Source organism: Pseudomonas sp. QD4 (assembly GCF_049199125.1).
Taxonomy (GTDB): Bacteria; Pseudomonadota; Gammaproteobacteria; order Pseudomonadales; family Pseudomonadaceae; genus Aquipseudomonas.
In genome coordinates, this window is record NZ_JBLZOM010000008.1 from 1 (window position 1) to 57,671 (window position 57,671).

47 protein-coding genes and 1 pseudogene are annotated in these 57,671 nt (G+C 61.2%); 30 read left to right on the forward strand and 18 right to left on the reverse strand.

Going from position 1 to position 57,671, the window contains the following annotated elements:
• From ACOZJV_RS30250 to infA, 4 genes and pseudogenes are all read left to right on the forward strand, one after another.
• Positions 1–90 (forward strand): annotated as a pseudogene (locus tag ACOZJV_RS30250) (hypothetical protein); the annotation flags it as partial.
• Positions 91–260: 170 nt separating this feature from the next.
• Positions 261–941 carry a leucyl/phenylalanyl-tRNA--protein transferase gene (aat, locus tag ACOZJV_RS30255; RefSeq protein WP_078473582.1) on the forward strand — a complete coding sequence of 227 codons (681 nt, stop codon included), beginning with the start codon at positions 261–263 and terminating at the stop codon, positions 939–941.
• A gap of 57 nt (positions 942–998) precedes the next feature.
• Positions 999–1,706, forward strand: coding sequence for an arginyltransferase (locus tag ACOZJV_RS30260; protein WP_078473583.1), 708 nt, complete (start codon positions 999–1,001; stop codon positions 1,704–1,706).
• A 100-nt stretch (positions 1,707–1,806) separates the two neighbouring features.
• Positions 1,807–2,025, forward strand: a complete 219-nt coding sequence (gene infA, locus ACOZJV_RS30265) for a translation initiation factor IF-1 (RefSeq protein ID WP_002553999.1) — start codon at positions 1,807–1,809, stop codon at positions 2,023–2,025.
• A gap of 171 nt (positions 2,026–2,196) precedes the next feature.
• On the opposite strand, the gene clpA is transcribed toward infA, so the two are convergent.
• Together clpA and clpS are read right to left on the reverse strand one after the other, a co-directional pair.
• Positions 2,197–4,467 (reverse strand): ATP-dependent Clp protease ATP-binding subunit ClpA, encoded by a 2,271-nt coding sequence (gene clpA, locus ACOZJV_RS30270; protein ID WP_020296731.1) that lies wholly within the window; start codon positions 4,465–4,467, stop codon positions 2,197–2,199.
• 29 nt (positions 4,468–4,496) lie between these two features.
• The gene (gene clpS / locus ACOZJV_RS30275) at positions 4,497–4,859 is read right to left on the reverse strand and encodes an ATP-dependent Clp protease adapter ClpS (RefSeq protein WP_020296732.1); all 363 of its coding nucleotides are present in this window, start codon (positions 4,857–4,859) and stop codon (positions 4,497–4,499) included.
• A 224-nt stretch (positions 4,860–5,083) separates the two neighbouring features.
• Between clpS and cspD the strand changes: the two genes are divergently transcribed.
• Entirely contained in the window at positions 5,084–5,338 is a 255-nt protein-coding gene (cspD, locus tag ACOZJV_RS30280; protein WP_078473631.1) for a cold shock domain-containing protein CspD, read from the forward strand.
• Positions 5,339–5,418: 80 nt separating this feature from the next.
• On the opposite strand, the gene icd is transcribed toward cspD, so the two are convergent.
• Positions 5,419–6,675: an NADP-dependent isocitrate dehydrogenase gene (icd, locus tag ACOZJV_RS30285; protein ID WP_020296734.1), complete on the reverse strand. Its 1,257-nt coding sequence runs from the start codon at positions 6,673–6,675 to the stop codon at positions 5,419–5,421.
• A 490-nt stretch (positions 6,676–7,165) separates the two neighbouring features.
• Here icd and ACOZJV_RS30290 point away from each other — a divergent pair, with 490 nt between their 5' ends.
• The 22 genes from ACOZJV_RS30290 to nuoN all read left to right on the forward strand — a co-directional run bounded on the left by ACOZJV_RS30290 (position 7,166) and on the right by nuoN (position 33,192).
• Positions 7,166–9,391 carry an NADP-dependent isocitrate dehydrogenase gene (locus ACOZJV_RS30290; RefSeq protein WP_421549201.1) on the forward strand — a complete coding sequence of 742 codons (2,226 nt, stop codon included), beginning with the start codon at positions 7,166–7,168 and terminating at the stop codon, positions 9,389–9,391.
• A 73-nt stretch (positions 9,392–9,464) separates the two neighbouring features.
• Positions 9,465–9,911 carry an NUDIX hydrolase gene (locus tag ACOZJV_RS30295; protein WP_421549202.1) on the forward strand — a complete coding sequence of 149 codons (447 nt, stop codon included), beginning with the start codon at positions 9,465–9,467 and terminating at the stop codon, positions 9,909–9,911.
• A gap of 71 nt (positions 9,912–9,982) precedes the next feature.
• Positions 9,983–11,107, forward strand: coding sequence for a tRNA 2-thiouridine(34) synthase MnmA (mnmA, locus tag ACOZJV_RS30300; protein ID WP_020296738.1), 1,125 nt, complete (start codon positions 9,983–9,985; stop codon positions 11,105–11,107).
• Entirely contained in the window at positions 11,104–11,727 is a 624-nt protein-coding gene (hflD, locus tag ACOZJV_RS30305) for a high frequency lysogenization protein HflD (protein ID WP_020296739.1), read from the forward strand. The genes mnmA and hflD overlap by 4 nt, the downstream gene beginning before the upstream one ends.
• Before the next feature lie 127 nt (positions 11,728–11,854).
• Positions 11,855–13,225: an adenylosuccinate lyase gene (gene purB / locus ACOZJV_RS30310; RefSeq protein WP_421549203.1), complete on the forward strand. Its 1,371-nt coding sequence runs from the start codon at positions 11,855–11,857 to the stop codon at positions 13,223–13,225.
• An 86-nt stretch (positions 13,226–13,311) separates the two neighbouring features.
• Positions 13,312–14,478: a cupin domain-containing protein gene (locus ACOZJV_RS30315; protein ID WP_078473587.1), complete on the forward strand. Its 1,167-nt coding sequence runs from the start codon at positions 13,312–13,314 to the stop codon at positions 14,476–14,478.
• A complete protein-coding gene (locus ACOZJV_RS30320; protein WP_078473588.1) occupies positions 14,471–14,893 on the forward strand; it encodes a GNAT family N-acetyltransferase in 423 nt (140 codons plus the stop codon). Before ACOZJV_RS30315 ends, ACOZJV_RS30320 begins: the two co-directional genes overlap by 8 nt.
• 175 nt (positions 14,894–15,068) lie before the next feature.
• Positions 15,069–15,824, forward strand: coding sequence for a secretin N-terminal domain-containing protein (locus tag ACOZJV_RS30325; protein WP_078473589.1), 756 nt, complete (start codon positions 15,069–15,071; stop codon positions 15,822–15,824).
• Positions 15,825–16,325: 501 nt separating this feature from the next.
• Positions 16,326–17,651 (forward strand): isocitrate lyase, encoded by a 1,326-nt coding sequence (gene aceA / locus ACOZJV_RS30330; RefSeq protein ID WP_020296744.1) that lies wholly within the window; start codon positions 16,326–16,328, stop codon positions 17,649–17,651.
• A 592-nt stretch (positions 17,652–18,243) separates the two neighbouring features.
• Complete coding sequence (locus ACOZJV_RS30335; RefSeq protein ID WP_003223812.1) at positions 18,244–18,657, forward strand: NADH-quinone oxidoreductase subunit A; 414 nt, start codon at positions 18,244–18,246, stop codon at positions 18,655–18,657.
• Positions 18,658–18,667: 10 nt separating this feature from the next.
• Positions 18,668–19,342 carry a NuoB/complex I 20 kDa subunit family protein gene (locus tag ACOZJV_RS30340; protein WP_020296745.1) on the forward strand — a complete coding sequence of 225 codons (675 nt, stop codon included), beginning with the start codon at positions 18,668–18,670 and terminating at the stop codon, positions 19,340–19,342.
• Between the two features lie 72 nt (positions 19,343–19,414).
• Positions 19,415–21,196, forward strand: coding sequence for an NADH-quinone oxidoreductase subunit C/D (nuoC, locus tag ACOZJV_RS30345; RefSeq protein ID WP_020296746.1), 1,782 nt, complete (start codon positions 19,415–19,417; stop codon positions 21,194–21,196).
• 2 nt (positions 21,197–21,198) lie between these two features.
• The gene (nuoE, locus tag ACOZJV_RS30350; RefSeq protein WP_007970445.1) at positions 21,199–21,696 is read left to right on the forward strand and encodes an NADH-quinone oxidoreductase subunit NuoE; all 498 of its coding nucleotides are present in this window, start codon (positions 21,199–21,201) and stop codon (positions 21,694–21,696) included.
• Complete coding sequence (gene nuoF / locus ACOZJV_RS30355) at positions 21,693–23,048, forward strand: NADH-quinone oxidoreductase subunit NuoF (protein WP_020296747.1); 1,356 nt, start codon at positions 21,693–21,695, stop codon at positions 23,046–23,048. Before nuoE ends, nuoF begins: the two co-directional genes overlap by 4 nt.
• A gap of 135 nt (positions 23,049–23,183) precedes the next feature.
• Positions 23,184–25,898, forward strand: a complete 2,715-nt coding sequence (gene nuoG / locus ACOZJV_RS30360) for an NADH-quinone oxidoreductase subunit NuoG (protein WP_421549204.1) — start codon at positions 23,184–23,186, stop codon at positions 25,896–25,898.
• On the forward strand, positions 25,895–26,902 hold the full coding sequence (gene nuoH / locus ACOZJV_RS30365) for an NADH-quinone oxidoreductase subunit NuoH (protein ID WP_020296749.1): 1,008 nt from the start codon (positions 25,895–25,897) through the stop codon (positions 26,900–26,902). Before nuoG ends, nuoH begins: the two co-directional genes overlap by 4 nt.
• 11 nt (positions 26,903–26,913) lie before the next feature.
• The gene (nuoI, locus tag ACOZJV_RS30370; RefSeq protein ID WP_007920177.1) at positions 26,914–27,462 is read left to right on the forward strand and encodes an NADH-quinone oxidoreductase subunit NuoI; all 549 of its coding nucleotides are present in this window, start codon (positions 26,914–26,916) and stop codon (positions 27,460–27,462) included.
• Between the two features lie 9 nt (positions 27,463–27,471).
• Complete coding sequence (nuoJ, locus tag ACOZJV_RS30375) at positions 27,472–27,972, forward strand: NADH-quinone oxidoreductase subunit J (RefSeq protein ID WP_020296750.1); 501 nt, start codon at positions 27,472–27,474, stop codon at positions 27,970–27,972.
• Between the two features lie 18 nt (positions 27,973–27,990).
• The gene (nuoK, locus tag ACOZJV_RS30380) at positions 27,991–28,299 is read left to right on the forward strand and encodes an NADH-quinone oxidoreductase subunit NuoK (RefSeq protein WP_020296751.1); all 309 of its coding nucleotides are present in this window, start codon (positions 27,991–27,993) and stop codon (positions 28,297–28,299) included.
• Positions 28,296–30,149: an NADH-quinone oxidoreductase subunit L gene (gene nuoL, locus ACOZJV_RS30385; protein ID WP_078473592.1), complete on the forward strand. Its 1,854-nt coding sequence runs from the start codon at positions 28,296–28,298 to the stop codon at positions 30,147–30,149. Before nuoK ends, nuoL begins: the two co-directional genes overlap by 4 nt.
• A gap of 39 nt (positions 30,150–30,188) precedes the next feature.
• Entirely contained in the window at positions 30,189–31,721 is a 1,533-nt protein-coding gene (gene nuoM / locus ACOZJV_RS30390) for an NADH-quinone oxidoreductase subunit M (protein WP_201131645.1), read from the forward strand.
• A 7-nt stretch (positions 31,722–31,728) separates the two neighbouring features.
• On the forward strand, positions 31,729–33,192 hold the full coding sequence (nuoN, locus tag ACOZJV_RS30395; protein WP_201131646.1) for an NADH-quinone oxidoreductase subunit NuoN: 1,464 nt from the start codon (positions 31,729–31,731) through the stop codon (positions 33,190–33,192).
• A 356-nt stretch (positions 33,193–33,548) separates the two neighbouring features.
• Here the strand turns inward: nuoN and ACOZJV_RS30400 are convergent, their stop codons facing one another.
• Genes ACOZJV_RS30400 through ACOZJV_RS30425 form a run of 6 tightly spaced genes read right to left on the reverse strand, consistent with a single transcriptional unit; the run spans position 33,549 to position 39,487 of the window.
• A complete protein-coding gene (locus ACOZJV_RS30400) occupies positions 33,549–35,291 on the reverse strand; it encodes an extracellular solute-binding protein (RefSeq protein ID WP_020296755.1) in 1,743 nt (580 codons plus the stop codon).
• A 49-nt stretch (positions 35,292–35,340) separates the two neighbouring features.
• The gene (locus ACOZJV_RS30405; RefSeq protein ID WP_020296756.1) at positions 35,341–35,613 is read right to left on the reverse strand and encodes a DUF2160 domain-containing protein; all 273 of its coding nucleotides are present in this window, start codon (positions 35,611–35,613) and stop codon (positions 35,341–35,343) included.
• Between the two features lie 10 nt (positions 35,614–35,623).
• The gene (locus ACOZJV_RS30410) at positions 35,624–36,418 is read right to left on the reverse strand and encodes a carbohydrate ABC transporter permease (RefSeq protein WP_020296757.1); all 795 of its coding nucleotides are present in this window, start codon (positions 36,416–36,418) and stop codon (positions 35,624–35,626) included.
• 14 nt (positions 36,419–36,432) lie between these two features.
• The gene (locus ACOZJV_RS30415; protein WP_020296758.1) at positions 36,433–37,299 is read right to left on the reverse strand and encodes a carbohydrate ABC transporter permease; all 867 of its coding nucleotides are present in this window, start codon (positions 37,297–37,299) and stop codon (positions 36,433–36,435) included.
• The gene (locus ACOZJV_RS30420; protein WP_421549205.1) at positions 37,296–38,393 is read right to left on the reverse strand and encodes an ABC transporter ATP-binding protein; all 1,098 of its coding nucleotides are present in this window, start codon (positions 38,391–38,393) and stop codon (positions 37,296–37,298) included. Before ACOZJV_RS30420 ends, ACOZJV_RS30415 begins: the two co-directional genes overlap by 4 nt.
• Positions 38,393–39,487 carry an ABC transporter ATP-binding protein gene (locus ACOZJV_RS30425; RefSeq protein WP_078473597.1) on the reverse strand — a complete coding sequence of 365 codons (1,095 nt, stop codon included), beginning with the start codon at positions 39,485–39,487 and terminating at the stop codon, positions 38,393–38,395. The genes ACOZJV_RS30420 and ACOZJV_RS30425 overlap by 1 nt, the downstream gene beginning before the upstream one ends.
• Before the next feature lie 317 nt (positions 39,488–39,804).
• Here ACOZJV_RS30425 and ACOZJV_RS30430 point away from each other — a divergent pair, with 317 nt between their 5' ends.
• Entirely contained in the window at positions 39,805–41,643 is a 1,839-nt protein-coding gene (locus ACOZJV_RS30430) for a sigma-54-dependent Fis family transcriptional regulator (protein WP_421549206.1), read from the forward strand.
• A gap of 73 nt (positions 41,644–41,716) precedes the next feature.
• Here the strand turns inward: ACOZJV_RS30430 and cysS are convergent, their stop codons facing one another.
• Together cysS and ACOZJV_RS30440 are read right to left on the reverse strand one after the other, a co-directional pair.
• Positions 41,717–43,099: a cysteine--tRNA ligase gene (gene cysS, locus ACOZJV_RS30435; protein ID WP_421549207.1), complete on the reverse strand. Its 1,383-nt coding sequence runs from the start codon at positions 43,097–43,099 to the stop codon at positions 41,717–41,719.
• Positions 43,100–43,117: 18 nt separating this feature from the next.
• Complete coding sequence (locus tag ACOZJV_RS30440) at positions 43,118–44,818, reverse strand: glutamine--tRNA ligase/YqeY domain fusion protein (RefSeq protein ID WP_078473600.1); 1,701 nt, start codon at positions 44,816–44,818, stop codon at positions 43,118–43,120.
• A gap of 277 nt (positions 44,819–45,095) precedes the next feature.
• Between ACOZJV_RS30440 and ACOZJV_RS30445 the strand changes: the two genes are divergently transcribed.
• Both ACOZJV_RS30445 and lpxH read left to right on the forward strand, forming a co-directional pair.
• The gene (locus ACOZJV_RS30445; protein ID WP_020296764.1) at positions 45,096–45,599 is read left to right on the forward strand and encodes a peptidylprolyl isomerase; all 504 of its coding nucleotides are present in this window, start codon (positions 45,096–45,098) and stop codon (positions 45,597–45,599) included.
• A complete protein-coding gene (lpxH, locus tag ACOZJV_RS30450; protein ID WP_421549208.1) occupies positions 45,596–46,345 on the forward strand; it encodes a UDP-2,3-diacylglucosamine diphosphatase in 750 nt (249 codons plus the stop codon). Before ACOZJV_RS30445 ends, lpxH begins: the two co-directional genes overlap by 4 nt.
• Before the next feature lie 45 nt (positions 46,346–46,390).
• Here lpxH and ACOZJV_RS30455 read toward each other — a convergent pair whose 3' ends face one another.
• From ACOZJV_RS30455 to ACOZJV_RS30485, 7 genes are all read right to left on the reverse strand, one after another.
• On the reverse strand, positions 46,391–47,920 hold the full coding sequence (locus tag ACOZJV_RS30455) for a DHA2 family efflux MFS transporter permease subunit (protein ID WP_078473602.1): 1,530 nt from the start codon (positions 47,918–47,920) through the stop codon (positions 46,391–46,393).
• Between the two features lie 65 nt (positions 47,921–47,985).
• A complete protein-coding gene (locus tag ACOZJV_RS30460; RefSeq protein WP_078473603.1) occupies positions 47,986–49,188 on the reverse strand; it encodes an HlyD family efflux transporter periplasmic adaptor subunit in 1,203 nt (400 codons plus the stop codon).
• A 14-nt stretch (positions 49,189–49,202) separates the two neighbouring features.
• Positions 49,203–50,672, reverse strand: a complete 1,470-nt coding sequence (locus ACOZJV_RS30465) for an efflux transporter outer membrane subunit (RefSeq protein WP_201131652.1) — start codon at positions 50,670–50,672, stop codon at positions 49,203–49,205.
• Complete coding sequence (locus tag ACOZJV_RS30470; protein ID WP_020296769.1) at positions 50,669–51,142, reverse strand: MarR family winged helix-turn-helix transcriptional regulator; 474 nt, start codon at positions 51,140–51,142, stop codon at positions 50,669–50,671. The genes ACOZJV_RS30465 and ACOZJV_RS30470 overlap by 4 nt, the downstream gene beginning before the upstream one ends.
• A gap of 358 nt (positions 51,143–51,500) precedes the next feature.
• A complete protein-coding gene (locus ACOZJV_RS30475) occupies positions 51,501–55,172 on the reverse strand; it encodes a translocation/assembly module TamB domain-containing protein (RefSeq protein ID WP_421549209.1) in 3,672 nt (1,223 codons plus the stop codon).
• Positions 55,169–56,896 (reverse strand): autotransporter assembly complex protein TamA, encoded by a 1,728-nt coding sequence (locus ACOZJV_RS30480; protein ID WP_421549210.1) that lies wholly within the window; start codon positions 56,894–56,896, stop codon positions 55,169–55,171. The genes ACOZJV_RS30475 and ACOZJV_RS30480 overlap by 4 nt, the downstream gene beginning before the upstream one ends.
• Positions 56,897–56,961: 65 nt before the next feature.
• On the reverse strand, positions 56,962–57,612 hold the full coding sequence (locus ACOZJV_RS30485) for a GNAT family N-acetyltransferase (RefSeq protein ID WP_020296772.1): 651 nt from the start codon (positions 57,610–57,612) through the stop codon (positions 56,962–56,964).
• Positions 57,613–57,671 lie beyond the last annotated feature (59 nt).

Consider the following 57,671-nt stretch of genomic DNA (forward strand, 5'->3'; position numbering starts at 1 on the left):
GCCCTGGCGTCGGCCCAGCGTGAAGCGCAGTCGTCGTTCGGCGACTCGCGGATGCTGGTGGAAAAATACGTGCTCAAGCCGCGCCACGTGTAGATCTCGGTGGTCGCCGTATCATTAAAAAAATTCCTGTGGGGGGGGGGGGGGGGGGGGGGGGGGTTCGCGGATTATTATTTTCCCCCTCAAATTTCCCGGCGCGGGGGGGGGGGGGGGGGGGCCGGCGCCCCCCCCCACCGCCCTCCCCTTCCGCAAGTTTGAATACCATGCTGACCTGGCTCCAACGCAACACCCTTGATTTCCCTCCTCTGGAAAAGGCCATGCGCGACCCCAACGGCCTGCTGGCAGCTGGCGGCGACTTGTCCGCCGATCGGTTGATCCAGGCCTATCGCCATGGCTGTTTTCCTTGGTTTTCCGAAGGCCAGCCCATTCTCTGGTGGTCGCCGGACCCGCGCACCGTGCTGTTTCCGCAGGAACTGCATGTGTCCCGCAGCCTCAACAAACTGCTGCGCCAGCAACGCTACCGCGTCACCTTCGATCAGGACTTCGCCGCGGTCATCAGCGCCTGCGCCGCGCCGCGCGACTATGCCGATGGCACCTGGATCACCGACGCCATGCAGCAGGCCTACCTGCAGTTGCATGCACGGGGCTACGCCCATTCGGTGGAAGTCTGGGACCAGGACGAACTGGTCGGCGGGTTGTACGGCTTGGCGATGGGCCAGCTTTTTTTTGGCGAGTCGATGTTCAGCCGAGCCGACAATGCATCGAAATTCGGCTTTGCCACCCTGGTCAAACACCTCCATGAATGGGGATTTGTGCTGATCGACTGCCAGATGCACACCAGCCACCTGCAAAGCCTGGGCGCCCGAGCCATCACCCGTAGTGACTTTGCCGGCTATCTGCGCCAGCACCTGGATCAACCCAGCCGCGCCACGTGGGTTTGCTGAGCGATTTTTGCACCTGTGGCTTACACTTAATTCAAAGCTTATTCCGAGGGTTGACTCATGACCGAGTTGGCGCGTTTGAAGTTCTATGCCACTCAACCCCACTCTTGCAGCTACCTGCCCGATGAACAGGCCACCACCCTGTTTCTCGATCCTAGCCAGCCAATGGATGTGCATGTCTACGCAGACCTGTCGGAAATGGGCTTTCGCCGCAGTGGCGACCACCTGTATCGCCCGCATTGCCAGAACTGCAACGCCTGCGTTCCCGCACGCATCCCCGTCGCGCAGTTTTTGCCCAATCGCCAGCAAAAACGCATTCTCAAGCGCAACAGCGAACTGAGCGTGAAAGCGGTCAAACCTGCATTCAGCGAAGAATATTTCGAGCTGTACCGCCGCTACATCGAACAGCGCCATGCCGATGGCGATATGTTCCCGCCCAGCCGTGACCAGTTCTCCACGTTCCTGGTGCGCGACCTGCCGTTCTCCCGCTTCTACGAATTCCGCCTCGAAGGTCGCCTGCTGGCCGTGGCGGTGACCGATTTGCTGCCTAATGGCTTGTCGGCGGTCTACACCTTTTACGAACCGGACGAAGAGCGGCGCAGCCTGGGACGCTACGCGATCCTCTGGCAGATCGGCGAAGCCCTGCGCCTGGGGCTGGAGGCTGTCTACCTCGGCTACTGGATCAAAAACTGCAAAAAGATGAACTATAAGACCCAATATCGCCCTATTGAGCTGCTGATTAACCAGAGATGGGCAACCCTCAGCTAGAAGGTCTTGGCTTAAACCCCATTTTTCGGGCACAATGCACGCCGCTTTTGCCTGGCGCAGTTGCACCGGGCCATTCATTGGATACCGAGGGCTTTACTGCATGTCGAAAGAAGACAGCTTCGAAATGGAAGGCACTGTCGTCGACACCCTGCCCAACACCATGTTTCGTGTGGAGTTGGAAAATGGGCACGTCGTAACCGCGCATATCTCCGGCAAGATGCGCAAGAACTACATTCGTATTCTTACCGGTGACAAAGTGCGCGTCGAGCTGACGCCCTATGACTTGAGCAAAGGGCGCATCACTTACCGCGCTCGCTAAGCAAGTCAATACAAGACGCCCGGTTATGCCGGGCGTTTTTGTACGCGCCGAGAAAGCCTGACAGGCGCCGGAGCGGCTTACCCCGCGCAGATCGATACGCCGCGCACTCACAAACCCCAGATAGCACAAAGGCACCTTGCAGTGCCTTTGGCCGTTTTACATCGATTGCGATCACGCCATTTCTGCGGTGGTCTCGAAGTCGAAGGTCAGCTCGCCGTCCTTGATGTCGATGTGAACCACACCGCCATGATCGGCCAACTCGCCAAACAGGATCTCCTCCGCCAGCGGACGCTTGATCTTGTCCTGGATCAAACGTGCCATTGGCCGCGCACCCATGGTCACATCGTAACCACCCGCCGCCAGCCAGCTGCGAGCAGCATCAGTCACTTCCAGCTGCACACGCTTGTCTTCCAACTGCGCCTGAAGCTCGGTAAGGAACTTGTCCACCACACTTTTGATGACCTCATGACTGAGGCGACCAAATTGGATAATGGTGTCCAGGCGGTTGCGGAACTCCGGCGTGAAGCTCTTCTTGATCACTTCCATGGCATCGGAAGAGTGATCCTGGTGGGTGAAACCGATCGAAGCCCGCGCGGCCGTTTCAGCACCGGCGTTGGTGGTCATGATCACGATCACGTTACGGAAGTCAGCCTTGCGCCCGTTGTTATCGGTCAGGGTGCCATGATCCATCACCTGCAACAGCAGGTTGAAGACTTCCGGATGCGCCTTCTCGATCTCATCGAGCAGCAATACGCAATGCGGCTGCTTGGTAATCGCTTCGGTCAGCAAGCCGCCCTGGTCGAAACCGACATAGCCGGGAGGTGCACCGATCAAACGCGATACGGTGTGGCGCTCCATGTACTCGGACATGTCGAAACGAACCAGCTCGATCCCCAGCGCCTTGGCCAACTGCCGCGCCGCCTCGGTCTTGCCCACCCCGGTAGGACCGGCGAACAGGAAGGACCCCACAGGCTTGTCCGGAGACTTGAGGCCCGCACGGGACAGCTTGATGGCGGTAGACAGCGAGTCGATCGCAGCATCCTGGCCGAAGACCGTCAGTTTCAGGTCGCGTTCAAGATTACGTAACAGCTCCTTGTCGGAACTGGTGACGTGCTTCGGAGGAATACGTGCAATTTTTGCGACGATATCTTCCACCTGTGGCACTTCAATACGTTTGACGCGCTTTTCGACCGGTTGCAGCCGTTGATAGGCACCCGCCTCGTCGATCACATCAATGGCTTTGTCCGGCATGTGCCGATCATTGATGTAGCGTGACGCCAACTCGGCGGCAGCGCGCAGCGCTTCATCGCTGTACTCGATGCCGTGGTGCTGCTCGAAGCGCCCTTTAAGGCCACGCAGGATACCGATGGTGTCTTCAACCGAAGGTTCGGACACATCGACTTTCTGGAAGCGCCGCGCCAAGGCACGGTCCTTCTCGAAGATCCCACGGAACTCCTGGAAGGTGGTCGAGCCAATGCAACGAATATCACCCGAGGACAGCAGCGGTTTCAGCAAGTTGGAGGCATCCATCACGCCGCCAGACGCTGCACCCGCACCAATAATGGTGTGGATTTCGTCGATAAACAGGATCGCTTGTGGGCGTTTTTTCAACTCGCCAAGCAACGCCTTGAAGCGCTTCTCGAAGTCGCCACGGTATTTGGTCCCGGCCAGCAAAGCGCCCAGGTCCAGGGAATAAACCACGCTATTGGCCAACAGATCAGGCACCTGATTGTCGACGATACGCTTGGCCAGGCCCTCGGCGATCGCAGTCTTGCCGACACCCGCCTCACCCACCAGCAACGGGTTGTTCTTGCGACGACGCGCAAGGATCTGAGCCACCCGTTCAACCTCAAGCTCACGCCCCACCAACGGATCGATTCGACCCTGGCGTGCGAGTTCATTGAGATTACTGGCATAGGCATCCAGAGGATTGCCCGAAGAAGAAGACTCACCACCCTCTTCGTCCTGCATATCTTGCTCACCTTCAGAGTGATCGCCATGCCCCGGCACCTTGGAGATGCCATGGGCGATGTAGTTGACGACGTCGATGCGGGCAACGCTCTGCTGTTTCAGCAGGAACACGGCCTGACTCTCTTGCTCACTGAAGATTGCGACCAGCACATTGGCGCCGGTCACTTCCCGCTTGCCCGAGCTCTGTACGTGGAAGACAGCACGCTGCAATACCCGCTGAAAGCCCAGGGTTGGCTGGGTTTCACGATCCTCGTCATGCACAGGGATCAATGGCGTGGTGGAGTCGATGAACTCCTGCAGATCATGCTTGAGTTTGTCGAGGTTAGCTCCGCAGGCACGTAAAACAGTGGCGGCGGCCTCATTATCTAAAAGAGCCAACAAAAGGTGCTCAACCGTCATGAACTCATGACGCTTCGAGCGGGCCTCCTTGAAGGCGAGATTGAGGGTGACTTCGAGCTCGCGGTTTAACATAGCTTCACCTCATACCCAAGTGGTCGGCGTTAACCGTCCTTCTCGATTTCACAGAGTAGCGGATGCTGGCTTTCCCTGGCGTACTGGTTGACCTGCATGGCCTTGGTCTCGGCGATGTCGCGGGTAAACACTCCACATACTGCCCGTCCTTCTGTGTGAACGGCCAGCATTACCTTGGTCGCCAGCTCGCGATTCAGGTTAAAAAACACCTCGAGCACTTCGACGACGAAATCCATCGGTGTGTAGTCATCATTGAACAAAACCACCTTGTACATCGGCGGCGCCTGCAATGCAGGCTTAGCTTCCTGTACAGCCAAGCCAGCGGAATCGTCGTCGTGTAGATCCGGGCGATCCTGATTGAATGTTAGTCGAATCTGGCTGAATGCATGCATGGAAAGAAAGGTTCGTTAGTTGTGCAAATACAGTGGTGGGGGCACCTCGGGACGATTTCAACTCCGACCGCCGGGTCACCTTGACTATCGGCAAAACGGTGTTACAACCAATAGAGCCCACATTGGGTAAAAAAGGTCCGCGCAGTCAACCTTATTTATCAGGTCCCAGTGCGGATGAACGGATGATACTCCAGTGATGGAGTCTGTTGCAGAGGGATATGAGTATGGCAAGCGGCAAGGTCAAGTGGTTCAACAATGCCAAGGGCTACGGTTTTATCAACGAGGAAGGCAAGAGCGACGACCTTTTTGCCCATTACTCGGCCATCGACATGGATGGCTATAAAACCCTGAAAGCCGGGCAGCCCGTGAGCTTCGAGATCATTCAAGGCCCCAAGGGCTTGCATGCCGTGAAGATTACCGAGCTCAAGCTTCCAGGCGAAACCAGCCATGAAACACAGCAGGAAACAGCCTTGAGCTGAGACTCGCCAGCATCCGGACATAAAAAAACCGGCCGACTCAAGGGATTGAGTCGGCCGGTTTTGTTTTAGCCGTCAATCACTCACATATGCGAGATCAGCGCATCACCGAACGCGGAAGACGACAGCAGCTTGGCACCGTCCATCAGACGCTCGAAGTCATAGGTCACGGTCTTGGCCGAGATGGCGCCGTTGGTGCCCTTGATGATCAGGTCGGCCGCTTCGGTCCAGCCCAGGTGGCGCAGCATCATTTCTGCGGAAAGAATCAGCGAACCCGGGTTCACCTGGTCTTTACCCGCATACTTCGGTGCAGTGCCGTGGGTAGCCTCGAACATGGCGATGGTGTCGGACAGGTTGGCGCCTGGCGCGATACCGATCCCCCCCACTTCCGCCGCCAGGGCGTCGGACAGGTAGTCACCGTTGAGGTTGAGGGTCGCGATCACATCGTATTCGGCCGGGCGCAGCAGGATCTGCTGGAGCATGGCGTCGGCGATGGCGTCCTTGACGATAACGTTCTTGCCGGTTTTAGGGTTCTTGAACTGCATCCACGGGCCGCCGTCGAGCAGGGTCGCGCCGAACTCTTCGGCCGCCACTTCGTAGGCCCATTCCTTGAAGGCACCTTCGGTGAACTTCATGATGTTGCCTTTGTGCACGATGGTCAGCGAGTCGCGGTCATTGTCGACCACGTACTGCAGGGCCTTGCGCGCCAGGCGCTTGGTGCCCTGCAGGGAAACCGGCTTGACGCCGATGCCGCAGTTTTCGTCGAAACGGATCTTGGTGACGCCCATTTCTTCTTTAAGGAATTTGATGACCTTGGTCGCTTCCGGCGAACCAGCTTTCCACTCGATGCCGGCGTAAATGTCTTCCGAGTTCTCACGGAAGATGGTCATGTCGACGTCGCCTGGTTTTTTCACCGGGCTTGGCACACCTTCGAACCAGCGCACTGGGCGCAGGCAGACATAAAGGTCGAGCTGCTGGCGCAGGGCCACGTTCAGGGAACGGATACCACCACCAACCGGCGTGGTCAGCGGGCCCTTGATGGACACCACGTAATCCTTGACTGCGTCCAGGGTTTCCTGAGGGAGCCAGGTGTCCTGGTCGTACACTTGAGTAGCCTTCTCGCCGGCATAAACCTCCATCCAGGAAATTTTGCGCTCGCCGCCGTAAGCCTTCTTAACAGCAGCATCTACAACCTTGATCATGACCGGGCTGATATCAACGCCAATACCATCACCTTCAATAAAAGGGATGATCGGGTTGTTAGGAACATTGAGAGAATGGTCTGCATTGACGGTGATTTTGTCGCCGACTGCTGGAACCTGAATCTTCTTGTATCCCATGCTGAACTCCGTTGTGTGGATTGAACATCTGGCTGCGTTCGAGCGTACCCCAGTTGAATCTGCACGGAAACCTCAGCTTCCCGTCATCTGCCGGGAAGTTGCACAGTTCGCCGCGTACAAGCCTGAAATCAAAGGGAAAAGCGCCAAACTTGAGCACATCGGTCGACTCTACGCCCCCACCGCGCCTGCGACCTTTAGACCAATGGACGAGTAGCGCCCTCTATGAACCATCGGCGTTTTGCCAGCTACCTATGTATAATGCCGCCGCTGACCACAGAGTCACGACGGCTGACCTCTCTAAGACGAGGCTTTCCGCCCGAAAAGCCGAGCTGTTACCGCAGCTCACCCGCTTGACGCTCGACTGATGCACCCAACATCACCGCGAAGAAATCTCGACATTCGGCTCATGGACGACTTTGAACGAACGCGCTTACCCGGCGCACCTCGAGTTTCTGCGCACGCTTTAGCAAAGAAGAGAGTTAATCCGAATATGCCCACCCGTTCGAAGATCATCTATACCTTCACCGACGAAGCCCCTGCACTCGCCACCTACTCACTGCTGCCTATCGTAGAAGCCTTCACCGCTTCCGCTGATATTGCCGTGGAAACCCGCGACATCTCGCTGGCTGGCCGCATCCTCGCAAGCTTCCCCGAGCAACTGGGCGCCAAAGCCGTGCCGGACCACCTCGCCGAACTGGGCGACCTGGCCGTTACGCCGGAAGCCAACATCATCAAGCTGCCGAACATCAGTGCCTCGGCGCCACAACTGCAAGCCGCGATCAAAGAGCTGCAGGACCAGGGTTATGCCCTGCCGGACTATCCGGAGACCGTCACCAGCGACGCCGACAAAGAAACCAAGGCCCGTTACGACAAGGTCAAGGGCAGCGCGGTAAACCCGGTACTGCGTGAAGGCAACTCCGACCGTCGCGCCCCACTGTCGGTCAAGAACTACGCGCGCAAGCACCCGCACAAAATGGGCGCCTGGGCCAAAGACTCCAAGTCCCACGTGGCTCACATGAGCAATGGCGACTTCTACGGCAGCGAAAAAGCCGCCCTGATCGAAGCCGCCGACAGCGTTAAAATCGAGCTGATCGCTCAAGACGGCACCCACACCGTCCTGAAAGAAAAAACCGCCGTGCAAGCCGGCGAGATCCTCGATTGCGCCGTCATGAGCAAAAAGGCCCTGCGCGCCTTTGTCGCCGCCGAAATCGAAGACGCCAAGAAACAAGGCGTGCTGCTGTCGGTGCACCTCAAAGCCACCATGATGAAAGTCTCCGACCCGATCATGTTTGGTCAGATCGTTGCCGAGTTCTACCAGGACGCCCTGGCCAAGCACGCTGACGTACTGAAAGAAATCGGCTTCAACCTGAACAACGGTATCGGCGACCTGTACGCCCGCATCAAGGCCCTGCCAGCCGAGCAGCAGGCGCAGATCGAAGCTGACATCCAGGCCGTATACGCCGCACGCCCTTCCCTGGCGATGGTCAACTCCGACAAAGGCATCACCAACCTGCACGTGCCGAGCGACGTAATCGTCGACGCCTCGATGCCGGCCATGATCCGTGACTCCGGCAAAATGTGGGGCACCGACGGCCAACTGCACGACACCAAGGCACTGATCCCGGATCGCTGCTACGCCACCATCTACCAGGCGGTGATCGAAGACTGCAAGCAACACGGCGCCTTCGACCCAACCACCATGGGCAGCGTGCCGAACGTCGGCCTGATGGCGAAAAAAGCCGAAGAGTACGGCTCACACGACAAGACATTCCAGATCAAGGCTGACGGCGTGGTTCGCGTCACCGACGGCAAGGGCAACCTGCTGCTGGAACAGAAAGTCGAAGCTGGCGACATCTTCCGCATGTGCCAGACCAAAGACGCGCCGATCCAGGACTGGGTCAAGCTGGCCGTCAACCGTGCTCGCGCCAGCGCCACTCCGGCCATCTTCTGGCTGGACCCAATGCGCGCCCACGACGGCGTGATGATCGAGAAAGTTCAGGCTTACCTGAAGGATCACGACACCACCGGCCTCGACATCCGCGTGATGTCGCCGGTAGAAGCCATGAGCTTCACCCTGGCCCGCACCCGCGAAGGCAAGGACACCATCTCGGTCACCGGCAACGTGCTGCGCGACTACCTGACCGACCTGTTCCCGATCATGGAACTGGGCACCAGCGCCAAGATGCTGTCGATCGTGCCGCTGATGAATGGCGGCGGCCTGTTCGAAACCGGCGCCGGCGGTTCGGCTCCGAAGCACGTGCAACAGCTGCTGGAAGAAAACTTCCTGCGCTGGGACTCCCTGGGTGAATTCCTGGCCCTGGCCGCTTCCCTGGAGCATCTGGGCAACACCTACAACAACCCCAAGGCGCTGGTACTGGCCAAGACCCTGGACCAGGCCACCGGCCAGTTCCTGGACAACAACAAGTCGCCTTCGCGCAAAGTCGGCAACATCGACAACCGCGGCAGCCACTTCTACCTGGCGCTGTACTGGGCTCAAGCCCTGGCGGCCCAGACCGAAGACGCCGCACTGCAAGCGCAGTTCAGCACCCTGGCCAAGACCCTGACCGAGAACGAGGCGACCATCGTTGCCGAGCTCAATGCGGTCCAGGGCAAGCCCGTGGACATCGGCGGCTACTACAGCGCCAAGCCTGAGCTGGTGAGCCAGGCCATGCGCCCAAGCGCCACCCTCAACGCGGCCATCGCTGCGCTGGTGTAAGCAAGACCGAACCCACAAACCCCGGCCGCGCGCCGGGGTTTGTGCTTCTGGCACCTTTTCAGGAGCATCTTTCATGGAATGGCAACCCCACATCACCGTCGCCACCATTGTCGAAGACAACGGCCGCTTCCTGTTCGTCGAGGAATATCAGGACGAACAAGCCGTACTCAACCAGCCCGCCGGGCACCTGGATCCCGACGAGAGCCTGTCCCAGGCCGCCGTGCGCGAAACCCTGGAAGAAACCGGCTGGGACGTGGAGCTGATCGGCGTCGTCGGTCTCTACCTCTATACCGCCCCCAGCAACGGCGTGACCTACCAGCGCGTGTGCTTCGCCGCCAAGCCGCTCAAACATCACCCGGACTATCAGCTGGATGACGGCATAATCGGCCCGCGCTGGTTGACCCGTGACGAACTGCTCGAACAACGCGCACACTGGCGCAGCGAGCTGATCATCCGTTGTGTCGATGATTACCTGGGCGGCCAACTGCACAGCCTTGAGCTGATTCGCCCGGCGCTTTAACCGCAGTTTTAGCCTTGCAGGCCTCAGCCTGTTAGAATCGCGTCCTTTTTCAAGACACCCATTGAATTCCTATGCGTGATCCAGCCCCTTCTGACACCCAAAAGAAGCGCGTCATCGTCGGCATGTCCGGCGGCGTGGATTCTTCCGTTTCCGCCCTCCTGCTGATCGAGCAGGGCTACCAGGTGGAAGGCCTGTTCATGAAGAACTGGGAGGAAGACGACGGAACGGAATACTGCACCGCCATGGACGACCTCGCGGACGCCCAGGCCGTGTGCGACAAGATTGGCATCAAGCTGCACACCGCCAACTTCGCCGCCGAGTACTGGGACAACGTGTTCGAACACTTCCTGGCCGAATATAAAGCCGGACGCACGCCGAACCCGGACATCCTCTGCAACCGGGAAATCAAGTTCAAGGCGTTCCTCGACTACGCCATGATGCTCGGCGCCGACCTGATCGCCACCGGCCACTATGTGCGCCGTCGCGACCTCGACGGCCGTACCGAATTGCTCAAGGGCCTGGACCCGAACAAGGACCAGAGCTACTTCCTGCACGCCGTTGGTGGCGAACAGATCGCCAAGACCCTGTTCCCCGTAGGCGAGCTGGAAAAGCCCGAAGTCCGAGCCATTGCCGAGAAACACGACCTGGCCACGGCCAAGAAAAAGGATTCCACCGGCATTTGCTTTATCGGCGAGCGCCGCTTCAGCGACTTCCTCAAGCAGTACCTGCCCGCCCAGCCCGGTGAAATCAAAACCACCGAAGGTGAAATCATCGGCCGTCACCACGGCCTGATGTACCACACCATTGGCCAGCGCCAGGGTCTGGGCATTGGCGGCCTGAAAGACGCCAGCGACGAGCCGTGGTACGTGCTGCTCAAGGACCTGGAGCACAACGAGCTTATCGTCGGCCAGGGCAATGACCACCCATGGCTGTTCTCCCGCGCCCTGCTCGCCTCCGAGATCTACTGGGTCAACCCGGTCGACCTCAGCGAACCACGGCGCCTGACAGCCAAAGTCCGCTATCGCCAGGGCGACCAGCCCTGCACCCTGGAAAAAACCGCCAACGGCTATCGCGCAACCTTCGACGACCCGCAGCGCGCGGTGACCCCAGGCCAATCCGTGGTGTTCTATGACGGCGAAATTTGCCTGGGTGGTGGCGTGATCGAAGTAGCAGAGCCTTGGAGCAGCAAGGCATGAGCCCGACTCAGGAGCAATTGACGGCGCTGGGCGGCGTGTTTCTGGCAGCGGTCCTGGTCGACAAGATCGCCAAGACCGGCCAGGTCACCGAAGCCGGCCTGAGCTGCATGCTCGGCAGCTTGCTGATCCGCGACCCCAAGGACACCCTGGAAGTCTACGGCGGTGACGACATCAACCTGCGCGAAGGCTATCGCGCACTGATCGGCGCCCTGGAGCGCGACCCCAGCACTCTGCAGCGCGAGCCCCTGCGTTACGCGCTGTCGATGCTCGGCCTTGAGCGGCAACTGGCCAAGCGCGAAGACTTGCTGGAGACCATCGGCAAGCGCCTGCCGCAGATCCAATCCCAGGTAGAGCACTTCGGCCCGGCCCATGAAAACGTGATCGCCGCCTGCGGCGCGCTGTATCAGGACACCCTGAGTACCCTGCGCCAGCGGATCCAGGTGCACGGCGACATGCGCAACCTGCAGCAGCCGAGCAACGCCTCGAAAATCCGCGCCCTGCTGCTGGCCGGGATCCGCTCGGCACGCCTGTGGCGCCAATTGGGCGGCCATCGCTGGCAGCTGGTCATCAGCCGTCGCAAATTGCTCAAAGAGCTTTATCCGTTGATGCGCAGCAGCTGAGCTGCGCCCGCAAGCGCTGTTTGCACGTCGTTACGCGTAAGACGCTGGTCAGTTGGCAACGGACCAGCGGTTTTTTTCATGTATGATACGCGCCCCATTTCGTTGCCCGACTGTCCGAGAACACCCCATGCAGCTTTCTTCGCTCACTGCGGTTTCCCCTGTTGACGGCCGCTACGCCGGCAAAACCCAGGCCCTGCGCCCTATTTTCAGCGAGTACGGCCTGATCCGTGCCCGCGTCCTGGTTGAAGTGCGCTGGCTCCAGCGCCTGGCCGCTCACCCCGCAATCGGCGAAGTGCCGGCGTTCTCTGCCGAAGCCAACGCCGTGCTGAATGCACTGGCCGAAAACTTCGCCCTGGAGCACGCCGAGCGCGTCAAGGAAATCGAGCGCACCACCAACCACGACGTCAAAGCCATTGAGTACCTGCTCAAGGAACAGGCCGCCAAGCTGCCTGAACTGGCCAACGTCAGCGAATTCATCCACTTTGCCTGCACCAGCGAGGACATCAACAACCTGTCCCACGCCCTGATGCTGCGCGAAGGTCGTGATGAAGTGATGCTGCCACTGATGCGCCAGACTGCCGACGCCATCCGCGAGCTGGCCATCCGCTTCGCCGATGTACCGATGCTGTCGCGCACCCACGGCCAACCGGCTTCGCCGACCACCCTGGGCAAAGAACTGGCGAACGTGGTCTACCGCCTTGAGCGCCAAATCGCCCAGGTCGCTGCCGTTCCGCTGCTGGGCAAGATCAACGGCGCCGTAGGCAACTACAACGCACACTTGTCGGCCTACCCGGAAATCGACTGGGAAGAGAACGCCCGCGCCTTTATCGAAGACGAGCTGGGCCTGGGCTTCAACCCCTACACCACCCAGATTGAGCCGCACGACTATATTGCCGAGCTGTTCGATGCCATTGCCCGCTTCAACACCATCCTGATCGACTTCGATCGCGATATCTGGGGCTACATCTCCCTGGGCTACTTCAAGCAGCGCACCATCGCTGGCGAAATCGGCTCGTCGACCATGCCGCACAAGGTCAACCCGATCGACTTCGAAAACTCCGAAGGCAACCTGGGCATCGCCAACGCGCTGTTCCAGCACCTGGCGAGCAAGCTGCCGATTTCCCGCTGGCAGCGTGACCTGACCGACTCCACCGTACTGCGCAACCTCGGCGTCGGCTTTGCCCACAGCGTGATCGCTTATGAAGCCAGCCTCAAAGGCATCAGCAAGCTGGAGCTCAACGCACAGAAAATCGCTGCCGACCTGGACGCCTGCTGGGAAGTCCTGGCCGAGCCGATCCAGACCGTGATGCGTCGCTACAACATCGAAAACCCCTACGAAAAACTGAAAGAGTTGACGCGCGGCAAGGGCATCAGCCCTGAAGCGCTGCAAACTTTCATCGATGCCCTCGACATGCCTGGTGCCGCCAAGGCCGAGCTGAAAAAGCTAACCCCGGCGAACTACATCGGTAACGCTGTAGAGCAAGCCAAGCGCATCTGATCGACCGCTACACCCGTTTGAGACGCCCGGCAGCGCCGGGCGTTTTTATTCCCGTCTGAAAAGTGCTTTTTTTCAATAGGTTACACATGAATCCTGACATTCCTCTTCAACTGCTGGGCGGCATTACCGCACGTGAATTCCTGCGCGACTACTGGCAGAAAAAACCACTGCTGATCCGTCAGGCTATTCCTGATTTCGAAAGCCCTATCGACGCCGACGAGCTGGCCGGCCTGGCCCTGGAAGAGGAAGTTGAATCGCGCCTGGTGCTCGAGCATGGCGAGCATCCCTGGGAATTGCGCCGCGGCCCGTTCGCCGAAGACGCGTTCAGCAAACTGCCGGAGCGCGACTGGACCCTGCTGGTACAGGCTGTTGACCAGTTCGTTCCGGAAGTGGCCGAGTTGCTGGAGAACTTCCGGTTTCTCCCAAGCTGGCGCATCGATGACGTGATGATGAGCTTCGCCGCACCCGGTGGCAGCGTGGGTCCGCACTTCGACAACTACGACGTGTTCTTGCTGCAAGGCCATGGCCAGCGCAACTGGAAAATCGGCCAGATGTGCGACTCCGAGAGCCCACTGCTGAAACACGCCGACCTGCGTATCCTGGCCGACTTCGAAGAGACCGCCGAATGGGTCCTGGAACCCGGCGACATGCTCTACCTGCCGCCGCGCCTGGCGCACTGGGGCGTTGCGGTGGACGACTGCCTGACCTACTCGGTAGGCTTTCGCGCGCCAAGTGCTGCCGAAGTCCTGACCCACTTCACCGACTTCCTCAGCCAGTTCCTGCCTGATGAAGAGCGCTACACCGACGCCGACGCGACCCCGGTCAGCGACCCGCACCAGATCCAGCACGATGCACTCGATCGCCTCAAAGGCTTGCTCGCCGAGCACATGAGCGACGAACGCCTGCTGCTGACCTGGTTCGGCCAGTTCATGACCGAGCCGCGCTACCCGGAATTGGTAGTGGGCCCGGAGCTCGAAGAAGAAGACCTGCTGGGCAGCCTGGAGCAAGGCGCCGTCCTGATCCGTAACCCGAGTGCGCGCCTGGCCTGGTCGGAAGTGGATGAAGACCTGCTGCTGTTCGCCAGCGGCCAAAGCCGACTGCTTCCGGGTAAACTGCGCGAGCTGCTGAAAATGGTTTGCGCCGCGGATGCGCTGCACGTCGACAACCTTGGCCCGTGGCTGGCCGATGACGATGGCCGCAACCTGCTGTGCGAACTGGTCAAGCAAGGGAGCCTGGGGTTTGCCGATGAATAAGATTCGCGTACGTGTCGCTGACTGGCAAAAGGATAACGCCGAGATCCGGCGCATTCGTGAAGCCGTGTTTATTGCTGAACAGTCCGTACCACCTGAACTGGAGTGGGACGCGGATGACGACAGCGCGGTGCATTTCCTGGCCTTTGAAGGTGACTTTCCGATCGGCACGGCGCGCCTGCTGCCGGACGGCCATATCGGCCGGGTATCAGTCCTCAAGGACTGGCGCGGCCTGAAAGTCGGCGACGCGCTGATGCAAGCGGTGATCGGCGAAGCCGAAAAACGCGGCCTCAAGCAGCAGATGCTCAGCGCCCAGGTCCAGGCCACGCGGTTTTATGAGCGCCTGGGGTTCAGCATTGTCAGCGAGGAGTTCCTCGAGGCAGGCATCCCCCACGTCGATATGGTGCGCGGCGCCTGACCCAAAGGCCTCAATAGCGACAACAAGACGCCCCGGCATCCGGATATTCAGCACGCTAAGCTGGACCCAGGACGCCGGGGCGTTTTGCCATCTGCGATTCAACTTGCCCCACCCCGGGCCGACAAACTGTCAAACTCAAGGCTTTACGCATCACCCATCTGCGGAGATAACGGATATGTCCCTACGCACCCTGCTCACGACGCTGCTGCTGACCTTCAGTTTCTCGGTCATGGCTGCCACCGAGATCGTGCCCCTGAACCACCGCACCAGCGCAGATTTGCTGCCAGTGGCGCAGAACTTCCTGGGCAAGGACGGCAAGGTCAGTGCCTATGGCAACCAACTGATCGTCAATGCCGAACCCGGCAAGATCGAAGAACTTCGCGCCTTTATCGCCCAGCTCGATACCGCCGCCAAGCGCCTGCTCATCACCGTCGACACCAACGAAAACAATATTCAGGACAACCAGGGCTATTCGGTGAATGGCGCCCCGCAGGCGCGCATCATTAACCGCAGCACCGAGAGCCGCGACGGCGGCATCCAGCAGATCCAGGCCAGCGAAGGCATACCGGCATTGATCCAGGTCGGGCAAAGCGTGCCGCTGACCACCACCCAGCCCGATGCCTATGGCCGTCCGCAGAACCAGACCCAGTACCGCAACGTCACCCAGGGTTTCTACGTCACCGCCAGTGTGACCGGCGACACCGTGCACCTGAGCATCAGCACCAACCGTGACCGCATGAGCCAGGAACGTCCCGATGTAGTGAACGTGCAAAGCACCGACACAACCGTCAGCGGGCGCCTCGGCGAGTGGATCACTCTGGCCGGCGTCAATCGCCAGACACAAGCCGACAAACAGGGCCTGGGCCGCAGCTACTCGACTCAAGGTCGGGATGACATGACCTTGCGAGTCAAGGTCGATTCCTTGGACTAAAGCACCAAAAACTGACTGATTAGTCGTATTAGACCAAAGATGTAGTGCCATAAAAAAAGCACTACAAAACATTTGACGAGCCAAAAAACCGAAGGCATGATGGCCTCGCTCCCGCTAATCAGGGGCCCTGGCAAGGGCCTTCGGATCGCCGCTCTAACCTACCCACCTGAGCCGATTCGTGTCTGTACCGCCCACAAGGCGTGTTTGACGAGATTGCGACTGGAACGAAGTTGTCCCGAGGGACGGAAGCGTAATTAGGTAGAACGGCAACACACTGCTGGAACGCATAAAGGCCCACGATGCCCAGACGCGCCCGACAGCTGGCCCTCACCTGCTCACTTTCCCCTCGAGCCCATCGTTCACCCGTCGCAATCCCCGCCAAACCCGACTTGACCACCTAAGCTTCTGGTCAGCGAGCAGCCATCTACGCATCCTTCAACCCTGCGTAACTGGCGGAGCGAGAATTTTCCACCCCAGACCTATGCGACGAGGTTTATCTCCATGGCACTGACACGCGAACAGCAAATTGCAGCCCTTGAAAAAGACTGGGCTGAAAACCCGCGCTGGAAAGGCGTGACACGCGCTTACTCCGCTGCTGACGTCGTCCGTCTGCGCGGTTCGGTTCAACCTGAGCACACCCTGGCACGCATGGGCGCCGAGAAGCTCTGGAACCTGGTAACCCAAGGTGCCAAGCCGTCCTTCCGCCCTGAGAAAGATTTCGTCAACTGCATGGGCGCCCTGACCGGCGGCCAAGCTGTACAACAAGTCAAAGCCGGTATCCAGGCCATCTACCTGTCGGGTTGGCAAGTCGCTGCAGACAACAACTCTGCGGAATCGATGTACCCCGACCAGTCGCTGTACCCGGTGGATTCGGTTCCAACCGTGGTCAAGCGCATCAACAACTCGTTCCGTCGCGCCGACCAGATCCAGTGGAAAGCCGGCAAGAACCCGGGCGACGAAGGCTACATCGACTACTTCGCTCCAATCGTGGCTGACGCCGAAGCCGGTTTCGGCGGCGTACTGAACGCTTACGAACTGATGAAGAGCATGATCGAGGCAGGCGCCGCCGGCGTTCACTTCGAAGACCAGCTGGCATCGGTAAAAAAATGCGGCCACATGGGTGGCAAGGTACTGGTTCCCACCCAGGAAGCCGTGCAGAAACTGACCGCAGCTCGTCTGGCTGCTGACGTTGCCGGTACTCCGACCATCATCCTGGCACGTACCGACGCTAACGCTGCTGACCTGCTGACTTCCGACTGCGACCCGTACGACCAGCCATTCGTGACTGGCGAACGTACCCAGGAAGGCTTCTATAAAGTACGCGCCGGCCTCGACCAGGCTATCGCTCGCGGCCTGGCTTACGCTCCGTATGCCGACCTGATCTGGTGCGAAACCGCCAAGCCAGACCTGGACGAGGCCCGTCGCTTCGCCGAAGCGATCAAAAAGGAATACCCGGACCAACTGCTGTCGTACAACTGCTCGCCTTCCTTCAACTGGAAGAAAAACCTGGACGACGCGACCATCGCCAAGTTCCAGCGCGAACTGTCTGCCATGGGCTACAAGCACCAGTTCATCACCCTGGCCGGCATTCACAACATGTGGCACAGCATGTTCAACCTGGCGCACGACTACGCCCGCAACGACATGACTGCCTACGTGAAACTGCAAGAGCAGGAATTTGCCGACGCCGCCAAGGGCTACACCTTCGTGGCTCACCAGCAGGAAGTGGGCACCGGCTACTTCGACGACATGACCACCGTGATCCAGGGCGGCACCTCGTCGGTTACCGCACTGACCGGTTCGACCGAAGAAGAGCAGTTCCACTGATAGCGCTTCACGCCTGAATCGGCCATTGCAGACCCGCTACACACCTAACTGCAATGCCGCACCTCTGACGCCCCGACTGGTTCGGGGCGTTTTTTTGCCCCGGCTTTCGCTGGCGACCAAGCCGAGACTCGCCAGCATCAGGCGCTCGCCGCACCCCATCCACCGCACGATCAGCTCAATCCGGCAAAACATTGATCCAGAGCGGTGTCCAGGCAAGTAAAAAAAGGTAAAAGGTCGGCGTTCGGTACTTGTAGTAACGCGCATATAAAAAACAACTTTCCCGCCAGCCACCCGTACAACAGTTTAAAAACCATTCCAAACAATATTGATTATCATTTAGCCCATATAATATTCGTTACAGCTACCGCAAAACATAATTAACCAAATGCCCGCTAATGCCCGCATCGCCTGGCTTACGGGGCTTGCGAGGTGACCTATGTCCTTATTCCAATAAACAATTTCGCTATAGAGATTTTACTTGCCCGTTGTTTAGCCATAAAATCACCGCGATTGATTGCGCTGCGACATATCGTCACTGCTTTATTTCTTTATCAAGCTCAGAGACCTTTGCTCTCTGTTAAGGATTACCAGCATGCCCGAAGCGACAGGACTCATGGCCCACAACTGGGGCTTTGCCATTTTCCTTCTGGGTGTCGTCGGCCTTTGCGCCTTCATGCTCGGCGTCTCCAGCCTCCTCGGGTCAAAAGCCTGGGGCCGCAGCAAAAACGAACCGTTCGAGTCCGGCATGCTACCTACCGGTGGCGCCCGCTTGCGGCTCTCAGCCAAATTCTATCTGGTCGCGATGCTGTTCGTGATCTTCGATATCGAAGCCCTTTTTCTCTTTGCCTGGTCTGTGTCCGTCCGCGAAAGCGGCTGGACCGGATTCGTCGAAGCTCTCGTTTTCATAGCAATTCTGTTGGCAGGTCTTGTCTACCTATTTCGAGTGGGCGCCCTTGATTGGGCTCCGGAAGCTCGTCGTAAGCGGCAGGCGAAGCTAAAACAATGAGGCTTTGGCGATGCAATACAATCTCACCAGGATCGACCCCGATGCTCCTAACGAGCAGTATCCGATCGGCGAACGGGAAACCGTTTCCGATCCGTTAGAAGATCAAGTCCACAAAAACATCTACATGGGCAAGCTGGAAGACGTGCTGAACGGCGCGGTCAACTGGGGACGTAAGAACTCCCTGTGGCCGTACAACTTCGGCCTTTCCTGCTGCTATGTGGAAATGACCACCGCCTTCACGGCGCCCCACGACATCGCGCGCTTTGGCGCCGAGGTTATCCGGGCATCGCCGCGTCAGGCGGATTTCATGGTTATTGCCGGAACCTGCTTCATCAAGATGGCGCCGATCATTCAGCGTCTCTACGAGCAAATGCTCGAGCCGAAGTGGGTTATCTCCATGGGTTCGTGCGCCAACTCCGGTGGCATGTACGACATCTACTCCGTGGTTCAGGGGGTGGATAAATTCCTGCCCGTGGACGTCTACGTGCCTGGCTGCCCGCCTCGCCCCGAAGCTTTCCTGCAAGGCCTGATGCTGCTGCAGGAATCGATCGGCAAGGAGCGTCGCCCACTTTCCTGGGTCGTCGGCGATCAAGGCGTATACCGCGCCGAGATGCCTTCGCAAAAGGAACAGCGCCGCGAACAGCGTATTCAGGTCACCAACCTGCGCAGCCCAGACGAAGTCTGATCCAGCTCTGTTCTTACAAAGAAACGAGAAACTGGCTTCATTCTTTACGTTGACCCAAAGCGATAAAAAACCATGACTACAGGCAGTGCTCTGTACATCCCGCCTTATAAGGCAGACGACCAGGATGTGGTCGTCGAACTCAATAACCGTTTTGGCCCTGAGGCGTTCACCGCCCAGGCCACCCGCACCGGCATGCCGGTGCTGTGGGTTACCCGCGCCAAACTTGTCGAAGTCCTGACCTTCCTGCGCAACCTGCCCAAGCCGTACGTCATGCTCTATGACCTGCACGGCGTGGACGAGCGTCTGCGCACCAAGCGCCAGGGCTTGCCGGGCGCCGACTTCAGCGTCTTCTATCACCTGCTGTCGATCGAACGTAACAGCGACGTGATGATCAAGGTCGCCCTGTCCGAAAGCGACCTCAGCCTGCCGACCGTGACCGGCATCTGGCCCAACGCCAACTGGTACGAGCGCGAAGTCTGGGACATGTTCGGCATCGACTTCCCGGGCCACCCTCACCTGTCGCGCATCATGATGCCGCCGACCTGGGAAGGTCACCCGCTGCGCAAGGACTTCCCGGCGCGCGCCACCGAATTCGACCCGTTCAGCCTGACCCTGGCCAAACAGCAACTGGAAGAAGAAGCCGCACGCTTCAAGCCGGAAGACTGGGGCATGAAACGCTCCGGGGCCAACGAGGACTACATGTTCCTCAACCTGGGTCCGAACCACCCTTCGGCTCACGGTGCGTTCCGCATCATCCTGCAACTGGACGGTGAAGAGATCGTCGACTGCGTACCGGACATCGGCTACCACCACCGTGGTGCCGAGAAGATGGCCGAGCGTCAGTCCTGGCACAGCTTCATTCCCTACACCGACCGTATCGACTACCTCGGCGGGGTGATGAACAACCTGCCGTACGTGCTCTCGGTCGAGAAGCTGGCCGGCATCAAGGTGCCGGAGAAGGTCGACGTCATCCGCATCATGATGGCCGAGTTCTTCCGTATCACCAGCCACCTGCTGTTCCTGGGGACCTATATCCAGGACGTCGGCGCCATGACCCCGGTGTTCTTCACCTTCACCGACCGCCAGAAGGCGTACACGGTGATCGAAGCCATTACCGGTTTCCGCCTGCACCCGGCCTGGTACCGCATCGGTGGCGTCGCCCACGACCTGCCGCGCGGCTGGGACAAGCTGGTCAAGGACTTCGTCGAATGGCTGCCCAAGCGCCTCGACGAGTACACCAAGGCCGCCTTGCAGAACAGCATCCTCAAGGGTCGTACCATCGGCGTTGCCGCCTACAACACCAAAGAGGCCCTGGAATGGGGCGTCACCGGTGCCGGGCTGCGTTCCACCGGTTGCGACTTCGACCTGCGTAAAGCGCGTCCATACTCCGGCTACGAGAACTTCGAGTTCGAAGTGCCGCTGGCCGCCAACGGCGATGCCTATGACCGCTGCATGGTCCGCGTCGAAGAAATGCGCCAGAGCATCAAGATCATCGACCAGTGCATGCGCAACATGCCGGAAGGCCCGTACAAGGCGGATCACCCGCTGACCACGCCGCCGCCCAAAGAGCGCACGCTGCAGCACATCGAGACCTTGATCACGCACTTCCTGCAAGTTTCGTGGGGCCCGGTGATGCCGGCCAACGAATCCTTCCAGATGATCGAAGCGACCAAGGGCATCAACAGTTATTACCTAACGAGCGATGGCGGCACCATGAGCTACCGCACCCGGATTCGTACCCCAAGCTTCCCGCACCTGCAGCAGATCCCTTCGGTGATCAAAGGCAGCATGGTCGCGGACTTGATCGCGTACCTGGGTAGTATCGACTTCGTTATGGCCGACGTGGACCGCTAAGCATGAACAGCACGCTTATCCAGACAGACCGTTTCGCCCTGAGCGAAACCGAGCGCTCGGCCATCGAGCACGAGCTGCATCACTACGAAGACCCGCGCGCGGCGTCTATCGAAGCCCTGAAGATCGTCCAGAAGGAACGTGGCTGGGTGCCCGATGGCGCCCTGTACGCCATCGGCGAGATCCTCGGCATCCCGGCCAGCGACGTTGAAGGCGTGGCGACGTTCTACAGCCAGATCTTCCGCCAGCCGGTCGGCCGTCACATCATCCGCGTCTGCGACAGCATGGTCTGCTACATCGGCGGCCATGAGTCAGTGGTCAGTGAGATCCAGAGCAAGCTCGGTATCGGCCTCGGCCAGACCACCGCCGACGGCCGCTTCACGCTGCTGCCGGTGTGCTGCCTGGGCAACTGCGACAAGGCGCCGGCGTTGATGATCGACGACGACACTTTCGGTGACGTACAGCCTGCTGGCGTCGCCAAACTGTTGGAGGGCTACGTATGACCCTGACATCCTTCGGCCCTGCCAACCGCATCCAGCGCAGCGCAGAAACCCACCCCCTGACCTGGCGTCTGCGTGACGACGGCGAGCCGGTCTGGCTCGACGAATACCAGGCCAAGAACGGTTATGCCGCGGCGCGCAAAGCATTTGCCGACATGTCCCAGGACGATATCGTCCAGACCGTGAAAGACGCAGGCCTCAAGGGCCGCGGCGGTGCAGGCTTCCCCACGGGCGTGAAGTGGGGGCTGATGCCCAAGGACGAATCCATCAACATCCGCTACCTGCTGTGCAACGCGGATGAAATGGAACCCAACACCTGGAAAGACCGCATGCTGATGGAGCAACAGCCCCATCTGCTGATCGAAGGCATGCTGATCAGTGCCCGCGCACTGAAAACCTACCGTGGCTACATCTTCCTGCGTGGCGAATACACCACCGCCGCCAAGCACCTCAACCGTGCCGTGGAAGAAGCCAAGGCCGCAGGCCTGCTGGGCAAGAACATCCTGGGCAGCGGCTTCGATTTCGAGCTGTTCGTCCACACCGGTGCCGGGCGTTACATCTGCGGTGAAGAAACCGCACTGATCAACTCCCTCGAAGGCCGCCGCGCCAACCCGCGCTCCAAGCCGCCCTTCCCTGCCGCCGTAGGCGTGTGGGGCAAGCCGACGTGCGTGAACAACGTCGAGACCCTGTGCAACGTGCCGGCGATCATCGGCGACGGCGTGGACTGGTACAAATCCCTGGCCCGCGAAGGCAGTGAAGACCACGGCACCAAGCTGATGGGCTTCTCCGGCAAAGTGAAGAACCCCGGCCTGTGGGAGCTGCCATTCGGCGTGACCGCGCGCGAATTGTTCGAAGACTACGCCGGCGGCATGCGCGACGGCTTCAAGCTCAAGTGCTGGCAGCCAGGCGGCGCCGGTACCGGCTTCCTGCTGCCTGAACACCTGGACGCACAAATGTACGCCGGCGGCATCGCCAAAGTCGGCACCCGTATGGGTACCGGCCTGGCCATGGCGGTGGACGACAGCGTCAACATGGTGTCCCTGCTGCGCAACATGGAGCAGTTCTTCGCCCGCGAATCCTGTGGCTTCTGCACCCCTTGCCGCGATGGCCTGCCATGGAGCGTCAAGCTGCTGATGGCCCTCGAGAAAGGTGAAGGGCAAGCCGGCGATATCGAGACCCTACTGGGTCTGGTCGGCTTCCTCGGCCCAGGCAAGACCTTCTGTGCTCACGCACCGGGTGCCGTGGAGCCGTTGGGCAGTGCCATCAAATACTTCCGTCCAGAGTTCGAAGCCGGCATCGCGCCTACCAGCGCCGCCGTCCCGCCTCTGGCCCGACCGATCGTAGTCGGCGCGTAACGCTTAAAAAGGCGAAGGGTCCGTACTCTTCGCCTTCTCATGTGCTGACGCCTTGAAGGCTGTGTTGATGCACATGAATAACAAGATTCCATTAGCCACGCCCGCTGACAACGGGCCAACGAAGAACTTTGAACCATGGCCACTATCCACGTAGACGGCAAAGCGCTCGAAGTCGATGGGGCGGACAACCTGTTACAGGCGTGTCTGTCACTAGGCCTCGACATCCCTTATTTCTGCTGGCACCCCGCTCTTGGTAGCGTCGGTGCCTGTCGCCAGTGTGCGGTCAAGCAGTACACCGACGAGAACGACACCCGTGGTCGTATCGTCATGTCCTGCATGACGCCAGCCACCGACAACACCTGGATCTCCATCGAAGATGAAGAATCCAAGGCGTTCCGCGCCAGCGTTGTCGAATGGCTGATGACCAACCACCCGCACGACTGCCCTGTGTGCGAAGAGGGCGGTCACTGCCACCTGCAAGACATGACCGTAATGACGGGCCACAACGAACGTCGTTACCGCTTCACCAAGCGCACCCACCAGAACCAGCAACTGGGCCCGTTCATTTCCCACGAAATGAACCGCTGCATCGCCTGCTACCGCTGCGTGCGCTTCTACAAAGACTACGCCGGCGGCACCGACCTGGGCGTATTCGGCGCCCACGACAACGTGTACTTCGGTCGCGTTGAAGACGGCGTGCTCGAAAGCGAGTTCTCCGGCAACCTCACCGAGGTCTGCCCGACCGGTGTGTTCACCGACAAGACTCACTCCGAGCGCTACAACCGCAAGTGGGACATGCAGTTCTCGCCGAGCATCTGCCATGGCTGCTCCAGCGGTTGCAACATCTCCCCGGGCGAGCGTTACGGCGAACTGCGGCGCATCGAGAACCGTTTCAACGGTTCGGTGAACCAGTACTTCCTCTGCGACCGTGGCCGTTTCGGCTATGGCTACGTCAACCGCGAAGACCGCCCACGCCAGCCATTGCTGGCCGGTGGCGCCAAGCTGACCCTCGACGAAGCCCTGGATAAAGCCGCCGACCTGCTGCGCGGCCGCAACATCGTCGGTATCGGTTCGCCACGCGCCAGCCTCGAAAGCAACTACGCGCTGCGTGAACTGGTAGGCGCCGAGCACTTCTACTCCGGTATCGAAGCTTCCGAGCTGGAGCGCATCCGCCTGGTCCTGCAAGTGCTGAACGACAGCCCGCTGCCAGTGCCAAACATGCGCGACATCGAAGACCATGACGCGATCTTCGTCCTCGGCGAAGACCTGACCCAGACCGCTGCCCGCATGGCCCTGGCCCTGCGCCAGTCGGTCAAGGGCAAGGCCGAAGACATGGCCGACGCCATGCGCGTCCAGCCTTGGCTCGACGCCGCGGTGAAAAACATCGGCCAGCACGCGCTGAACCCGCTGTTTATCGCCAGCCTGGCTGAAACCAAGCTCGACGACATCGCCGAAGAGTGCGTGCACGCTGCACCGGACGACCTGGCCCGCATCGGTTTCGCCGTGGCCCACGCCCTGGACGCCAGCGCCCCTGCCGTCGACGGCCTGGACAGCGAAGCCCTGGAACTGGCCAAGCGCATTGCCGACGCCCTGCTCGCGGCCAAGCGCCCGTTGATCATCGCCGGCACCTCCCTGGGTTCCAAGGCACTGATCGAAGCCGCCGCCAACATCGCCAAGGCCCTGAAGCTGCGCGAGAAAAACGGCTCCATCAGCCTGATCGTGCCGGAAGCCAACAGCCTCGGCCTGGCCATGCTCGGCGGCGAGTCGGTGGACGCCGCCCTGCAAGCGGTGATCGACGGCAATGCCGACGCCATCGTGGTCCTGGAAAATGACCTGTACACCCGCACCGATTCGGCCAAGGTCGATGCCGCGCTGGATGCCGCGAAAGTGCTGATCGTCGCCGATCACCAGAAGACCGCCACCAGCGACCGCGCGCACCTGGTCCTGCCAGCGGCCAGCTTCGCCGAAGGCGACGGCACCCTGATCAGCCAGGAAGGCCGCGCCCAGCGTTTCTTCCAGGTGTTCGATCCGAAGTACATGGACGCCAGCATCCTGGTTCACGAAGGCTGGCGCTGGCTGCATGCCCTGCGCGCCACCCTGCTGAACCAGCCGATCGACTGGACTCAGCTCGACCACGTGACGGCTGCCGTCGCCTCCAGCGCACCGCAACTGGCCCGTATCGTCGACGCCGCGCCGTCCGCCGCGTTCCGCATCAAGGGCATGAAACTGGCCCGCGAGCCGCTGCGCTACTCCGGTCGTACCGCCATGCGCGCCGATATCAGCGTGCACGAGCCACGTACTCCGCAAGACCCGGACACCGCGTTCGCCTTCTCCATGGAAGGTTACTCGGGTTCGGCTGAGCCTCGTCAGCAGGTGCCTTTCGCCTGGTCGCCAGGCTGGAACTCGCCACAGGCCTGGAACAAATTCCAGGACGAAGTCGGTGGTCACATTCGCGCGGGCGACCCGGGCACCCGCCTGATCGAAACCCAGGGCGACAAGCTGAACTGGTTCGCCAGCGCGCCACGGGCCTTTTCGCCGGCCCAGGGCACCTGGCAAGTGGTGCCGTTCTATCACCTGTTCGGCAGCGAAGAGAACTCTTCGAAAGCCGCCCCGGTGCAGGAGCGCATTCCCGCTGCCTACGTGGCCCTGGCCAAGTCCGAAGCGGACCGCCTGGGAGTCAACGACGGCGCCCTGCTCAGCCTGAACGTGGCGGGCCAGACCCTGCGCCTGCCGCTGCGCATCAACGAAGAACTGGGCGCTGGCCTGGTTGCCCTGCCGGCAGGTCTGGCGGGTATTCCACCGGCGATTTTCGGCAAAACCGTTGATGGTCTGCAGGAGGCAGCGCAATGACCTGGTTCACCCCTGAAGTGATCGACACCATCATCGCGGTGGTCAAGGCCATCGTGGTGCTGTTGGCCGTGGTGGTTGCCGGCGCCCTGCTCAGCTTCGTCGAACGTCGCCTGCTGGGCTGGTGGCAGGACCGTTACGGTCCGAACCGCGTCGGCCCATTCGGCATGTTCCAGATCGCTGCCGACATGCTGAAAATGTTCTTCAAGGAAGACTGGACTCCGCCGTTTGCCGACAAGGTGATTTTCACCCTGGCACCGGTTGTGGCCATGAGTGCCTTGCTGATCGCCTTCGCGATCATCCCGATCACCCCGACCTGGGGCGTCGCGGACCTGAACATCGGCCTGCTGTTCTTCTTCGCCATGGCCGGTCTTTCGGTCTACGCGGTGCTGTTCGCCGGCTGGTCGAGCAACAACAAGTTCGCCCTCCTGGGTTCCCTGCGGGCTTCGGCCCAGACCGTGTCCTATGAAGTGTTCATGGGCCTGGCGCTGATGGGCATCGTGGTCCAGGTCGGCTCGTTCAACATGCGCGACATCGTCGAGTACCAGGCGCAGAACCTGTGGTTCATCATTCCGCAGTTCTTCGGCTTCTGTACCTTCTTCATCGCTGGCGTGGCCGTGACTCACCGTCACCCCTTCGACCAGCCGGAAGCGGAGCAGGAACTGGCCGACGGTTACCACATTGAATACGCCGGCATGAAATGGGGCATGTTCTTCGTTGGCGAGTACATCGGCATCATCCTGATCTCGGCACTGCTGGTGACTCTGTTCTTCGGTGGCTGGCACGGTCCGTTCGGCATCCTGCCGCAACTGGCCTTCGTCTGGTTCGCCTTGAAGACCGCGTTCTTCATCATGCTGTTCATCCTGCTGCGCGCCTCTATCCCGCGTCCGCGTTATGACCAGGTGATGGACTTCAGCTGGAAATTCTGCCTGCCGCTGACCCTGATCAATTTGCTGGTGACCGCTGCGGTTGTGTTGTTGAACACGCCAGCGGGCGCGGTTCAGTGAGGATTTGACCCATGTTCAAATATATTGGCGACATCGTTAAGGGTACTGGTACCCAGTTGCGCAGCCTGGTGATGGTTTTCGGCCATGGCTTTCGCAAACGCGACACCCTGCAGTACCCGGAAGAAGCCGTGTACCTGCCACCGCGCTACCGCGGCCGCATCGTCCTGACCCGTGATCCCGACGGCGAAGAGCGCTGCGTAGCCTGCAACCTGTGCGCCGTGGCGTGCCCGGTGGGTTGCATCTCGCTGCAGAAAGCTGAAACCGAAGACGGTCGCTGGTACCCGGACTTCTTCCGCATCAACTTCTCGCGCTGCATTTTCTGCGGCCTCTGCGAGGAAGCCTGCCCGACCACCGCAATCCAGCTCACGCCGGATTTCGAAATGGCCGAGTTCAAACGTCAGGACCTGGTTTACGAGAAAGAAGATCTGCTGATCTCCGGCCCCGGAAAAAACCCTGATTACAACTTCTATCGTGTTGCAGGTATGGCCATTGCCGGTAAGCCAAAAGGCTCCGCGCAAAACGAAGCCGAGCCGATCAACGTGAAGAGCTTGCTGCCTTAAGGAAGAAAGATGGAATTCGCTTTCTATTTCGCGTCAGGTGTTGCCGTTGTGTCCACATTGCGTGTGATCACCAACACTAACCCTGTGCACGCCCTGCTCTACCTGATCATTTCGCTGATCGCCGTGGCCATGACGTTCTTCAGTCTCGGTGCGCCGTTTGCTGGCGTACTGGAAGTGATCGCCTATGCCGGCGCCATCATGGTGCTGTTCGTGTTCGTGGTGATGATGTTGAACCTGGGCCCGGCCTCGGTTCAGCAAGAGCGTATCTGGCTCAAGCCCGGCATCTGGATCGGACCGGTGATTCTCAGCGCCCTGCTGCTGGCTGAACTGCTGTATGTGCTGTTCAGCCATCAGAGCGGCGCCAGCATCGGTCACACCGCCGTGGACGCCAAGGCCGTAGGCATCAGCCTGTTCGGTCCTTACCTGCTGGTGGTCGAACTCGCCTCGATGCTGCTGCTTGCTGCAGCGGTCACGGCATTCCACCTGGGCCGCAACGAGGCGAAGGAGTAACTCATGCCTACTATCTCTATGGGTTCTATCCCGCTGGAACATGGCCTGGCAGTCGCCGGGATCCTGTTCTGCCTGGGCCTGGTCGGCCTGATGGTGCGCCGTAACATTCTCTTCGTGTTGATGAGCCTGGAAATCATGATGAACGCCGCTGCCCTGGCGTTCATCGTGGCCGGTGCCCGTTGGGCGCAGCCGGATGGACAGATCATGTTCATCCTGGTGATCAGCCTTGCAGCCGCCGAGGCCAGTATTGGCCTGGCAATCCTGCTGCAACTGTACCGCCGCTTCCATACGCTCGATATCGACGCTGCCAGTGAGATGCGCGGATGAACCTTATCTTTCTGACTTTCGTATTCCCCCTGATCGGTTTCCTGCTGCTGTCGTTCTCCCGTGGACGCTTCTCGGAAAACCTCGCCGCCCTGATCGGCGTCGGCTCCATCGGCCTCTCGGCCATCGTGGCGGCCTATGTGATCTGGCAATTCAACGTCGCTCCGCCCGAGGCTGGCCACTACACCCTGGTGCTGTGGCAGTGGATGGCGGTGGAAAACTTCACCCCTAACTTCGCCCTGTACATCGACGGCCTGTCGATCACCATGCTGGGCGTCGTGGTCGGTGTCGGCTTTCTGATCCACCTGTTCGCGTCCTGGTACATGCGCGGCGAAGCCGGTTACTCGCGCTTCTTCGCCTACACCAACCTGTTTATCGCCAGCATGCTGTTCCTGGTCCTGGGCGATAACCTGTTGTTCCTGTACTTCGGCTGGGAAGGCGTGGGCCTGTGCTCCTACCTGTTGATCGGTTTCTACTACAGCAACCGCAACAACGGTAACGCGGCACTCAAGGCCTTTATCGTCACCCGTATCGGCGACGTGTTCATGGCCATCGGCCTGTTCATCCTGTTCCAACAGGTCGGCACGCTGAACATCCAGGAACTGCTGGTGCTGGCACCGCAGAAATTCCAGGCCGGCGACTTCTGGATCACCCTGGCGACCCTGATGCTGCTGGGCGGCGCTGTCGGTAAATCCGCGCAGCTGCCATTGCAGACCTGGCTGGCGGACGCGATGGCCGGCCCGACCCCGGTATCGGCACTGATCCACGCCGCGACCATGGTCACCGCAGGTGTCTACCTGATCGCCCGTACCCACGGCCTGTTCACCCTGGCGCCGGAGATCCTGCACCTGGTGGGCCTGGTCGGCGGCGTGACCCTGGTCCTGGCCGGCTTTGCCGCGCTGGTACAGACGGACATCAAGCGGATCCTCGCCTACTCGACCATGAGCCAGATCGGCTACATGTTCCTGGCCCTGGGCGTCGGCGCCTGGGACGGCGCGATCTTCCACTTGATGACCCACGCCTTCTTCAAGGCCCTGCTGTTCCTTGCTTCCGGTGCGGTGATCGTTGCCTGCCACCACGAGCAGAACATCTTCAAGATGGGCGGCCTGTGGAAGAAACTGCCGTTGGCCTACGCCAGCTTCATCGTCGGCGGCGCGGCCCTGGCGGCCTTGCCTCTGGTGACCGCGGGCTTCTACTCCAAGGACGAGATCCTCTGGGAAGCCTTCGCCAGCGGCAACCATGGCCTGCTGTACGCCGGTCTGGTCGGTGCGTTCATGACTTCGCTGTATACCTTCCGCCTGATCTTCATCGCGTTCCACGGTGAAGCGAAGACCGAAGCCCACGCCGGTCACGGCATCGCTCACTGGCTGCCACTGTCGGTGCTGATCGTATTGTCCACCGCCATTGGCGCGATGATCGTTCCGCCGCTGCACGGCGTGCTGCCACAGAGCGTTGGCCATGCCGGCGGCGAAGCCAAGCACAGCCTGGAAATCGCTTCGGGCGCCATCGCCCTGGCCGGTATCCTGCTGGCAGCCCTGTTGTTCCTTGGCAAGCGTCGCTTTGTGACCGCCATCGCCAACAGCGGCATCGGGCGTCTGCTCTCGGCCTGGTGGTTCGCCGCCTGGGGCTTCGACTGGATCTACGACAAACTGTTCGTCAAGCCGTATCTGGCCATCAGCCACGTACTGCGCAAAGACCCGCTCGACCAGACCATCGGTTTGATCCCGCGTATGGCCAAAGGCGGACACAACGCCCTGAGCCGTACCGAAACCGGTCAACTGCGTTGGTATGCCGCCTCGATGGCTGCTGGTGCCGTGCTGGTTATCGGCGCCATCGTGCTGGTAGCGGTCTGACATGAACCTTGCGAACTTGCGAAAGGAATTGAGCCCGTCATGATTCTGCCTTGGCTAATCCTGATCCCCTTCATCGGCGGCCTGCTGTGCTGGATGGGTGAGCGCTTCGGCGCCACCCTCCCCCGCTGGATTGCGCTGTTGACCATGACCCTGGAACTCGCTCTCGGCCTCTGGCTGTGGGCCCATGGTGACTATTCATTTGCACCGGCGCCGGGCGCCGATCCGACCTGGGCGCTTGAGTTCAAGCACATCTGGATCCAGCGCTTCGGCATCAGCGTGCACCTGGCGCTGGACGGCCTGTCGCTGCTGATGATCCTGCTGACCGGCCTGCTGGGTATCCTCTCGGTACTCTGTTCCTGGAAAGAGATTCAGCGTCACGTGGGTTTCTTCCACCTGAACCTGATGTGGATCCTGGGCGGCGTGGTCGGCGTGTTCCTCGCCCTCGACCTGTTCATGTTCTTCTTCTTCTGGGAAATGATGCTGGTGCCGATGTACTTCCTCATCGCGCTCTGGGGTCACAGCTCTTCGGACGGCAAAAAGACCCGTATTTATGCGGCGACCAAGTTCTTCATCTTCACCCAGGCTTCCGGCCTGATCATGTTGGTGGCGATCCTCGGTCTGGTCCTGGTCAACTTCAACAACACCGGCGTGATTACCTTCAACTACGCCGACCTGTTGAAAACCAAGATGTCGTTGACCACCGAGTACATCCTGATGCTCGGTTTCTTCATCGCTTTCGCGGTGAAGCTGCCGGTGGTGCCGTTCCACTCCTGGCTGCCTGATGCTCACGCCCAGGCGCCAACCGCCGGTTCCGTGGACCTGGCGGGCATCCTGCTGAAGACCGCTGCCTATGGTCTGCTGCGCTTTGCCCTGCCGCTGTTCCCGAACGCCTCGGCCGAGTTCGCTCCCATCGCCATGACCCTGGGTCTGATCGGGATTTTCTACGGTGCATTCCTGGCCTTCGCCCAGACCGACATCAAGCGTTTGATCGCCTTCTCCAGCGTTTCGCACATGGGCTTCGTGCTGATCGGGATCTACTCCGGCAGCCAGCTCGCCCTGCAAGGCGCAGTGATCCAGATGCTGGCCCACGGTGTTTCGGCAGCCGCGCTGTTTATCCTCAGCGGCCAGTTGTACGAGCGCACTCACACCCGCGACATGCGTGAAATGGGTGGCCTGTGGTCGAAGATCGCCTACCTGCCGGCCATCAGCCTGTTCTTTGCCGCCGCTTCCCTGGGCTTGCCGGGCACTGGCAACTTCGTCGGCGAGTTCCTGATCCTGATCGGCACCTTTGTCGCCGCGCCATGGATCACGGCGATTGCCACCTCGGGCCTGGTGTTCGGTTCGGTCTACTCGCTGATCATGATCCACCGCGCCTACTTCGGCCCGTCCAAGTCGGACGCGGTCCTGCATGGCATGGATGCTCGCGAACTGATCATGGTGCTCGGCCTTGCGGTGTTGCTGATCTATATCGGCGTCTACCCGCAACCGTTCCTCGATACCTCTGCCGCCACGATGCATGGCGTGCAGCAATGGCTCGGTACCGCCTTCACTCAACTCGCTTCGGCACGGTAAGAGCGCTATGGAATTCACGATTCAACACTTTATCGCGCTAGCGCCGTTGTTGATCACCAGCGCCACGATCATCGTGGTGATGCTGGCGATCGCATGGCGCCGCAACCACTCACAGACCTTCCTGATTTCCGTGGCCGGTCTGAACCTGGCCTTGCTGTCGATCCTCCCAGCCTTGAAAGTCGCGCCACTGGCCGTGACCCCACTGCTGCAGATCGACTCGTTCGCCTGCCTGTACATGGCGTTGATCCTGGTCGCCACTCTGGCCTGTGTCACCCTCGCTCACGCCTACCTCGGCGATGGCGGTACCGGTTACCCGGGCAACCGTGAAGAGCTGTACCTGCTGATCCTGATGGCCGCCGCCGGTGGCCTGGTCCTGGTCAGCGCGCAGCACCTGGCTGGCTTGTTCATTGGCCTGGAACTGCTGTCGGTACCGGTCTACGGCCTGGTGGCCTATGCCTTCTTCAACAAGCGTTCCCTGGAAGCCGGCATCAAGTACATGGTGCTGTCGGCCGCCGGTTCCGCGTTCCTGCTGTTCGGCATGGCCATGCTCTACGCCGATGCCGGCAGCCTGAGCTTCGTCGGGATCGGCCAGGCCATCGCGGCCACCGGCCTGCCAAGTTCCCTGGCTCAGTTGGGCCTGGGCATGATGCTGATCGGCCTGGCGTTCAAACTGTCGCTGGTGCCGTTCCACCTCTGGACCCCGGACGTCTACGAAGGTGCTCCGGCACCGGTGGCGGCGTTCCTGGCCACCGCTTCCAAGGTGGCGGTGTTCGCAGTGATGGTGCGTCTGTTCCAGATCTCGCCAGCGGCCAGCAGCGGCGTGCTGAGCACCGTGCTCAGCGTGATCGCCGTGGCGTCGATCCTGTTCGGTAACCTGCTGGCACTGACCCAGAGCAACCTCAAGCGTCTGCTGGGTTACTCGTCCATCGCCCACTTCGGTTACCTGCTGATCGCCCTGGTGGCGAGCAAGGGCCTGGCCCTGGAAGCCATCGGCGTGTACCTGGTCACCTACGTCATCACCAGCCTCGGTGCATTCGGCGTGATCACCCTGATGTCCTCGCCTTACAAAGGCCGCGACGCAGACGCCCTGTACGAATACCGCGGCCTGTTCTGGCGCCGTCCGTACCTGACCGCCGTACTGACCGTGATGATGCTGTCCCTGGCCGGTATCCCGCTCACCGCAGGCTTTATCGGCAAGTTCTACATCATTGCCACCGGTGTCGAGTCGCACCAGTGGTGGCTGGTGGGTTCCCTGGTACTGGGCAGCGCCATCGGCGTCTTCTACTACCTGCGCGTGATGGTCACCCTGTACCTGATCGAGCCGAACCTGCGTCGCCACGATGCGCAATTGCACTGGGAGCAAAAGGCAGGCGGCGTGATGCTGCTGGCCATCGCCCTCCTGGCGTTCTTCCTCGGCGTCTACCCGCAACCGCTGCTGACCCTGGTCCAGCAGGCAGGCCTCGCGGGCTGATCGCTCAAGGGCGAACTGCAGTACAACAGAACGGCGCCTTCGGGCGCCGTTCTGCATTCAGGCCCTGCCCTTCTTACCCGGCATTTACAGAAAAGCCCTTCAACCTTTGCCAACCTGCCTGACAGCCCATATCAGGCCCAGGCAGTAAGGTTGAGCCACAGGCTAATAAACCGAGTGGAGGTGGTTGATGAAACGGCAAAGATTCGCCGAACGGCCGGAAGGCCTCGACGCCCCGGCTGATGAACGTCTAGGCAGCAAAGGCCAGCCAGGCAGTGCCAAGCCATGGGGCACGACAGGCAAACGTCACACAGAAAAACGGCACCCGAAGGTGCCGCCCCTGTCGCAATCGGTAGCTGTTACTTGCGCGCCGCCTCCCACGACTTGATCAGCTCGTTGTAGCTCACGGTCTCGCCCTTGGGCTTCTCGTTGGCCAGTTTCGGTTTTGGCGCGCCGGGTTGATCGAACCAGTATTGCGCGTCACGCTCAGGGTTCATTTTCGGCCCGCACACCGGCTGGACTTTCGAGCGTTCAAGCCGGGTCATGATCGCGTCCTGGTCCTTGGCCAGGCCATCGAGGGCTTGTTGCGGGGTTTTCTCGCCGCTGGCGGCTTCCGAAATATGGCTCCACCACAACTGCGCCAGGCGAGGGTAGTCCGGCACGTTGGTCCCGGTCGGGGTCCATTGCACCCGGGCCGGGCTGCGATAGAACTCCACCAGGCCACCGAGCTTCGGCGCCAGGTCGGTCATGGCTTGCGAGTTGATGTCCGATTCGCGGATCGGCGTCAGGCCGACGATGGTTTTCTTCAGCGACACGGTTTTCGAGGTCACGAACTGTGCATAGAGCCAGGCCGCGAGTTTCTGTTTCTCCGGTGTGGACTTCATGAAGGTCCAGGAGCCCACGTCCTGATAACCCAGCTTCATGCCCTCCTCCCAGTAAGGCCCGCGCGGTGAAGGTGCCATGCGCCATTTCGGCGTACCGTCGGCGTTCATCACCGCCAGGCCCGGCTTGGTCATGTCGGCGGTGAAGGCGGTGTACCAGAAGATCTGCTGGGCGATATTGCCCTGGGACGGCACCGGCCCGGATTCGGAGAACGTCATGCCGGCCGCTTCCGGTGGTGCATAGGCCTTGAGCCAGTCGACGTACTTCTGCGTGGCAAACACCGCCGCCGGGCCGTTGGTGTCGCCGCCACGGGTCACGCTGGAACCCACCGGGTGGCAGTCCTCGACGCGAATCCCCCACTCGTCCACCGGCAAGCCGTTGGGCAGGCCCTTGTCGCCGCCACCGGCCATGGAGAACCAGGCATCGGTGAAGCGCCAGCCCAGGGATGGGTCCTTCTTGCCGTAGTCCATGTGGCCGTAGACCCGCTTGCCGTCGATCTCCTTGACGTCCTCGGTGAAGAACTTGGCGATGTCTTCATAAGCCGACCAGTTGACCGGCACCCCCAGCTCGTAGCCGTATTTCTCCTTGAACTTGGCTTTCAGGTCGGCGCGCTCGAACCAGTCGGCGCGGAACCAGTAGAGGTTGGCGAACTGCTGGTCCGGCAGTTGGTAGATTTTGCCGTCTGGCGCGGTGGTAAAGGAGATGCCGATAAAGTCCTTGATATCCAGGGTCGGCGAGGTGAAGTTCTTGCCTTCATTGGCCATCAGGTCGGTGATGGATTCGGTCTTGCCATAGCGAAAGTGCGTGCCGATCAGGTCCGAATCGTTAACCCAGCCATCGTAGATATTTTTGTCGGACTGCATCTGGGTCTGGAGTTTTTCCACCACATCGCCTTCTTGCAGCAAGTCGTGGGTCAACTTGATCCCGGTGATTTCGCTGAAGGCCTTGGCCAGCACCTTGGACTCGTACTCGTGGGTGGTCAGGGTTTCCGAAACCACGTTGATTTTCATGCCACGAAACGGCTCGGCGGCCTTGATGAACCACTTCAGCTCTTCCAACTGCTGGGCTTCGCTCAAGGTGGATGGCTTGAATTCGCTGCCTATCCATTTCTTCGCCGCGTCTTCATAGGCGTCGGCCCAGGCCGTAGCGCTCAACCCGCTGAGAGCCAGCATGGCTGCCAATGAAACGCTATGTCGCAGCTTATTGTTTTTGTCGAACATAGAGACCTCCTGGTTAAATTTCGGAGCGGGGTCGCCGAACACCACACAGCTAACCCCAACGCATCACAGCCAACAGCCACACCAGGGACAGCGCGGACGCCACCCAAATGCTCCAGTCGGTCAGGCCAATCACCATCAGGTGCAGGTAGGCACTGCCGAGAAGACCGATAAACAGCCGATCGCCACGGGTGGTGGCAATCGGTAACAAGCCCCGTCGCGGGATGCTGGGCGAGCGCAACTCCCAGGTGGTCATGCCGGTCAGGATCAAGGCGATTGCGACAAAGAACGCTGCCGTGGGCGTGGTCCAGGCCATCCATTCCATCATCAGTTCCTCAGACCCGGCCCAGGGCAAAGCCCTTGGCCACGTGGTTGCGAACAAACCAGATCACCAGCATGCCCGGCAGGATGGTCAGTACCCCGGCCGCCGCCAGCACCCCCCAGTCGATGCCTGAAGCCGACACCGTGCGGGTCATGACCGCAGCGATCGGCTTGGCATTCACCGAAGTCAGGGTGCGCGCCAGCAACAGCTCGACCCAGGAAAACATAAAGCAGAAAAACGCCGTGACGCCGATCCCCGAGCCAATCAGCGGGATGAAGATCTTGATGAAGAACTTGGGAAAACCGTAGCCATCGATGTAGGCGGTTTCGTCGATTTCCTTGGGCACCCCTGACATGAATCCCTCGAGGATCCACACCGCCAACGGCACGTTGAACAGGCAGTGGGCCAGCGCCACCGCAATATGGGTGTCGAACAAGCCGATGGAGGAATAGAGCTGGAAAAACGGCAGCAGGAACACCGCCGGCGGCGCCATGCGGTTGGTCAGCAGCCAGAAGAACAGATGCTTGTCGCCAAGGAACCGATAGCGGGAAAACGCGTACGCCGCCGGCAGCGCCACGCTGAGGGAGATCACCGTATTCAGGCTCACGTAGTACAGCGAATTGAGGTAACCGCTGTACCAGCTGGGATCGGTAAAGATCACCTTGTAGTTGGCCAGGGTGAAATCCTGGGGAAACAGCGTCAGGCCGCCGAGGATTTCGCTGTTGCTCTTGAAGGACATGTTCAGCAGCCAGTAGATCGGCACCAGCAGGAACAGGATGTAGACCAGCAGAGGAATGACCTTCTTCATGGGAGTACCAGGCCTCAACGGTTGGCGTCGGAGTGGGTCATGGCGGTGTAGAACAGCCAGGACACCAACAGGATGATGAGGAAGTACACCAGCGAGAACGCCGCCGCCGGGCCAAGGTCGAATTGGCCGACGGCCATTTGGGTCAGGGTCTGACTGAGGAAGGTGGTGGCATTCCCCGGACCACCGCCGGTGAGCACGAACGGCTCGGTGTAGATCATGAAGCTGTCCATAAAGCGCAGCATTACCGCGATCAACAGCACACTCTTGAGCTTGGGCAGCTGGATATGCCGGAATACCGCCCAGCTCGAGGCCCGATCGATCCGTGCCGCCTGGTAGTACACATCCGGGATCGCCCGTAGTCCCGAATAACACAGCAGCGCCACCAGGGAGGTCCAGTGCCAGACGTCCATCACCAGCACCGTGACCCAGGCGTCCATGGTGTTGGCCGCGTAGTTGTAGCTGATGCCCATGGCATTGAGGCTCGAACCCAGCAGGCCGATATCGGCGCGGCCAAAGATCTGCCAGATGGTGCCCACCACGTTCCACGGGATCAGCAGCGGGATCGCCAGGATAATCAGCACCAGCGACGACCAGCGGCCCTTGGTCGGCATGGTCAGGGCGATGCCGATACCGAGGGGGATTTCGATCAGCAGCACACAGGCCGAATAGATGAACTGGCGCAGCAGCGAGTCATGCAGCCGCGGGTCGAGCAGCACCTGGCGGTACCAATCGGCACCGACAAAATAACGGCTCGACTGATCGAAGATGTCCTGCACCGAATAGTTGACCACGGTCATCATCGGGATCACTGCACTGAAGGCCACCAGCAGGAACACCGGCAGCACCAGCCACCAGGCCTTGTTGTTCTGCACCTTGTTCATGGCAGCACCTCCAACAGGTAATCGTCGGCATAGACCATCAGCCACTGCGCCGGAAAACTGATGTACGCAGTGCCCTGAGGCACGGGCTTGTCTTCGGCCAGGCGCACCTTGAGCGGCTGGCCATCGAGCTTGAGGGTCATGATCTTGTAGGTGCCGAGGTCTTCGACATGTACGACAGCGGCCTGCAACGCGTCATCAAACGGCTCGTCCCACACATGGACGAATTCCGGGCGGATGCCGATCTTGAGGGTGGTCCATTGCGACTCGGCGATGCGTTGCTGCTGGGCCTCGGACAGCGCCAGGTGAGTGCTGGCGAAACCGACGCCCCCAGGTTGCGGCTGGACCTGGATCAGGTTCATCCCGGGGCTGCCAATGAAGTAACCGACAAACGTATGGCTGGGTCGCTCGAACAACTCCCGGGGCGTGCCGAATTGCACGATCTGCCCGCCGTACATCACGGCGATCTTGTCGGCGAAGGTCGAGGCTTCAAGTTGGTCGTGGGTCACGTAGACCATGGTGATGTTGAATTGCTCGTGGATCTGCTTGAGCTTGCGCCGCAGTTTCCACTTCAAGTGCGGGTCGATCACCGTCAGCGGCTCATCGAACAGGATCGCCGATACGTCATCGCGCACCAGGCCACGGCCCATGGAGACCTTCTGCTTCTCGTCGGCAGTGAGGTTGCGCGCCTTTTTATCCAGCAGGGCCTGCAGATCCAGGACTTCGGCGATCTCCTGGACCTTGCTGTGGATCCTGGCCTCGGCCATGCCCTGGTTACGCAGGGGGAAGGCCAGGTTGTCGAACACCGTCATGGTGTCGTAGACCACCGGAAACTGGAAAACCTGGGCGATGTTGCGTTTTTCCGGGGTCAGCTGATTGACCACCTTGGCATCGAACAGCACCTGGCCCTCGGACGGGCTGAGCAACCCGGAAATGATATTGAGCAAGGTCGACTTGCCGCAGCCGGACGGCCCCAGCAAGGCATAGGCCCCGCCCTGCTCCCAGACATGGTTCATCTCGCGGATCGCGTAGTCTTCAGGCCCGGCCGGGGTCCGGCTGTAGCTGTGGGCGAGGTTGTGCAAGCGGATCTCGGCCATCAGGCAACCCTCGCGACACGACGACTGGGAGCCTGGACCAGACGGCCCTGGGCATCGAACACAAACAGCTTGTGGGTCGGGATGTAAATGCGGATCGGCGCATCGACGTCGTACTCGTGCACCCCGGGCAAATGCAGCACCAGCAGGAAGTGTTCGTTGCGCACATGGAGGAAGGTCTCGGAGCCGCTGATTTCCGCCACCTCGACGGTCACCGCCAACTCCAGGTCATCGTCATTGCTCGGCACCAGGGAGATATGGCTGGGGCGCACGCCGAAACGGAACTCGCCCTCGCCCACCGGGCGCAAATCGACGTTCAGCGGGAAATGCACAAAGTTGGCGAAACTCACTTCATTGCCGGTGATGCGCCCAGGCATCAGGTTGATCGGCGGCTCGGAGAACAGCTCGGCGGCCAGCACCGTCTGCGGCTGATGGTAAACCTCGGCGGTCTGGCCGCTCTGCACCACTCGGCCCTCGTGGAGGATGGTGGTGGTGCCGCCCAGGGCCAGCGCTTCGTTGGGCTCGGTGGTGGCGTAGATGGCAATGGTATGGCGCGCCTTGAACAACTCGCGCATTTCCTGGCGCAATTCTTCGCGCAGCTTGTAGTCGAGATTGACCAGGGGTTCATCGAACAGGATCAGGTCGGCATCCTTGACCAGCGCCCTGGCCATGGCCGTGCGCTGCTGCTGGCCGCCCGACAACTCCAGGGGGTAGCGCTGCAGGAACTTCTCGATGCGCAGCATCTGCGCGGTCTCCAGCACCTTGCTGCGAATCTGCTCGGCCGAGACCCCGGCCTGGCGCAGCGGCGAAGCGATGTTCTCGAACACGGTCATGGTCGGGTAGTTGATGAACTGCTGATAGACCATCGACACATTGCGCAGGCGCACCGGGCGCTGGGTCACGTCGACCCCGTTCATCAGGATGCGGCCACTGTCAGGCTTGTCCAGGCCGGCCATCAGCCGCATCAGGCTGGTCTTGCCGGACAGTGTGCGGCCGAGCAGGACATTGAAGGATCCGGGTTGGAAGCTGAGGCTGGCGTCATCGATCCAGGTCTGGCCTTCGACGACACGGCTGACGTGCTCCAGTGTGAGTGACATGGCTCGGCCTTTTTATTATTGGAGTCAAGCGACCGGGACAGCAGAGCGAGTTTCGTGCCAATCATTCAGGGTTTCAGCAAGCCATTGATAAGGCTCGGCTTTACGCAAATAGGGGCCCGCCGCGTTTTCACTGCTGAACAGAAATGAACAGCTCTGGCTGAACACTTGAACAGCTGCGCGGTTGACAATGAACAATTGTGAACAACACTGGATAGACGCTTTCTGCAACCCAAGGCTTGTGCTGCGGCCACCGCCTGCGGCGCCAGCAAGCCCGACACGCTGTCTTCAATAAGAAAAATAATAAGAGACCCACGGCCATGAGCGCTCCTGCCCCGCTGTTGCCCCACGACACCATCATCAAGGACTCCTGGCGGCGCTGCCGCGCGTTCGGCCTCGATCACCAAAGCCCCCCAGTGTTCGATCAACTGCCCGCCGAGCGCATCGCGCAACTGCTCGAAAGCCAGCATTCCCTGGTGCAGACCACGCACCAGGAAGTGCTGCCCTATTACGAGAATATCCTCAGCAACTCCAACTGCCTGATCATGCTCGCCGACAACCAGGGCCAGGTCCTCACCTCCTGGGGCACCCAGCGCTTTATCGAGCCGCGCCTGGCCCACGGCTTCAATACCGGCGTCAGTTGGCGGGAAGACCGCACCGGCACCAACGCCATTGGCACTGCCCTGGCCTGCGAGCAGGCGGTGCACATCGAGCACGACGAGCATTTCCTCAAGGCCAACCGCTTCATGACCGGCTCCGCCGCACCGATCTTCGACACCGAGCGCCGGGTGATCGCGGTGCTGGACGTGTCCAGTGACAGCTACCTGCCGCCCTCCCATACCCTAGGCATGGTCAAGATGATGAGCCAGACGGTGGAGAACCGGCTGATCCTCAATCTGTTCCACGGCCGGCACTTCCAGCTGACCTTCAACACCGGGCTGAACAACCTCGACAGCCAATGGGCCGGGCTGCTGATCTTCGACGACAGCGGCCAGGTACTCTCGGCCAACCGGCGCGCCGACAACCTGCTGGGGATCAGCCTGTCGCGTGTGGCCATCGACAGCCTGTTCCAGGTGTCGTTGCTGGAACTGCTCAACCAGCCCGAAGGCCAGCCCTTCGCCCTGCAAGCCGCCGGGCGCAATCGCTTCCATTGCCTGCTCAAACGGCCCCAGCACAGGCCGGTCCAGGCCCGGGTATTTGCCCAACCCAGCGCCGCCCCCACCCCAGCCCCGACGTCGGCCCTCAGCCTCAACTCCCTGCACTTCGGCGACAGCCGGGTTGAAAAAGCCGTGCGCCAGGCTGAGCGCCTGCTGGAAAAAGACATCCCGCTGCTGATCCACGGTGAAACCGGGGTCGGCAAGGAAGTGTTTGTCAAAGCCCTGCACCAGGCCAGCTCACGCAGCAAACAGGCATTGATTGCGGTGAACTGCGCGGCGATCCCCGCCGAACTGGTGGAGTCCGAGCTGTTCGGCTATGAAAAAGGTGCGTTCACCGGGGCCAGCCTCAAAGGCAGCATCGGGCTGATTCGCAAGGCCGACAAAGGCACGCTGTTTCTCGATGAGATCGGTGATATGCCGCTGCCAACCCAGGCGCGCCTGCTGCGGGTGCTACAGGAGCGCTGCGTACAGCCGGTGGGCAGCAGCGAGCTGTTCGCGGTGGATATCCGGATCATCTCCGCCACCAACCGCTCCCTGCGCGAGCAGGTACAGCTCGGCCGCTTCAGGGAAGACCTGTATTACCGCATCGGCGGCCTGACCCTGGAACTGCCGCCCCTGCGCGAACGCAGCGACAAAGCGGCGCTGTTCCAGAAAATCTGGGAACAGCAGCGTGAACCCAGCCAATGGGCCGGGCTCAGCCGCGAGGTACAAGCCCTGTTCGAACGCCACCCCTGGCCCGGCAACTTGCGCCAGGTCAGCAGCGTGATGCAGGTGGCCCTGGCCATGGCCGAGGAACAACCGGTGCGGCCGGAGCATTTGCCGGATGACTTCTTTGTCGACCTGGAGATGGAAGCGGTCGAGACGCCGACGGTGGATGGGCATGACGCCGAGGACTTGAACCAGATGCTCCAGGCCGTGGGCGGTAACATCTCCCACCTGGCCCGGCGCCTGGGGGTAAGCCGCAACACCCTCTACAAGCGGCTGCGCCAGCTACAGGGCTGAGCGCGGCGATGGCAAGACCGCAGGCAAACAAAAACCCGCACCAGGCGGGTTTTGTTTGTAGCCGTTACTGCAATCAGTCAGCCAGACGCCAGGTGGTCCCGCCCTTGCCGTCTTCCAGCACCACGCCCATGGCGGTGATCTGGTCGCGGATACGGTCGGATTCCGCCCAGTTCTTGTCGGCACGGGCCTGCAGGCGAGCCTGGATCAGCGCTTCAACCTCAGCCGCATCGACCCGACCTTCGGCACCGGCCTGCAGGAAGTCATCGGCTTCCAGTTGCAGCACACCGAGCACACTGGCCAGCTCTTGCAAACGCGCCGCCAGACCCGCCGCGGCATTGAGATCGCTCTCACGCAGACGATTGATCTCGCGCACCATCTCGAACAGCACGGCGCAGGCTTCGGGGGTACCGAAGTCGTCGTTCATCACCTGGGTGAAGCGTCCGACAAAGGCTTCGCCACCGGCCGGGGCCACTTTCGGCAGGCCTTTGAGCGCGTGGTAGAAACGCTCCAGGGCACCTTTGGCGTCCTTGAGGTTGTCTTCCGAGTAGTTGATCGCGCTGCGGTAATGGCTCGACACCAGCAGGTAACGCACGACTTCCGGGTGGTACTTGGCCAGCACGTCACGAATGGTGAAGAAGTTGTTCAAGGACTTGGACATCTTCTCGCCATTGATGCGAATCATCCCGCAATGCATCCACGCGTTGGCGTAGGTCTTGCCGGTGGCCGCTTCGCTCTGGGCGATTTCGTTTTCATGGTGCGGGAACTCAAGATCGCTGCCGCCGCCATGAATGTCGAAGGTCTCGCCCAGGCAGCAGGTCGACATCACCGAGCATTCGATGTGCCAGCCCGGACGGCCGTCACCCCACGGCGAAGGCCAGCTTGGCTCGCCCGGCTTGGTGCCTTTCCACAGCACGAAGTCCAGCGGGTCCTGTTTCGACTCGTCGACTTCGATCCGCGCGCCGATGCGCAGGTCTTCGATCTTCTTGCGCGACAGCTTGCCGTAGCCCATGAACTTGGCGACGCGGTAGTACACGTCGCCATTGCCCGGGGCGTAGGCGTAGCCCTTGTCGATCAAGGTCTGGATCATGCTCAGCATGCCCGGAATGTGATCCGTGGCACGGGGCTCCAGGTCCGGCTTGAGGATATTGAGGCGCGCCTCGTCCTCGTGCATCGCGGTGATCATGCGCTCGGTCAGCGCGTCGAACGGCTCGCCGTTCTCCCGCGCGCGATTGATGATCTTGTCTTCGATGTCGGTGATGTTGCGCACATAGGTCAGGTCATAACCGCTGAAGCGCAACCAGCGGGTCACCAGGTCAAAGGCAACCATGCTGCGGCCGTGGCCGATGTGGCAGTAGTCGTACACGGTCATGCCGCACACGTACATGCGCACTTTGTTGCCATCCAGCGGCTTGAAGACTTCTTTGCTCTTGGTGAGCGTGTTGTAGATCGTTAGCACTTTAATTCCTTGACTGAATCACTGGCCCCAGGAGTCGCGCAGGGTCACGGTACGGTTGAATACCGGCTGACCAGGTTTCGAGTCCTTGATATCCGCGCAGAAGTAACCTTCGCGCTCGAACTGGAAACGGTCTTCCGGCTGTGCGTTGCCCAGCGAGGGTTCGGCACGACAACCAGTGAGCACTTGCAGGGAGTCAGGGTTGATGTTGTCCAGGAAACTGGCGCTGTCCTCGGCCTTCTCCGGGTTCGGAGAACGGAACAGGCGATCGTACAGGCGCACTTCGCACTCGACGCTGGCGGCAGCCGGCACCCAGTGCACCACGCCCTTGACCTTGCGGCCTTCAGGGTTCTTGCCCAGGGTTTCAGGATCGTAGGAGCAGCGCAGTTCGACGATGTTGCCCTCGGCGTCCTTGATCGCTTCATCGGCACGGATCACGTAGCTGCCGCGCAGGCGCACTTCGCCGTTGGGCTCCAGGCGCTTGTAGCCTTTTGGCGGCTCTTCCATGAAGTCGTCACGGTCGATGTAGATCTCACGCGCAAACGGCAGCTTGCGCACGCCCAGCTCTTCTTTCTGTGGGTGACGCGGCAGTTCGAGGTCTTCGACCTGGCCTTCCGGGTAGTTGGTGATCACGACTTTCAACGGACGCAGTACGCACATGGCGCGCGGGGCGTTGGCGTCGAGGTCCTGACGGATGCTGAACTCGAGCATGCCGTAATCGACCACACCGTCGGAGCGGTTGGTGCCGACCATCTCGCAGAAATTGCGAATCGACGCCGGGGTATAACCGCGGCGACGGAAGCCCGACAGGGTCGACATGCGCGGGTCGTCCCAACCATGGACGTGCTTCTCGTCCACCAGTTGCTTGAGCTTGCGCTTGCTGGTGATGGTGTAGTTCAGGTTCAGGCGGCTGAACTCGTACTGGCGCGGGTTGGCCGGCACCGGCAGGTTCTCCAGGAACCACTCGTACAGCGGACGATGGCTTTCGAACTCCAGGGTGCAGATCGAGTGGGTGATGCCTTCGATGGCGTCCGACTGACCGTGGGTGAAGTCGTAGTTGGGGTAGATGCACCACTTGTCACCGGTCTGGTGGTGATGGGCGTGGCGGATGCGGTACATGATCGGGTCGCGCAGGTTCATGTTCGGCGAGGCCATGTCGATCTTGGCCCGCAGCACCCGTGCACCGTCCGGGAACTCGCCGGCGCGCATGCGGTTGAACCAGTCGAGGTTTTCTTCGACGCTGCGCTCGCGGAACGGGCTGTTCTTGCCCGGCTCGGTCAGGCTGCCACGGTATTCCTTGGCTTGATCCGGGCTCAGGTCGTCGACATAGGCCTTGCCGGCCTTGATCAGCTCCACCGCCCAGTCGAACAACTGGTCGAAGTACTTCGAGGCATAGCGCACTTCACCGGACCATTGGAAACCCAGCCACTTGATGTCGCTTTCAATGGCGTCGATGTATTCCTGGTCTTCCTTGGCCGGGTTGGTGTCGTCGAAGCGCAGGTGAGTCACGCCGCCGAATTCCTGGGCCAGGCCGAAGTTCACACAGATCGACTTGGCGTGGCCGATGTGCAGGTAACCGTTGGGCTCAGGCGGGAAGCGGGTCACGATCTGCGTGTGCTTACCCGAGTCCAGGTCCGCCTGGATGATCGGGCGCAGGAAGTTGACCGGTACGGCCGGTCCAGTCTTGGAATTCGAGGTAGGGTCGACAGTGGGCTTGCTCATAGGATCCTTGAACGTACAAGTGCGCGGCCGGGTGCGGCCTGATCAATCAAAAACGGACACTATAGCCGATGCGGCCAAGCGCCTGACAGCGCCGCTTGGAAAACTGCGGCTATTAATGCAACTCAAATGAAAAAACAGCCTCGAATTTCGTGCGCCTCACGCTAAACTGCGCACCGTGGCTGATTTCAGCCCGTACGGTTCGGGGCCCGCAGGCCCTATCAGCGCCCCGAAACCCACGAATTCCTTGAACCACGCACTACTTGAAAGAGTACCGATCATGACCCAAGTCAAACTGACCACCAACCACGGCGACATCGTGCTGGAACTGAACGCCGAGAAAGCCCCGGTCACCGTGGCCAACTTCATCGAATACGTTAAGGCCGGCCACTACGAAAACACCGTGTTCCACCGTGTCATCGGCAACTTCATGATCCAGGGCGGCGGTTTCGAGCCAGGCATGAAAGAAAAGAAAGACAAGCGCGCCAGCATCCAGAACGAAGCCGACAACGGCCTTTCCAACGACAAGTACACCGTGGCTATGGCTCGCACCATGGAGCCGCATTCGGCCTCCGCACAGTTCTTCATCAACGTCGCCGACAACAGCTTCCTCAACCACAGCGGCAAGACCACCCAGGGCTGGGGCTACGCAGTCTTCGGCAAAGTGGTTGAAGGCAGCGACGTGGTCGACAAGATCAAGGGCGTCTCCACCACCATGAAAGGCGGCCACCAGGACGTACCAGCAGACGACGTGATCATCGAGAAAGCCGAGATCATTGAGTGATATTGCTGATTTCAGATTTGCATCTGGAACAGGAGCGCCCGGACATCACCCGGGCGTTTCTGGATTTACTCGGCGGACGTGCCCGCGAGGCACAGGCGCTGTACATCCTCGGTGACTTCTTCGAGGTGTGGGTCGGCGACGACGCCATGAGCCCCTACCAGCTTTCCATTTGCCAGGCGCTGCGGGAATTGAGCGACAGCGGTACGCAGATTCTCCTGATGCATGGCAATCGCGACTTCATGCTCGGCAAGGCCTTCTGCAAGGCGGCCGGCGCCACCCTGCTCAAGGACCCGAGCGTGGTCGACTTCTACGGTGAGCCGGTGCTGTTGATGCACGGTGACAGCCTCTGCACCCGCGACGAAGCCTACATGCGCATGCGCCGCTACCTGCGCAACCCGCTCACCCTGTGGATTCTGCGGCACTTGCCGTTGCGCACCCGGCACAAGCTGGCGCGCAAGCTGCGCAACGAAAGCCGCGCGCAAACCCGGATGAAAGCCAACGACATCGTCGATGTGACACCCGAAGAAGTACCGCGGGTGATGCAGGCGTTTGGCGTCCACACCCTGGTCCACGGCCATACCCACCGCCCTGCCATCCACAAGCTGCAACTGGGCGAGCAGGCGGCCAAGCGCATCGTGCTGGGGGATTGGGATCGTCAGGGTTGGGCCTTGCAGGTCGACGAGCAGGGTTTCCAACTGGCCGCGTTCGATTTCGTACCGACTCAACTGGCCCTTCCCAGCCAGTAAGCCCCCTGTGGTGAAAGAGCGTGCTCCATCACCACAGGTTGCGCCTCAGTGGCCGCCTGAAGCCGGACCGGCCTTGGCCGCAAACGGCGGTTTGGCCAGCCAGACCAGCAGAATCAACCCCATGAACACCCAGCCCAACAGGGTGAAGTAGTCGACGGTCGACAGCATGTAGGCCTGGCTGGTCAGCACCTGGTCCAATTGCGCATAGGCCTTGGTACCGGCCCCGCCGAGGTTGTTCAGGGCCTCGCGGGTTGCAGGATCGAAGGTGCTGATGCTCTCGCTCATATAGGCGTGGTGCTGGTCGGCCCGGCGGATCCAGATCCAGGTGGTGAGCGACGCCGCGAAGCTGCCGCCCAGGGTCCGCAGGAAGGTCGCCAAGCCCGCGCCGTCGGCAATCTGGTGTGGTGGCAGGTCCGACATCAGGATGCTCAGGGTCGGCATGAAGAACAGCGCCACCCCAATCCCCATAAACAGCTGCACCAGGGCGATGTGCTGGAAGTCCACCTCACTGGTGAACCCGGCGCGCATGAAGCAGCTCAGGCCAATCGCCAGGAACGCCAACCCGGCCAGCAGCCGCAGGTCGAACTTGTGGGCGTACTTGCCGACAAAAGGCGACATCAGCACCGGCAGGATACCGATCGGCGCCACCGCCAGCCCGGCCCAGGTGGCGGTGTAGCCCATCTGGGTCTGCAACCACTGCGGCAGGATCAGGTTGATGCCGAAGAACCCGGCATAACCGCCCACCAGCACAATGGTGCCGATGCGAAAGTTGCGATAGGCGAACAGCCGCAGGTTGACCACCGGGTGGCGGTCGGTCATTTCCCAGATCACGAACACCGCCAGGGCAATCACCGAAATCAGCGTGCCGATGATGATGAAGTTGGACTCGAACCAATCCAGGTCGTTGCCCTTGTCCAGCACCACCTGCAGCGCGCCGACGCCGACGATCAGGCTCAGCAGGCCGATGTAGTCCATCGGCTGGCGACTGGTAACCACCGGCCGCGCCTTCAGTTGCTGCTTGACCACCCAGGCGGCAAACAGGCCGATCGGCACGTTGATAAAGAAGATCCACGGCCAACTGTAACTGTCGGTGATCCAGCCGCCGAGGATCGGCCCGGCAATCGGCGCGACCACCGTGACCATCGCCAACAGTGCCAGGGCCATCCCCCTTTTGGCCGGCGGATAGACCGCGATCAACAGGGTCTGGGTCATCGGGTACAACGGCCCCGCCACCACCCCCTGCAACACGCGAAAGCCCACCAGCTCGGGCATCGAGGTGGAAATACCGCACAGAAACGAGGCCAGCACAAACAGAATGGTGGCCCAGATAAACAGCTTCACCTCGCCGAAACGCCGGCTCAACCAGCCGGTCAGCGGCAAGGCAATGGCGTTGCTCACGGCAAACGAGGTGATGACCCAGGTGCCCTGCTCGGAACTCACCCCCAGGTTGCCGGAAATGGTCGGCAAGGCCACGTTGGCGATGGTGGTGTCGAGCACCTGCATGAAAGTCGCCAGGGACAGGCCGATGGTACTGAGCAGCAGGCTGGGCGGCGTGAAAGACGCGTTATTGCTCATCGCGAATCCTTTGGAACGAGGCTGGCGCCGCGACCCTCAAGGGCCGCGACTGGCGGATTGGCGGATCAGCGCTGCGCGGTCTTGCCGATGGCAGCGCTGTTGTCGTGGATCAGGCGCGCGATCATGGCGTCGGCTTCGCCCAACTGGCGGTCGTAGACGTTGGTGCTGAACGAGGCTTTTTGCGGGGGTTGCTGGGCCAGTACCGGGCCGCTCTGGTCATGCAGATTGACGTTGACCAGGGTCGACAGGCCGACCCGCAGTGGGTGCTGCGCCAGCTCTTCGGCATTGATGTGGATGCGCACAGGCACTCGCTGCACGATCTTGATCCAGTTACCGGTGGCGTTCTGCGCCGGGAGCAAGGCAAAGGCACTGCCGGTGCCGGCCCCCAGGCTGTCGATGGTGCCGCTGTATTTGACGTCGCTGCCGTAGAGGTCGGCTTCGATATCCACCGGCTGGCCGATGCGCATGTCACGCAGCTGGGTTTCCTTGAAGTTGGCGTCGATCCACAGCTGATTCAGCGGGATGACCGCCATCAACGCGGTGCCGGGCTGGACCCGCTGTCCCAGTTGCACAGTGCGCTTGGCCACATAACCGGTGACCGGTGCAATCAGCGTGCTGCGGGCGTTGGTCAGGTAGGCCTGGCGCAACTGGGCGGCGGCGGACTGCACGTCCGGGTGCGACGAAACCACGGTGTCGTCCACCAGGGCATTGGTGGTGTTGAGTTGTTGCTGGGCGTTGGCCAGGGCGTTTTGCGCCGAGGTCAGGTCATCCCGGGCGTGGGACAGCTCTTCCTGGGAAATCGCCCCGCTGGCCGCCAGGTTTTTCCGGCGATTGAAGTTGTCCTGGGCTTTTTGCACCTCGGCTTTCTGCGCCGCCACCTGGGCTTTCATGCCGTCGACATTGCTGTACAAGCCACGCACCTGACGCACAGTGCGAGCCAGATTGGCCTGGGCGCTTTGCAGCCCGACCTGGGCATCGTTGGGGTCGAAATTGATCAGCACCTGGCCTTCATGCACCAGGTCGCCATCGTCGGCACCGATGCTGACCACGGTGCCGGTCACCAGCGGCGTGATTTCCACCACGTTGCCGTTGACGTAGGCGTCGTCGGTGCTTTCATTCCAGCGCCCGTACAGCTCGTGCCAGGCGAAAACGCCGATGCCGCCCAGGATCACAATCAGCGCCAGGATCAGCAACATGATTTTGCGCTTGCGCGGATTGCTCGTGTCCGGGGTGTTTTCGGATGTTTGGTTAGTCTCGGCAGTGGCCATGACAAGTCCTCGAATTATTTAGTCTGCGTGGCGGGGGTCGGGGTGGCCGAAGCCAGGTTGCCGGCCTCGAAGCCGCCCCCCAACGCCTGCATCAATTGAATCGACAGGTCGATCTGCTCGGCATTCAGGGTCGCCAGCTGACGCTGGGCCTGCAGCAATTGCTGCTCGATGCTGAGCACGTCCAGGTAGTTGCCGATGCCGGAACCGAAACGCTGGACCACGGTGTTGTAGGACTCCTGGGCAATATCGGTGGCATGTTGCTGGGCGGCTATCTGCCGGCCGATATCGCGCAACTGGGAAATGCTGTCGCTGACATCCCCCAGGGCAGTCACCAGGCTTTTGTTGTACTGGGCCACCGCCAGGTCGTAGTCGGCATCCCGCGCGTCGAGGTCGGCGCGCAAGCGGCCGCCGTCGAAAATCGGCAGCGAAATCGTCGGCGCAATGTTGAAGAAACGGCTGGCGGAACCGAACATCGCATCCCCCAGCAAGGCCTGGGTACCGGCGGCGGCACTGAGGTTGAGGTTGGGGTAGAAGCGGGTCTTGCCGGCGTCGATGCTCCTGCCTGCGGCCTCTACCCGCCAGCGGGCGGCGATCAGGTCCGGGCGACGGCCCAGCAGCTCGGCGGGCAAAGTGGAGGGCAAGGCCACGGCGCTGGCCTGCAACACCTTGGGCCGGGCGATTTCATTGCCCCGGTCCGGGCCTTTGCCGAGCAGCACGGCCAGGGCGATCTTGGCGCTTTGCAGTTTTTTCTCGGCATCGATCAGGGTGGCCTGGGAGCTGGCCTCGAGGCTTTCGGTCTGCTGGTACTGATACTGGCTGTCGATGCCGGAGCTGAGGCGCTTCTGGCTCAGGTCGAGCATCTGTCGGGTGCGCTTGAGGTCGTCATTGGCCAGGTCGTGGACAATGTGCGCCTGGCCTAGGTCGCTGTAGGCCCGTGCCACGTCGGCGGCCAAGGTCAGTTGCGCGGCCTGGCGATCGATTTCTGCAGCGCGGGCCTGACCCAGCGCAGCTTCCCAGGTGGCACGCTGGCCACCCCAGAGGTCGAAGTTGTAATTGAAATTCAGCCCCAGGCTGCGCACCGTGCTGTAGGTGCCGCCCTGCCCGCTCGGGTCCTGGTCGCGGGCCAGGCGCGAACGGCTGACACTGCCGCTGGCATCCAGGGTCGGCATGCGCGAAGCATCGGCGGCATAGGCCGCGGCGCTGGCCTGATGGGCCCGGGCGCTGGCGATCTGCATATCCGGGCTATCATGCAGGGCTTCCTGGATCAGGCCGTCGAGCTGTGGGTCGCCCAGGCTTTTCCACCAGTCATTCTTTGGCCAGGCCGCTGGCGACAGGGTCACGCCCGTGAGGGACTGCCCGGCCTTGAGGCTCTTGGCATCAAGGCTCACGCCTTCGGTATCGAGGCCGCTGTAGCTGGCACAGCCGGCCATGCTCATGGCCAGCAGCACCAGGCTGACGCGGTTACGCAAGGTTTTACTGCTCATTTATCACCTACCCGCAACACGGTGATCGGGTCACCGGCTGCCAGCAAAATTTTCTTGAGGATCTGTTCCAGGGTTTCCAGCTCTTGCGGGCTGATGGCGCCCGCCAGCTGATTCATGGCCTGCGCGCCGATGTGGGGCAAACGGTCCGCGAGTTTCTGGCCTTCTTCGGTGAGCACCAGTTGCACCTGGCGCCGATCGCCTTCGGAACGCCGACGGGCGAGGAAATCCTTCTGCTCCAGGCGGTCGAGCATGCGCGTCATCGATCCGCTGTCCAGGGACAGGTGACGGCACAGCTCGGCCGGGGTGTCGACGCCGAACTGGGCCATGATGATCAGCACCTTGAACTGCGCCGCCGTGATGCCGTGGGGCTCCATATGGGTGTCGATGATCCGGTCCTTGAGCAACGCAGCGCGCCCGAGCAGAAGGCCCAGGTGGCAGTTTTGGAAGTTGTCCGGCGTGTAATGTTTCATCTGACCACCCATTAGCTGCCTAGGCAGGGAAAGTATGTCGAGATGTTACTGCCTAGGCAGCGAATGTCAAAGCAATAATTAGCATGCTTTGTATTTGGCTGGATAAACGGCATCGGGCGCGGTGTTGGCCGCTGCGAGGGGTCAGGTATTCAGGAGATGTCCGTGAGGCCTGTAGCCGCTGCCGAGCCTGCGAGGCTGCGCTGGCCCGATCAGGCGCCGTGGGGGTGTCAGGTGTTCGGACGGTGACCGTAAGGGATAGCGTCCCAACGCGGCCCGAGCCTGCGGCAGCGGCTACAAACCTTTACCGCGAGGCTGCGCTGGCCCCTCAGGCACCACGGAGGCAGCAGCTACCGCTGCCTCAAAAATCGCGCTTATAGAAAATATCCAGGGAACTGGCCACGCCACTGGCCGCTTCCAGGTACACCTTTTTGCTCAACTTGTAGCGCAAGGCGATGGTGTTGGCCGGTTCGAACACGCCGACGCCGTAGCGCAGGCTGAGTTTCTCCGAGATATTGCCGCTGGCGACCACCGCCGTGTTGGTGCCGCTGCCCTGGGTGTCGAGCTGGAAGTCCTGGATCCCGAGGTTTTTCGCCAGGCTGCCGGTGAAGTTGGAACTGCCCATCAACCCCAGCCCCAGCGCCGCCTGGGCCAGCATGTTGTTGTCCTCGCCGGTGGAACTCAGCGGCCGCCCCAGCACCAGGTAGGACAGCGCCTGCTCCTGGCTCATGGCCGGTTCGGAGAAGATCTGCGTCACCGGCTGTTCGGCGCTGCCGCTCAGGCGGATCCCGGCGATCACGTCGTCGGTCTGGCGGATCGCTTCAATGTCCAGGTACGGCTGATCGATGGGCCCGGCGAACAACAGCCGCGCGCGACGCACGGTCAGGCGCTGGCCATAGGCCCGGTAGCGCCCGTCGTTGAGCCACAACTCACCACGGGTGTCCATGTTGTCACCGATATGCACATGCCCCTGCAGGTTGGCGGTCAGGCCGAAACCGGCAAAGCTGAGCTTGTCTTCGCCCACCACCACATCGACGTCCATCGCCATGGCCATCGGCGGTTTACCCTCGGCGGTCTGCTGCCCGATGATCACCGTGTCGTCCGAAACCTTGACCGTCGACGGCGGCAACTCGCGCACCTTGATCTCGCCCTTGGGCACATGGACCTTGCCGGCAATCGCCAGTTTGTCGCCCTGCATGGAGATTTTCAGGTCCGGCGCCACTTCCAGCACCGCGTAGGGCTCGACGGTTACCGGCAACTGCGAGCCCTTGAGATTCAGGTCCACCGCCAGCGCCTGACCCCAGGCGACTGTGCCAGTGAGGCTGCCCTGCCCGGCCTTGCCGCTTTTCCAGGCGCCATTGAGTTGCACGCTCTCACCGGCGATCTGCGCCTGCAGTTGCAAATCCTCAAGACTGATCGGCAGCTCGGAACCGGAAACCTCGCCACCACTGAGCGTCAGGTTGCCATTGACCTGAGGCGCCAACAGCCCGCCCGACAGGCGTCCGCTGCCATTGAGGTTGCCCGCCAGCTTCTCGACCATCGGCACAAACGGCCGCACCACCGCCAGGTCCAGGCCGCTCAAGCGGAATTCCCCGGACAGCGCCTTGTTTTTCGCCAGGGGATTGATCTGCGCCTGCACCAGCAACTCGCCAAGCTTGCCGCCGGCGAACTCGAGACGGGTGTCGATGCGCTTGGGGTTGAGCGTGGTGTTGAGTTTCAGTGCCTGGTACGGGAAGTCCAGCCACTGATCCTTTTCCTTGATGCGCAAGGTGCCACCGCTGGCGTCCACCAGGATCTGGCCTTTGGGCCCGCTGGCGGGCACGTCCAGTTGCAGGTCGGCATTGAGCTGGCCCTTCCACGCAAAATCCTTGGGCAGCCACTGCGCGAGGCTGTCGAGGGGGAATTGCTTGAGGTGATAGCGCAGCTTGGGCTCAGGCATCAGGCGTTGATCTTCGCCGCACAGGCTGGCCGCGCCGGAAGCCCAGCAATGGGCGCCGAAGTTGAGCTTGCCGTCGGCCAGGTACTCCAGTTTCGCCGGGGCTTGCAGCTTCCAGTCCTGGCCACCGCTCTGGATATCGCCGCTGGCCAGGCGTCCGCGCCAGTTGCCTTGATTAAGGACGCCATCCAGACCCAAGGCCAGTTTCAGCAGCGGGCCTTGCAGGTCCAGTTGCAGCTTCTGGTTCTTGATATCGCCCTGGCCGGCCAGGGTCAGGGTGCCCAGCTGGGTATCTCCGACCTGGATCCCGCTGCCCTTGAGGTCGAGGCGGGCCTTTTGCGCGCTGTCAAGATTCGCGGCAACCACCAGGCTTTGCAGGCGGTTATCGACAAACGCCAACTGCTGGCCTTGCAGGTCGAGCTTGCCCTGGGGCGCATTCAAGGTCCCGGCCAGGTCGAGGCGACCATTGGCCTGGCCGCGCAACTGCGGCCACAGCTGGCCCAGGCGCGGCAGCTTGATATCCAATTGCCCGGCAAGTTTCTGCTGCAGGCTGCCGGAGCCATTGATGCGGTTATCCCCCAGGCGGATATCGAGGGTGCTCAGGGTCCACTGCTGCCCCTGGCCATCGGCCTTGGCCTGCAACACCGCAGGTTGGCCACGCAGCTTGCCCTTGAGGTCGAGGTCGGCATTGAGCTTGAGCTGTTCGTTCTTCAATTGCCCCTGGCTGCGCAACGGACCCGCGAGCGTGCCCGGCAGCTCCGCCAGCCAGTACGCCGGGTTGATCGCCGACAACTGCAGCGCCGTGTCCCAGGCGATGCCGTCGGCGAATTGCAGTTTCAGGTGTCCCTCGGCCTTGCCCTGCCCGGCCGCCAGCTTGAATTCAGGGAGAAAGATCTGGGTCAGGTCACCACTGAACGGGCTGCCGAGGCTGAAGGCACCGGCCGGCCCATCGAGGTCGCCCTGGAAGTTGCCCAGGTAATGGCCGTCGCGGTACGACACTTCGGCATTGAAGGTGCGCACCGCCACCGCGGGCTCGTCGATCACCGGGTACAGGCGGTGCCAGGGGAAATCCAGCCAGGCGACCTTGCCCTCGGCGCTGAAGCCTTCGCTCCAGTCCAGTGCGCCGGTCAACTTGAGGCTTTGCTTGTCGTTGGCGGTCAGGTCCAGGGCGGCGATCTGCGCACCGTTGGCGTCAACCTTGCCGGTCAGCGCCAGGGCCACCGGGCCCTGCTCGGCCGGAAGGCTGGCGCTGCCCTGCAATTGATAGCCGTGTTTCAGGTCGCCCTGGCCGGTCAGCAGCAACTGATTGAGTATCAGGGTATCCGGCAGCTCGGCGCTGGCCTTGAAAGCATCGGCAGTAATACGGACCTGGGCCGGCAGGTTCTCCACCAGCGGTTGCAGTTCGCCGCTGAGCTGGCCCTGCAAATAACCGCTGCTGTCGGCGTGCAAGGTCAGGGTCTTGAGCAGGTCGCCTTCGACCTTCAGCGCCAACGCCCAGGGCTCATTGCCCGGCGCCGGCAGGGTCAGGTTGCCGCTGGCCTGCAGGGGCCAGTTGCCACTGGGGTGCAGCAGCCCGGCCAGGTTCAGGCTCAGGTCGTCGCGCTGCAGCTGCAGTGAGTCGATCTGCAAGCCCTGGGCGGTCCATTGTGCGGCCAGTTGCAGGCCTTTGAGTTGCTCGCTGCCGTTAAACAGCAGGTTGCCGACCCGCACCTGACCCAGCTCGATCGCCAGCGGCAATTGCAGGTCCGGCAGGCTGATGGGGCCGCTGCTGTCGTCGCTGCCCGGGGGGAATTGCAGACTGACCTGCTCCACATCCAACTGCTCGATGCACAGGGTCATGCGCAGCAGGCACGATGGCGACCAGGCAAACTTCGGCGCCACCAGCTCGACCCGGCTGCTGCCTTGCTCCCACAGCAGGTGATCGGCGCTCCACTGGCCAGCCAACTGCCCGGCAAAATTTTCCACGCTCAAGCCCGGTACCCGGCCCAGGGCCCAGCGGCTGCCGGCCTGAGTGCCTACTAGCAAGGCCACACTCACTACCAGCAGCAACAGCAGAGCCACCATTGCCAGCAGCGTTATTTTCAAACCACGCTTCACAGCTCCGGCCCCATGGAAAAGTGCAATCGAATACCACCGTCATCATTCAGCGCGTGGGCCAGGTCGAGGCGAATCGGCCCCACCGGTGACACCCAGCGCACGCCAAGGCCGACCCCGGTCTTGAGGTTCGGCAGTTCGAGCTTGTTGAAGGAGTTGCCCTGGTCGACGAAGGTCGCGATGCGCCACTTCTCGGCAATCGAATACTGATACTCGACACTGCCGGCCACCATGTAGCGCCCACCGATACGGTCGCCGTCGGAGTTTTCCGGGGACAGGCTCTGATAGTCATAACCGCGCACACTTTGGTCGCCACCGGCGAAGAAGCGCAGGGACGGCGGGATCGATTTATAACCGTTGGTGGCACTGCCACCGAACTGCACCCGCCCCAGGAAGCGGTGGTTATCCCAGACCGTGGTCAGCCCCTTGAGCAGTACCGTGCCGTACAGCAGGTTGGTGTCGGAGGCCAGGCCTTCCTTGGCCAGCTTGGTGTCGAATTGCAGGCGATAGCCGTTGTGCGGATCGATGCGGTTGTCACTGCGCAGGTAGGAATACGTCAGCCCGGGCATCAGCAGGTTGCTCAGGCCCGAGTCATCGCCCAGGCGATATTCTTCGCGCTGCCATTTCAACGACACCACGCGCTGCCAACCACTGGGCAGCTTGCTGTGCCATTCAGGGCCGATGGTCAGCAGTTTGCTGAGGGTGTCGGTGTTGGCGATTTCTTCATTCTGATAGCCACCGGCAAAACGCAGTTTGTCGGTGAGCGGTGGATCCAGCGGGATGTCGTACCACAGCCCGACGTTCTGCCGGGGCGCCGAAACCTCGGCCTCCCAGCCATAGCTGTGGCCCTGCGGATTGACCCAGTGCCGGGTCCAGTTGGCCTTGGCCCGAGGCCCGACGTCGGTGGAGAAACCCAGGCCCAGGCCCATGGTCCGGGGCTTGCGGGTTTCCAGCTGGACCGCCACCGGGATCACGTCGTTGGCCGCTGCCGTAGGCGCCGCGTCGACCCGCACGCCCTCGAAATAGCCACTCGATTGCAGCGCCTGGTTGAGTTCGGCAATCAGCTCGGAGTCATAGGGTGCGCCGGCCTTGAACGGCACCATGCGCTGCAGCAGCTCTTCATCGAACGGCGCATCGCCGGCGAAGCTGACCTTACCCAACGCATAGCGCGGGCCGCTGTCGTACACCAGTTCGATATCCGCGCCCCCTGCCTGGGGATCGACCGCCAGCCGCTGCCGGGTGAAACGCCCACTGAAAAAGCCATAGCGCGAGGCCTGATTCTGAATCAGGCGCTTCGCATCTTCGTAGTAACCGTGGTTGAGCACGGCCCCGGTTTTGAGCTGGTCGCTCTTGGGCACTCGGAAAGACTTGAGGCTGGCCGCCGGGCCTTCGATACGCACGATGACGTCGCGCAGGTGCACGGGTTCGCCGGGGTCGATATTCAATACCAGACGTGGCTTTTCGCCACCTTTGACGTCGCTGCTGATCTGCGGCTGATAGTAGCCAAGGGCCTGGGCGGCCTTGCGCGCCTGCTCCTCGGCGCCGCGACTGAAGCGCAGCAAGGCCTCTTCGTCACGGTCTCCGACACCGCCAATGTAGCCCTCCACATTGGCCTTCAACTCGTCATTGGCCGGCTTGACCCTGACATCCAGTTCGCTTTGCGCCAGCGCCGCACAGCTTGTAAACAGCAGCAACAGGCTGCTGGTGATTCTTCCAGGAAACTTCATAGGCGCGGATGCTATCACGAGCTTGGGAGCGTGATAGAACCCACAGCCCCCGGAAAAGTTCTATCTCAAGCTGTTGCGCTGTGTAACACCTGGGGATTGGCGTGAAAAAAAACGTGCTCGCGAATCGGCCCCACAGCGATTTCGCCGATCTCTTCATAACCCTGGCGCTTGTAGAACTCCAGGTAGCGTGGGTTGCCGGTATCGAGCACCACGCCCTGGGAGTTTTCGTCCACCGCGCACCAGTTGTGCACGGCGGTCAGCAGTTGCTCGCCAAAGTGCTGGCCCTGGAATTGCGGGTGAATCCCCAGCAGCGGCAACACGTGCACAGCGTCGCTGGGCAAACAGGCGCTGACTGCTGCGTGGTAGTCCAGGTAACGCCGGGTGCAGCGAAAGCCGGTGCTCAGCACCATGCGCAGGCGCCAGGCCCAGCTTTCGGTGATCCCCAGCCGGCGCTGGGGCGGTGCGATCAGGGCAATGCCGATCAAGCGGTCGTTGACCAGCAGGCCGATGGCTGGCAGATCCTGCAGAAAATGCTGTTTGACCAGTTCCCGTACCGTGGCCCGCACGCGCTGCTCATACCCCGGGCGCTCGGACTCGAACAGAAAACCGAAGGTCGGTTCATGCCGGTAGGCCTGGTACAACAGCGAACGCGCCTCCCGCGAGTAGCCGCTGTCGAGCATGTGGATATCGGCGATGGCAGTGGATGTTTCAGGCATTGCGGTTGACTCCCCTGGACCCGGCTCAAATGGCCGCGCTCTTGTTGTTACGAGCCTTT

What these genes read in the sequence shown, in the direction of transcription:
- ACOZJV_RS30260 (WP_078473583.1), top strand. Translation starts at nt 999, where the DNA reads ATGACCGAGTTGGCGCGTTTGAAGTTCTATGCCACTCAACCCCACTCT.
- infA (WP_002553999.1), top strand. Translation starts at nt 1,807, where the DNA reads ATGTCGAAAGAAGACAGCTTCGAAATGGAAGGCACTGTCGTCGACACC.
- ACOZJV_RS30420 (WP_421549205.1), bottom strand. Translation starts at nt 38,393, where the DNA reads ATGGCCGAGATCCGCTTGCACAACCTCGCCCACAGCTACAGCCGGACC.
- ACOZJV_RS30425 (WP_078473597.1), bottom strand. Translation starts at nt 39,487, where the DNA reads ATGTCACTCACACTGGAGCACGTCAGCCGTGTCGTCGAAGGCCAGACC.
- ACOZJV_RS30340 (WP_020296745.1), top strand. Translation starts at nt 18,668, where the DNA reads ATGCAATACAATCTCACCAGGATCGACCCCGATGCTCCTAACGAGCAG.
- hflD (WP_020296739.1), top strand. Translation starts at nt 11,104, where the DNA reads ATGAGCCCGACTCAGGAGCAATTGACGGCGCTGGGCGGCGTGTTTCTG.
- clpS (WP_020296732.1), bottom strand. Translation starts at nt 4,859, where the DNA reads ATGCATGCATTCAGCCAGATTCGACTAACATTCAATCAGGATCGCCCG.
- ACOZJV_RS30460 (WP_078473603.1), bottom strand. Translation starts at nt 49,188, where the DNA reads ATGGCCACTGCCGAGACTAACCAAACATCCGAAAACACCCCGGACACG.
- ACOZJV_RS30295 (WP_421549202.1), top strand. Translation starts at nt 9,465, where the DNA reads ATGGAATGGCAACCCCACATCACCGTCGCCACCATTGTCGAAGACAAC.
- ACOZJV_RS30470 (WP_020296769.1), bottom strand. Translation starts at nt 51,142, where the DNA reads ATGAAACATTACACGCCGGACAACTTCCAAAACTGCCACCTGGGCCTT.
- ACOZJV_RS30405 (WP_020296756.1), bottom strand. Translation starts at nt 35,613, where the DNA reads ATGGAATGGATGGCCTGGACCACGCCCACGGCAGCGTTCTTTGTCGCA.
- ACOZJV_RS30485 (WP_020296772.1), bottom strand. Translation starts at nt 57,612, where the DNA reads ATGCCTGAAACATCCACTGCCATCGCCGATATCCACATGCTCGACAGC.
- icd (WP_020296734.1), bottom strand. Translation starts at nt 6,675, where the DNA reads ATGGGATACAAGAAGATTCAGGTTCCAGCAGTCGGCGACAAAATCACC.
- nuoH (WP_020296749.1), top strand. Translation starts at nt 25,895, where the DNA reads ATGACCTGGTTCACCCCTGAAGTGATCGACACCATCATCGCGGTGGTC.
- ACOZJV_RS30335 (WP_003223812.1), top strand. Translation starts at nt 18,244, where the DNA reads ATGCCCGAAGCGACAGGACTCATGGCCCACAACTGGGGCTTTGCCATT.
- ACOZJV_RS30480 (WP_421549210.1), bottom strand. Translation starts at nt 56,896, where the DNA reads ATGAAGTTTCCTGGAAGAATCACCAGCAGCCTGTTGCTGCTGTTTACA.
- nuoI (WP_007920177.1), top strand. Translation starts at nt 26,914, where the DNA reads ATGTTCAAATATATTGGCGACATCGTTAAGGGTACTGGTACCCAGTTG.
- ACOZJV_RS30465 (WP_201131652.1), bottom strand. Translation starts at nt 50,672, where the DNA reads ATGAGCAGTAAAACCTTGCGTAACCGCGTCAGCCTGGTGCTGCTGGCC.
- nuoE (WP_007970445.1), top strand. Translation starts at nt 21,199, where the DNA reads ATGAACAGCACGCTTATCCAGACAGACCGTTTCGCCCTGAGCGAAACC.
- nuoN (WP_201131646.1), top strand. Translation starts at nt 31,729, where the DNA reads ATGGAATTCACGATTCAACACTTTATCGCGCTAGCGCCGTTGTTGATC.
- nuoC (WP_020296746.1), top strand. Translation starts at nt 19,415, where the DNA reads ATGACTACAGGCAGTGCTCTGTACATCCCGCCTTATAAGGCAGACGAC.
- ACOZJV_RS30440 (WP_078473600.1), bottom strand. Translation starts at nt 44,818, where the DNA reads ATGAGCAAGCCCACTGTCGACCCTACCTCGAATTCCAAGACTGGACCG.
- aceA (WP_020296744.1), top strand. Translation starts at nt 16,326, where the DNA reads ATGGCACTGACACGCGAACAGCAAATTGCAGCCCTTGAAAAAGACTGG.
- ACOZJV_RS30445 (WP_020296764.1), top strand. Translation starts at nt 45,096, where the DNA reads ATGACCCAAGTCAAACTGACCACCAACCACGGCGACATCGTGCTGGAA.
- nuoF (WP_020296747.1), top strand. Translation starts at nt 21,693, where the DNA reads ATGACCCTGACATCCTTCGGCCCTGCCAACCGCATCCAGCGCAGCGCA.
- ACOZJV_RS30410 (WP_020296757.1), bottom strand. Translation starts at nt 36,418, where the DNA reads ATGAAGAAGGTCATTCCTCTGCTGGTCTACATCCTGTTCCTGCTGGTG.
- clpA (WP_020296731.1), bottom strand. Translation starts at nt 4,467, where the DNA reads ATGTTAAACCGCGAGCTCGAAGTCACCCTCAATCTCGCCTTCAAGGAG.
- ACOZJV_RS30320 (WP_078473588.1), top strand. Translation starts at nt 14,471, where the DNA reads ATGAATAAGATTCGCGTACGTGTCGCTGACTGGCAAAAGGATAACGCC.
- ACOZJV_RS30315 (WP_078473587.1), top strand. Translation starts at nt 13,312, where the DNA reads ATGAATCCTGACATTCCTCTTCAACTGCTGGGCGGCATTACCGCACGT.
- mnmA (WP_020296738.1), top strand. Translation starts at nt 9,983, where the DNA reads ATGCGTGATCCAGCCCCTTCTGACACCCAAAAGAAGCGCGTCATCGTC.
- nuoK (WP_020296751.1), top strand. Translation starts at nt 27,991, where the DNA reads ATGGGTTCTATCCCGCTGGAACATGGCCTGGCAGTCGCCGGGATCCTG.
- nuoG (WP_421549204.1), top strand. Translation starts at nt 23,184, where the DNA reads ATGGCCACTATCCACGTAGACGGCAAAGCGCTCGAAGTCGATGGGGCG.
- aat (WP_078473582.1), top strand. Translation starts at nt 261, where the DNA reads ATGCTGACCTGGCTCCAACGCAACACCCTTGATTTCCCTCCTCTGGAA.
- ACOZJV_RS30455 (WP_078473602.1), bottom strand. Translation starts at nt 47,920, where the DNA reads ATGAGCAATAACGCGTCTTTCACGCCGCCCAGCCTGCTGCTCAGTACC.
- nuoJ (WP_020296750.1), top strand. Translation starts at nt 27,472, where the DNA reads ATGGAATTCGCTTTCTATTTCGCGTCAGGTGTTGCCGTTGTGTCCACA.
- cspD (WP_078473631.1), top strand. Translation starts at nt 5,084, where the DNA reads ATGGCAAGCGGCAAGGTCAAGTGGTTCAACAATGCCAAGGGCTACGGT.
- nuoM (WP_201131645.1), top strand. Translation starts at nt 30,189, where the DNA reads ATGATTCTGCCTTGGCTAATCCTGATCCCCTTCATCGGCGGCCTGCTG.
- ACOZJV_RS30415 (WP_020296758.1), bottom strand. Translation starts at nt 37,299, where the DNA reads ATGAACAAGGTGCAGAACAACAAGGCCTGGTGGCTGGTGCTGCCGGTG.
- nuoL (WP_078473592.1), top strand. Translation starts at nt 28,296, where the DNA reads ATGAACCTTATCTTTCTGACTTTCGTATTCCCCCTGATCGGTTTCCTG.
- ACOZJV_RS30325 (WP_078473589.1), top strand. Translation starts at nt 15,069, where the DNA reads ATGTCCCTACGCACCCTGCTCACGACGCTGCTGCTGACCTTCAGTTTC.
- purB (WP_421549203.1), top strand. Translation starts at nt 11,855, where the DNA reads ATGCAGCTTTCTTCGCTCACTGCGGTTTCCCCTGTTGACGGCCGCTAC.
- ACOZJV_RS30430 (WP_421549206.1), top strand. Translation starts at nt 39,805, where the DNA reads ATGAGCGCTCCTGCCCCGCTGTTGCCCCACGACACCATCATCAAGGAC.
- ACOZJV_RS30290 (WP_421549201.1), top strand. Translation starts at nt 7,166, where the DNA reads ATGCCCACCCGTTCGAAGATCATCTATACCTTCACCGACGAAGCCCCT.
- ACOZJV_RS30400 (WP_020296755.1), bottom strand. Translation starts at nt 35,291, where the DNA reads ATGTTCGACAAAAACAATAAGCTGCGACATAGCGTTTCATTGGCAGCC.